This window comes from Paenibacillus cymbidii (genome assembly GCF_004764705.1).
Taxonomy (GTDB): domain Bacteria; phylum Bacillota; class Bacilli; order Paenibacillales; family NBRC-103111; genus Paenibacillus_AN; species Paenibacillus_AN cymbidii.
This window is the reverse complement of record NZ_SHLX01000016.1, coordinates 1-57,671: the sequence shown is the minus strand read 5'-3', so window position 1 is coordinate 57,671 and position 57,671 is coordinate 1. Positions and strand designations below refer to the sequence as shown.

The window sequence follows — 57,671 nt, the reverse complement described above, 5'->3', positions numbered from 1 at the left end:
CTATACAATCATGCAGCTTCCCGGCTGCCGCCATAGACACCAAGGAGGACCCGCAATGAAGAAGTGGCTGCAGCTTACGGCCGTTGCGCTGCTTTGCGCATTCGTCTTTCCCTATCCCGCTTCAGCTGTGAAAATCGTCGTCGACGCCGGTCACGGCGGCTACGATCCCGGCGCGATCGGCGTGGGCGGCCTGCAGGAAAAAACGGTCAATCTCGACATCTCGCTGAAGCTGCGCGACGAGCTGCAGCGCCGCGGCTACATGGTAGCCATGACGCGCGAAGACGACCGGTTCATCGCGCTGCCGGACCGGGTCTCGTTCACGAACGGGCAAAACGCCGATTTGTTCGTCTCCGTCCATGCCAATTCTTACCCAAACGCCAGCATGACCGGCTCGATGGTGCTTTATTACGACGACGACTACCCGCAAGCCGACTATCCCGCAAGCGAAGCGATGCGGGCGCTCAGCGCGGTCAATCGCGCGTTTGCGACGCAGATGCTGCAATCGTTTCTCGCCGGTACGGGACTCGGCAACAAAGGCATCGTGCCCAGTGCGGTGCACGTGGTGCGCATGGGTACGATTCCGAGCGTGCTCGTGGAAACGGCATTTCTCAGCAACCCGGCAGAGGCGGCGCTGCTCGCCATTCCCGAGAAACGGACAAGCATGGCGCTGGCGATCGCCGACGGCATCGAAGCTTTCCGGCCGCCGATCTTTCCCGATCTCGGCCAGCATTGGGCGCAGCAAGCCGTCATGCGATTATACGCGCTGGGTTACGTCCAGGGTGCCAATAACTTGTTTTATCCGAATCAGCCGCTGACGCGCGCGGAGCTGGTGACGATGCTGGGGCGCGTCTTCGCCGGGACTCCGGGCGCCGTCGATACGGCGATCGTACCGTGCGCGACGGCGCAAACGCCCGCCGCCGGCTCCGGCGTAACGGCCGCCGTCTACGGGACGGGCGGCAAGGAACCGATATGCAACGTGCCGGTGTTCCGCGACCTGGCGGCGACGCACTGGGCGTACGACGCGATGCGGCAGGCGGCGGCCAGCGGCTGGCTGCAAGGCTATCCGGACGGCACGATCCGGCCGAACGCGCCGGTAACCCGCGAGGAAAGCGCCGTGCTGCTCGACCGGCTGCTGCAGCTGGCCATCCCCGCTTCCGGCTCCGCCGCAACAGGGAAACTGCCGTTCACGGACGTGGCGCCGACAGCGTGGTCGGCCTCCGCAATCGCCAGACTGGCCGCTGCCGGTATCGTGCAGGGCGCGTCGAACGACAAATTCGCACCGCAAAGGCAAGTAACCCGCGCCGAAATGAGCGTCATGCTCGATCGTTACGTCAACGCGGCAAAAGACGCCGGTTAAACCGGCGTCACGAGTTGCAGCAGCTTCTTTTCGGCCACAAGATAATCCATCACGTTCGATTGCGCTTGCCAGAGCATCGCGATCGAACGATTTTTTTTGTATTCGTCGATCGACAGCTTGGCGGTGTCGAGCGCGTTGTTCATTTTTTGCAGCTGCGCTTTCGCTTCGGACGAAGCGCCTTCGGCTGCTCCCGCCACCGTTTGCGACCAGCTTTGGTGCGCCGATGCGAGCGATTGGTACGTCGCGTCCTCAAGCGGCGTCGTTTGCCCGCTTTCGAGCTTGAGCAGCGTCAGCGCGTTCATCATTTGCGCCAGCTTGTCGGATTGAGCGATATAGGTTTGCACTGCCTCCGCTTTGCCATTCCAGACGATCCTGCTGGCGGCGGGAATCGTTACGGTTTTCAAGTATACTTCGAACTTTTTCGCTTTCAGCTGATCGCTCAGCGCTTGCGCGTCCTCCTTCGTCCCGGCGACGCCGGCATAGACGTAATATTTGTCCGCCGCTTCGGTGACGCCGGCAAACCCGCTTTTGCGCAGCTCGGCTTGTGCCGTAGCCGCGCCTTGCTCACCCGCGAAGCCGCCATTTTGCAGAAAAACGTATGACTTGGCCGGAATCGACACGGCAATCGTATTCGCCGCAGCGTTTGCGCCAACCGCCGAGTCTTTGACGCCGGCGGCCGATTTGCCGTCGGTAGATGCCGATGCGGGGGCGGCCGATGCATTTTTGTCCGTCGTCGCCGACGTTTCCTTGGCCGAGCCGCCGCTTCCGCCAAGCTTCGTCAGCTCGCCGAGCGACTGGCCGGAGAACAGCGACAGCACCAGCAAACCAAGCAAGCCGCCGGTTATGACCGCTCCGACGACCGTAGCGGCGATTTTCATCCAAGGCGTCCGCGAATGGCGCACGTACCGCGGTCCCGTCACCGAAAGAGGCGGATGCGGCGGCGGATCGTCATCGCGGCGATCGTAATCGTCCAGGCGGCCTTGATACCGGTCGTCGCGTAAGCCGGCGTCGTGCATCCGGTAGTCCCACTCGTCCTCGAGCCGCATGCCGCCGGAGCCGCGCACCGGTTTGCGCTCCTGCTCCCGGCGATCGCCCTTCGCCGGCATCCGCTGCGATTGCCGCTCCACCGGAAGCCATTCGTTCGTGATCGGGTCCGGCGCCAGCTCCCAGTCCCGCTGCGGCTGCAGCTCACGTCGCGCTCCAGCCTGCCTGTATGGCGGCTGCGCCTCGCCGCCGTGTCCGGGCGACGGCTGTCCGGCGGCATGTCCCGCCGCCTTGCCGTACCGATCGCCGCCGCGCATTTCCTCTTGCCATGCCCGGCTTTGCCGGTCATGCTCTCCAGTTACCGGCTCCTGCGCTTCGAACGGCCGCTGGCGTTCTGCCCTGCCGCGTTCCCGCTCCCGCTCGTCCGCATGGCTGCCGACCGGCGGCCGCCGTTCGTCTGTGCGGTCCCGCGCCGATTGCCGCCGTTCGTTCGACTCGAGGATGAGCCGTTCGATCCGCTCCGTCTCCTCGTCGAACGGGCTGTTCCAGCCGGTCGGCACTGGCTCGGATTTGGCCGCGTAACCCGGTTCCGGGCCGCGCCCGCGCTGCTGCGCTTCGGCAACCGGCTCCTGTTTTTTGGCCGGCTGCACCTTTTCCTCGACGACGTGATACTCTTCCCCGTACAGCGGAATCACTCGCTGCGTTTCGCCTTGCGCTGCGGTTTCCTTGCCCGGTTCCCGGTTGATCCGATATGTAATGCGCGCCTTGTTCATCGCCCAATCGCTCCCTTGTCCTTTCTTGTTACCATGCTATGCGGACAAGGGACGAACTATGCCAGTATGCGGAAGCATGCGGAAAGGGATGCCCGATTGCGGGGACAAATGATATGATAGAAATCAATATTCGATATCAGGAGAGAAGATAAACGCTCATGTTCCGTTATACGCTCGGTTTCATCAAACAAAACGATCGTTTGCTCATGCTCAATCGGGACCATGCTCCGGCGAAAGGACTCTGGAACGGGGTAGGCGGCAAAATCGAACCGGGCGAAACCCCGCTGGCGTGCATATTGCGCGAGGCATGGGAAGAAACGGGAATCCGGCTGACTGCGGCCGAGGTACATTTCAAAGGCATTGTTTCCTGGCAAGTGGACGAAACCGACTCGGGCGGCATGTATACGTTCCTGGCCGAACTTCCGCCGGATGAAGCCTACCGGACTCCGCGGAAAGTGGACGAAGGCGTTCTGGATTGGAAAGCAATCGACTGGATTTTGGCGGACGGCAACCTGGGCGTCGGGGAGCTGATTCCCCGTTATTTGCCGGCCATGCTCTTTCGCGAAGAACGGTACGAACACCGCTGTACGTTGTACCGCAACAAGCTGACCGACTATTCGGCCATCCCTTTGGCAGGCGATCCGCTGTATAGCGAATCGGCTCGGTATAGTTGCGATTAGAGTCGGTGCGGAGCACGCTCGATGAAGGTGTTGCAAAATAGGTCATGATTTATGGCCTATTTTGTAAAAAGCAGGCATCCTCACTAAAATAGCCAGTGAAATCACTGGCTATTTCCGACGAGGGGGGCGAAATGGGGCAAATAAGCCATTTTTCGTGGGCTATTTTGGTTCGATCCGGCAGCACCACCTCTATGAGCTTTTTCTTGTCCTTCAAAGGTGTCGGATCTGCCCAACAGCTTATTCAGCAGCCCGCACGGTACGATTATCGCCCCGCCAACCACGATGGGCGGCATCGCGGAGATAAGCTTTTCCGCTTCCAGTTCGGCGAGCCGCTTCTGCATGCGGGCGGCCAGTTCCCCGGCGCGACGGGACGTCACCTGCGAATTGTACCTGGCGCCGATTTTGCCCGCCGTCTGCTTCCGCTTCAGGTCGACAGAGCGGAGGTCCCAGTACCGGATCTCGGCGGTCAGCCGCTCCTTGACGGCTTTTGCGGTCTTGTCGATGAGTTTGATTTTGCGCGCTTTCACTTCCCTGACGTGGGCAGGGATCATGGCGTCGATGACATAACCAATCGCAATATCCTCCACGTTCGTCCGAAGCCATTGCTGACTGTTCAGGAATGGCAGAATGACGGCTTGTTCGTCGCCGTTGGCGGCGCGATAGTCAAGATACGGCGCATATCCGGCGTTCGCCGCCGATTTGTCCGCCTTGATTTCCACAAAATGAACGCGCCTGGAGATCACGCGCCTGCTCCCGTTCGGCAGGATCATGCCGTCCTGCACACAATCCTCTACATAGCATAGCAAGCGTGTTTCCGTGCCGCAGTCGCTGTCATCGACGAATACCGCGCCGCGTTTCAGCACATCTCCATTGCGCTCGCGCACAAGATCGACGGTTGCTTCCAGAAGCGGATGCCCGGGGGCAATCCGTACGGCGGGAGCTTGTCCCTGTTCGCTGCGGCAAGTCTTGTCGAAGCAGACCCGCTCGTAGTACGAAAGCACCGGCTCGCCGAACCCGAGCTGCGCACCGCGGTTGCGAAGGGCGAACGGCACGGAAGAGATTTCGTAGCGTCCCTTTTCTCGCGGGCGGATTATGCCGCCGACGCTCCGGAAGGCTTCTATAAAAAACGCCTTAATAAATTGCGGTTGGAGTTTGTAAGCTTCCGTCCGCTCCATGTCCTCACGAATGGCCATCACCTGGCTCACGTCCATCGCGTCTTCGTTCAGGGCGTGCTCATCAGGCAGTCTGTACAATTCCGCGCGGTTCAGCGAATGATCGACGATCCGATTCAATCGTTCGCGAATTTCCCGCGGCACGAGGTTCCACAAGTGACAAACTTCCGTTTGCCCAATGCAGTGAATGCGCCCGAAACGCCGTTCCAGGCGATTCGGGTTCCACGGCAGGTCGTAGTTGATCATCAAGTGAGCAAGCTGCAAATTAATGCCTTCGCATGCCGCATCGGTGGCGATGAGAATATGCACTGCCTTGTCGCGCATGAACAGTTCCTCTACCTTGCGCCGCTCGTCGCGAAGCATACTGCCGTGAATGGTTGCGACGGCTTCCTCGCTGCCGAGCAAAGAGCGAATTTTGGCGGCAAGGTAGCGGAGCGTGTCGCGATGTTCGGTGAAAATAATCAGCTTTTCGCGCAACCCGCCGCCGCCGAACATATGGTCATTGTCACGGAGCAGATTGGCAAGTTCGTCCCACTTGCCATCTTCGCCGCTCTGACGGACGTCGCCGGCCATACGCTCCAGTTTGATCAGCGCGGCGATTTCCGCTTCCAGTTCCCCAATGGTCCGGGCGGCGGAGGCCTGGCCGACGACCTCCTCCTCCGTGTCCTCCAACTCCGCGGACGGCATATCGTCATAGTCGCAATCGTCATCGCCCAGAGCGATATAGGCAGCCGCGCACCCGCCCAGCCGTTCCTCCGCGAGGCGGCTCTCCAAACGCTCACGGCGGCGTTTCAACGATTGATAGATCGCTTCCGGCGAGGAAGCAAGACGACGCTGCAAAATCGTCAGCGCGAAGCCGACGGTAGACCAGGGTTCGCTGTTCAGGTATTCGGCGCGGTTCAACTCGTCCCGCACATAGTCGGTGACCGCGGTATACAGCATCGCTTCCAGCGGCGAAAGGCCGTAGTTGACCGTATGCACTCTGCGTTCGGGAAACAGCGGCGTGCCGTCAAATTTCAGCAAGTCCTCTTTCACAAGCCGCCGCATCACATCCGACACCTCCACAGCTTGACCGCCGCTTCGCGGTACTCCTCCAAAACGGTCCTGGTCGATCAGCGACATAAAGAGCTGAAAATCCTCATCTTTGCCATTGTGCGGTATCGCGGTCAATAACAAGAAATGCCGCGTAATGGACGAGAGCAACCGGCCAAGCTGGAAGCGTTTCGTGTACTTGACTTCGCCGCCCTTGACCGTGGCCGACATCTTGTGCGCATCGTCGCAAACAATCAAATCCCAGTCCGTGACCCGCAATTTCTCCAGAATCCCCTGGTTGCGGGACAACTTTTCCGGACGAACGATGATCAGGTTCTCCTCCGTGAACCCATTTCCCGTAACCGCCGATTCGATGCGGTCGTTCGTCAACATGACAAATCTCAGGTTGAACTTGCGGTCGAGTTCGTCCTGCCACTGCTCCGCCACATTTCCCGGCGCAACAATCATGCATCGTTTCAGGTCGCCGCGCATGAACAGTTCCTTGATGAGTAACCCGGCCGTAATCGTTTTGCCTGCGCCGGAGCCGTCTGCCAGAACGTAACGAAGCGGCAACCGCGAGAGCATTTTCCGGTAAACGGCAGCAATTTGGTGAGGCAGCGGTTCGATGGCAGACGTATGCAAGGCGAGATATGGGTCAAAGATAGGGGCATGGCCGATGCGGTATGCTTCCGACACGAGCCGCAGCAGGTTCGCGTCCGCGTCGAAACGCCGCGGCAGGCAGTTGACGCAAGCGCTCAACTTGTCCTCGTCCTCCCTGTACAGGAGCTGGTTGGCCAGTTGGCCGCAAGCATGCTTGAACGTAATCTCCAGGGCGGCGTTGCCGTACCATTTGACTGCCACAACGTTTACCTGCGCGCTCCCCGCGATACCAAACAACCTTGCCCCGACGGTTATTTCCTCCAGCCGAACCACCGGCTCATTCCTCCTTCCACCCGCTTCGTCTGATCCCGGACGTTGGCGGACATAAGCGCGCAATTATCTTCACAGAAGCAAATCAATTAAATTGTACCACTGATAGCGTATTTTATAAACATAATAATTCCCTGAAGGTATCTCATTTTACCACATAATTCAATACCCTCATTTTGAGGTGGTGGCAGGCATGTCTGACTTTCGCAGGTTGGTCGGCGAGCAGTTAAGAATGATTCGCAAAAATAGAGGGTTCACCCAAGCGCAAGTAGCTGAAAAAACCGGCAAGGAAGGCATGAGCAAATCGCATATTTCGGATATTGAGCGGGGGCGGAAAAATATTTCGCTGGACACATTGGATGTCCTGATGAATGCGCTGGAGATTGCTCCGAATGAATTGTTCAATTTCCACGAATTAAACCGTTCGGGCGAAATCGGGGAAAAGAAGCTGCTCCTTGATCTTCATAAACAGCTGCTCATGGAAAGACCGATTGAAGATGTGCGATATGTGGTGCGGACGGCGAGAGATTTTCTCGATACGGTGGATCACAAAGTTCCGAAGCGAGATGCGAAGCAGTGACGGGAAAAAGCCGCCCCCGGCCTCAACTATCGAGGCAACGGGGGCGGCTTTCGCTTTCGCCTGCGCTACGCGTCTTCGCGATCCATCAGCCGCCGCACGTCCGGCCACGCCAGCTCGTGCGGCAGCACGCCGCTCGCCGCGCTGAGCGCCGCCGCCGCGCCGGCCGCTTCGCCCGTGGCGACGGAATTGCCGGTGACGCGGTAGCTGGAATGCGCGATGTAGTCGCCGCTGATGCACCGTCCGGCCATCAGCAGGCCGTCGACATCGCGGGCGATCAGCGCGCGCAGCGGAATGTCGTACGGCTTCGACTTGATGCCGTAGTTGGACAAACCGTTCTCGTGGCGGTTTTTCTCCTTGCTGAACGAATGCACGTCGACGCCAAATTTGACGTACGCCGCAGCATCCTCGTGACGCGCTCCCGCCACGATATCGTCGCGCGTCACCTTATAGCGGCCGTGGAGGCGCCTGCCGTCGCGCACGCCGATCTGGTCGGCAGAAGCGACCAACTGGATGCCTTCCCACACCCCGCCCAGCGCGCGCAACGCGTCGACGATGGCGCTTACTTCGCGGCGGGCGCGCAGCGTCGCCGCCGTTACCTGCGCTTCGTCGAACGGCGTTACGCCGTACTCGTGGTTGACCATAATCGCAACCAACTGGTCGCGAATATGGAACAGTGTCGGCCGCATATAGGACGGCTCCAGCCCGGCGCGGTTGATTTCGCGCAGGAAGCCTTGCCACGCCAGCTCGCGCAGCTCCTTGTCGAGATCGCCTTCGTAGAAGGAGATGTACTCCTTGATTGCCGCCGCGTCCTTGACATTGACGAGCGCCATGAACGTCATCGGCTGCGTTTCCCCCGTCCCTTCGAGGCCGTAGTCGAAGCCGTTGCCGGCCAGCGCCCCGAGGTCGCCGTCGCCGGTGCAATCGACGAACGCAGCAGCCGACCATGCCTGCCGGCCCGACTTCGACTCCGTGATCACGTTGCGCAGCCGGCCGCTGCCGTCCTTCGTCGCCGCGACGACACGCGTATGCAGTTGCACGGTCACACCCGCTTCCGCGCACATTTCCTCCAGCAGCAGCTTCATCGCTTCGATTTCGTACACGTACTTGTCCGGGTTCGTCCCCCGGCGCGCCCCGCGCCGGTCCAGCTCCCGCGTCAGCTCGCGGCTGAAGCCGGCCTGGTCGAAATCGAACACCCACGCCAGCATGCCCGCCGTCCACACGCCGCCGAGGCAGCCCGCCACTTCGAACAGCGCCGTTCGCGCGCCGGAGCGCGCCGAACGAATCGCCGCCGCCACGCCCGCCGGGCCGGCCCCCGCCACAATAACGTCATATTGGCCGGCAATCGCCGTCTGAAGCTGCTCATCAATATGTTGCATGCCATTTCCCTCCTTCGAACGGCTTCGGAGGAACGCGCCGCAGCCGTTCCTCCTTCCGTCCGCTCCGCCTTATCGGTTTATTTGATCGCGCCTTTGTCCTTGAAATATTTTTGCGCGCCGTCCAGGAAGCTCTTGTACTTGAACGTCGTCTCGAGGTTCGACAGGAACTTGTCGTACTGGTCGATCGCCGTTTTGCCGTAGGCGAACTGCACGAGCTGCTCGGCGATGTAACGGCTCGCATCGGCCGCATTGTAGCCTTCCGGCAGCGGAACTTCGGTCGTGTAAGACATTTCGTGCGGCTGATTGAACGCGTTGTCGATGTACGGCTGCTGCTTGGCGAATTTCGACGGCAGGTATACCTTGTCGTCGCGGCCGAACATTTGATACAAGAAGAAGTAAGTGCCTTCCTCGGCCAGCTTCGGCGTCGGCACCACAACCCCGTTCTGGATATTGTAATGCACGCCTTCGATGCCGAACTGGCTGAGATAAGCGCCTTTCTGCGTGCCCATGTAGTCAAGCAGCGCCAGCACCCGGTTCAGCTTGGCCGGGTCCTTCTCCAGCGACTTCGGCAGCACGATGCCGCCGCCGCCCGCTCCGACTTCCCACACGTTGTTCGAACGGCCGCCCGTTCCCTGAATCGCTTCCAGCTGCGCCCATTCCGCCTTGGCGTTGACCGCCTTCCACTGCTGCACGTATTCGTCCTTCATCATACTCGCCCAATCGATGAAGGCGATGCCGGCTTTGCCCTGGAACGCCGCCGTACGCACATTGGCCGACTTGTTCGCCACCAGCTCGGGGTCGACGTAGCCGCCCTTGATCAACTGGTTGATATACGTCAATGCGTCCTTCATCTTCGGCGCGTACAGGCTGTTCTGCAGCGCGCCGTCCTTGATCGTAAATTCGCCCTGCAGCAAATCGCCGATGCCCATGTTGACGCCAAATGCGCCGAAGATCGGGTCGAACGCGGCAAGCCCGTTGCCGGTAATGCCGTACGTATCCTGCTTGCCGTTGCCGTCGGGATCGTTCAACGTAAACGCTTTCGCCACCGCCGCCAGCTCTTCGAGCGTTTTCGGCGGCTGCATGCCGACCTTGGCCAGCCAGTCCGTGCGAATCCAGTACGTAAAATAGCGCTGCGACTGCCCCGGCAAACCCGGAATGAAGTACATTTTGCCATTCTGAACGCCGTTGTTGAAAATTTCGTTGCCCAAATATTTTTGCAGGTTCGGCAGCTTGTCTTTGTACGGCGCCAGATCGAGCAGCACGCCGCGTTTGGAAAAATCGTCGACCTTCTGTTTATTCAGCACGAACGCGTCGGGAAAATCGTTTGCCGCCACGCGCACGTTCAGCTTGCTGTCGTATTCCGGCACCGGATTGAGCACGAAGTCGATGTTCAGCTCTTTTTCGAACACCGGGCGCAGCGCGTCTTTGTCCGCGGACGGCATCGCCGCGCCGGCGCCCAAATCTTTCATGATTTCGATCTTGAACTTTTTGCTCTTGTCGTCGTCGGGCGCCTTGGACGGCGAAGCGGATGCCGTTGCCGAGGCGGACGGCGCCGTGGACGGTTGCGCCGCCGGCGTTTCCGATTTGCTCGAGCAGGCGCCGAGCACCGTTCCTACGGCAAGCAGCGCGCTTGCCGAAACCAGCCATTTGCTTTGTTTGTTCATGCGATTGCCCCTCCCAAAAGTGAAAGTTGTGAACCTTTTGCCCCATTCAGTCAAAGACCCCTCGGATGCCGCCTTCAGCTTTTGACCGCGCCAAGCATCACCCCTTTGACAAAATGCTTCTGCACGAACGGATATACGGCGATGACGGGAATGCTGGCCAGCACAATCGACGCCATCTGCAAGGACATCGTCGGCACTTTGATATCCACGTTGTCGAGCGACTCGCCCGCAGTCAATATTTGCCGGATGAGCACTTGAAGCGGGTACAGCTCGCGTTTGGAAATATAGAAGATGGCCTGAAAAAATTCGTTCCAGTGTCCCACCGCGTAAAACAAGCCGATCGTCATCACCGACGGCAGCGACACCGGCAGCACGATGCTGCGCATGATTCGCGTTTCGGAAGCGCCGTCGATGCGCGCCTGCTCGAACAGATCGTCGGGAATTTCCTGAAAGAAGCTTTTCATCAGCAGCACGTTGAACGGCGATATCGCGGTCGGAATAATCATCGCCCAGATCGAGTTGAGCAGCCCCGTGCTTTTGACGATCAAATAGGTGGGGATGAGCCCCCCGCTGAACAGCAGCGTAAACACGACAACGAACAGAAACGTCTGGCGCAGCGGCGTTTGCCGGCGGCTGAGCGGGTAGGCGGTGAACACCGTCAGCAGCAAATTGACCAGCGTGCCGACGACGGTCACGATGACGGTCACGACAAAGGCGCGCGGAATTTGCGCCTGGTTCAGCAGCGTCGCATAGGCTTCGAACGACAGCGCGTGCGGGATCAGGATGAAGCCGCCGTTTTTCAGCACCTCGGAATATGGCGTCAGCGAGCTCGACACGACGAAAAACAGCGGAAACAATACGATCAGGATGACGACAATCAGCGCTGCTGCGACAAAAGCGTCGAACACGCGGTCTTTGGCCCCGCTTACCATATGCCGCCCCCCCACCGTTTCGCCAGCCGGTTGGCGACCAGCACCAGCGCAAGCCCGATGAACGACTTGAACAGGCCGACGGCCGACGACAAGCTGAAATTGAGCTGCTCCAAACCGCTGCGGTACACCCAGGTGTCGATAATGTCGGCGACCTGGTACACATTGATGTTGTACATGACGAAAATTTGGTCGAAACCGGCGTCCATAATATGCCCGAGCCGCAAAATGAACAGCAGCACGATCACGGAACGAATGCCCGGCAGCGTAATGTGCCAGATTTGCCTGAACCGCCCGGCGCCGTCGACGCGGGCCGCTTCGTAAAGCGTCGGATCGATCGCCGCAATGCCCGCCAGGTAGATGATCGCGCCCCATCCGGCGCCCTGCCAAATGTCGGAGCTGATCAGAATGGTGCGGAACCAGTCGTTCGAGCTGAGGAACGGCACCGACGAATGGCCGGAGTCGACGATCCAGCGGTTGACGAGCCCCGTGCTTTGCGACAGCAGCGCGACGAGAATGCCGTACACGATTACCCAGGACAGAAAGTGCGGCATGTACGTCACCGTCTGTGAAAACCGCTTCAGCCAGCCGACCCGGCATTCGTTGAACAGAATGGCCAGCACGATCGGCGGCAGCATGCCGAACGCCAGCCGGTACACGCTGATCAGCAGCGTGTTGCCGATCAGCTGCGAGAAATACGGCGAATCGATGAAAAACTTGATGTGCTTGTACCACGGATTCGCCCACGGGCTGTTTGTAATCCCTTTCAGAATGTCGTAATCCTTGAATGCGATGAGCGCGCCGTAGATCGGGAAATACTTGTATACGACGAACCAGGCAAGGCCCGGCAGGAGCATGAGCAGCAGCTCCTTGTATCGCCACATGCGCTGTAGCAGCCCGTTTTTGCGCGCGCCTCCCGCGGTAATGTTGGCGAGATGCCCGGCGGCGGCTGCATTTTTCATGGTGTTCACCTGCCCTTGTCGGTTGAGTAGCCTTATCGTAGCACCCGATCCGAAACGTTCGACAGATACGATTTTATCTTTTGCATCGTACGATTTTAGTGGCCTGGTGGTCAGTCGGCAGTCGCTGTGCTACGATGAAACCACGATTCTTCGGCGCCAGGAGGGACTTTCGATGCCGGCCAACCGCATCATTGCCAAGCTGCTTCCGGCCCAAATCAAATACCGGCTGATGCTGGCGTTTCTCATTTTTATTTTGCTGCCGTACACGGGCTTTCAGCTTTACAGCTTTGGTACGATCGACAACACGATCCGCGCCAATCTGGTCAGCCAGAACCGGGAACAGCTCGCCTTCCTCAAAAGCAACTTCGAGGACATGAAGGTGTCGATCCAGAATGCGGTGCTGCTGTTCGAGAACGACCCGGAGATGATCGCCATCCTCGACCGCCCGGGAACGATGCCGGAAGAAACGAAAATCGTCAAAACGAAATTTGCCGATATGGAGAACCGGATCGACTTCGGCAATGGCATTTCCGTGCAATTTCTGCTGGCCGGCGAGAACGGCGGGCTGTACATGTCCTACATTCCCGAGCTGCAAAAAAGCGACCGCACCTTCGTCAGCCAGCCCGCCATTCGCGCCCTGCTGGAAAATCCGTATCTCAGCGAGTGGTCGGACGCCTCCCCGGTCGACTTGCTTGGCCGTTATGCGCCCGGCAATACGCCTTACGTGACGCTGACGACGACGCTCAAAGGCAATCGCGAAACGCCAAACGCCCTCCTATTCGTGTTTTTCGACTATACGACATGGCTGAAGACGAGCGTGGCCAAATTCCCGGTCAAGCAAAATTATTTTCTGCTGGGCAACGACGGGGGACTGCTGACGCAAACGGAGCCGGCCATGACGATCGAATCGCACGCCATCCGCGATATGACCGCCCGAAAAAGCGATGGCGGTTTGTATACCCGGTCGGACGGCCCCTACGTCATCAGCTCGATTCCGCTGACGTCGTTTCATTGGCAGCTCGGCTGCCAGTTCGACCTCAACCTGTTTCTCGGCAATATTCAGCAGATGAAGCGGCAATTCTGGATTACGATGCTCGGCTTGACCGGCCTGTTCCTGGGCCTTACCGTGCTGATTTCGTCATTGGTCACAAGGCCGCTGCTCCAGTTGAAAAAAAATATGCTGCGCACGGCGGACAGCAATTTCAAGCAGCAAATGAAGGAAAACCCGTATGCCGGCGAAATCGCCTCGCTCACGCATGCTTACAACCAGATGATCGTCGACATGGACGCGCTCATTCGCAAGCTCAAAATCGAGGAACGGCAAAAGGAAGCGCTTCGCTTCCAGATGCTGCTCACCCAGATGAACCCGCATTTCCTGCTCAATACGCTGAACACGATCAAATGGATCGCCATAGGCCACGAGGAGGAAACGATCGCCGAAGCTTGCGTATCGCTTGGCATGCTGCTGGAGTCGAGCCTGGCCAGCGAATCGGAGCTGATCTACTTGAAGGATGAGCTGGAGCTCATTTCCGCTTACGTGAATTTGCAGCAAATTCGTTATGCGGGAAAACTCGATATTGCGATCGATTTTGACGAATCGCTGCAATTTGCGCTGGCGCCGAAGTTCGGGCTGCAGCCGCTGGTCGAAAACGCGATCCAGCACGGCATCACGCCGCTGAAGCGGCAAGGCCGCATCGCTATTCGGGCGTATTCCGCCGGCGACACGCTGCTGCTCGAAGTGGAAGACAACGGCGTTGGCCTGGAAGTGTCGCGGTCGGCGGCGCCGCGCAAGTATCGCAAGGGCATCGGGGTTATTAATTTGCGCGAACGGCTGGCGCTTATGTTCCGCGGCGAAGCGGAGCTGACGCTGACGCCGCTGGCGGAAGGAACGCTGGCGCGCATGCGGCTGCCGCTGCTGCTGTCCAATCCTTATTCGGAGGAGGAGAAACCGGATGCGGACCGTATTTCTCGTTGAAGACGAAGAAGCCGTTCGGGAGCGGGTGCGCAAGCTGATTCCGTGGGAGCAGCTCGGCTTCCGGCTGGCCGGCGAGGCGGGCGACGGCGAAGAGGCGCTGGAGCGGATTATGCAGCTCAAGCCGGATTTGATCATCAGCGACATCGTTATGCCGATCATGGACGGCATCGAGCTGCTGCAGCACGTGCGCCGCGCCGGCCTCGACTCGCAGTTCGTCATGCTCACCTGCATGAACGAATTCGAATATGCGCGGCAGGCGCTCGAATACGGCGCTTTCAGCTATGTGCTCAAGCTGTCGATGACCGTCGAGCAGATGCGGCAGCTGCTGCTCAAGGTGCGGTCGAAGCTGGACGAGCGCGACAGTCTGCAGGCGCAGCTCGCGGCGGGGCCGTTCCTGCGCCATTACGGCCAGCTGTGGGAGCGGATGTTCGGCCAGGATAAACAACCGGCGGCGCCTGAAGCCGCGCCGCAGTTTCAAGGCAAGGCGAACCGCAGGGTGACGATCGTGGCGGCGCTTGCCGGCGGCGAAGCGGAGCGTTACGCCCGCAGCATGCCGCGGGACGAGGGCGGCGACCCGCTGCCGCTGCAAGCGCACGCTTTCGCCAAAGCCGGGATCGCGACGTGGTTTCTGTGGCGCGAAGCGGGGCGCGAGCGCGAACCGCGCGATGAAGCGAGCATCGCCGCCTGGGCGGCAACGCTGCCGGACGCGGTGCGTACGGAAGCGGCGGATGCGGCCGACCTGCCGCGGCAGTGGCGTCAAGCGCTGCGCAAGCTGGACGCCGTCTGGTACGGCGAAGCGGCCGGTTCGGCCGGCACCGCGGTCGGCGCGGTCGGTGCGTCAGCCGGGGCGGCGGCTGTTGCGACTGCTTCCGCGGGGCGGCAGACGATCGCTTGGCCGCAGGAACGCGAGTTGTTCCAGGCGTTCGAGGAGATGAAAGCGGGCGAGTTTCGCCGGCAGCTCGCCGGCATCTGGGCGGACATGGCGCATGCGGCGGTGCCGAGCGTACAGGTCAAGCAGACGGCCGAACGGCTGCTGGCGACGTTCGACCGCATCGTCGGCCGCAGCGAGCCGGGCCCGTTCGACACGGACCGCTTCCGCACCCACGGCGAGCTGCTCGCCTGGCTGCAGGCCGAAGGCGAACGCCGGTTGAACGAAACGATCGAAGCGCATTCGCGGTTCACCGATCATCCGGAAATCAACAAGATCGTGCACTACATCCGGCTGCACTATCATACCGACATCACGCTGGAATCGATGGCCAAATACGCCGCCATGGACAAACATTATTTGAGCGGTCTGTTCCGGCGCAAGACCGGCGACACGCTGATCCACTTCGTGCACAAGACGCGGCTCGAACACGCCGCCCGGCTGCTGGCGAGCACGGACCTGAGCCTGGGCGAAATCGCCGAACGGGTCGGCATCGCCAGCGACAATTATTTGATCAAGCTGTTCAAGAAGGGGTACGACATTACCCCGGCGGAGTACAAGCGGCGCTGTGCGGCGGGGGAGCGTTAGAGGCGAGTCAGCGCAGCAGCAAGCCAATTTTGCTTCTGTGCCGCTCCGATCGGTGCCGTCTGCCAAATAGGCCATGTTTTGTGGCTTATTTCGCCAAAAAAGGTCCGCCTCTCCGAAATAGCCAGTAATATCACTGGTTATTTCTTTGAAATGGTCGATTTTCGGGTTCCGGGATTGAGATAGCCAGTGTTTTCACTGGTTATTTCCGACGAGACACCCCAAGTTGAGCAAATAAGCCATTTTTCACTGGCTATTATCAAAAAAACCTGCCCCCTATTGCCGGGGGCAGGTTTTGTAGCTTACGACACGTGCCGGCTGCGAATCGCTTTCGCCAGGCCGTCGGCCGCTTTCCAGATGTCGCCGGCGCCCATCGTCAGCACCAGATCGCCGCTGTGCACGCTCGCCAGCAGCCGGTCGAGCACCTCTTCCTTCGTCGGCACATACTCGACATTGGCGTTGCTGTTGATGCGAATCAGCTCGACGAGCCGGCCGGAGCTGACGCCTTCGATCTGCTTTTCGCCCGCCGGGCTGTAAATGTCGGTGATGATCACTTCATCCGCCTCGGCGAAAGCGCGGCTGAACTGATCGAACAGGAAAAAGGTGCGCGTATACCGCTGCGGCTGGAACACGGCAATGATCCGTTTGCCGGTCGCCTTGGCGGCGCTGATCGTCGCCTGGATTTCCGTCGGGTGGTGCGCGTAATCGTCGATCACGAGAATGCCGTCCTGGTCGCCCAGCACCTGGAACCGCCGCTTCGCGCCGCGGAAGTCGGTGATCGTCGCTGCGACCTGGTCAAACGTAAGGCCCGCCTCCAGGCAGGCGATCAGCGTCGCCAATGCGTTGTACACGTTGTGCCGCCCCGGAATCGACAGCGTCAGCTCGCCGAGCGGAACGCCCGCGTGGACGACGCCAAACGACACCCGACGGTCGCCGAGCCGAATGTCCGTCGCCCTGTAATCGGCTTCGCGATCGATGCCGAACGTCACCACTTCGCCGTTGATGTGCGGCATCAGCTCCCGCACGTGTTCGTCGTCGCTGCAGACGATCGCTTTGCCGCCGTCCTTCACCTGGCTGAGAAACTGCGCGTACGCAGCTTTCAATTGATTGAAATCGCCGTCATAATTTTCGAGATGATCGGCTTCGATATTGGTCACGACGGCAAGCGTCGGATGGTACTGCAGGAACGTGCCGTCGCTTTCGTCGGCTTCGGCGACGACATATTCGCCTTTGCCCGCTTTGGCATTGCTGCCGACGTTCATGATTTCTCCGCCGATGATGAAAGTCGGGTCCTGCCCGCAAGCTTCCATCACCAGCGAAATCATCGACGACGTCGTCGTTTTCCCGTGCGCGCCCGCAACGGCGATTCCTTTGCGGTCGTTCATGAGCCGGGCGAGCATCTGCGAACGGTGCAAAATCGGAATGTTCAGCTCTTCGGCGCGTTTGATTTCGACATTGTCTTTCGGCAGCGCGGTCGAATAAACGACCAGATCGGCCCCTTGCACATTGCCCGCTTCATGGCCGATATACACCTGCGCCCCTTTGGCGACGAGCTTCTCCGTCAATTCCTGCTGCGCCAGGTCGGAGCCCGACACGTGATACCCCATTTCCAGCATCACCTTGGCAATCGCGCTCATCCCGTAGCCGCCGATCCCGATAAAATGCACATGTTCCGTCACACTCACGGCCCGCTCACCAACCTTTTTCAGAATCGGATTTATGCAAAATCCACGACCGTACGTCCGAGATCAAATAAAGCGTCCCCGCCACTACCGCCAAATCGTCTTCGCCGGTTGACCGCTCAAGCTGCTCCAGCGCCAGTTTCCAATCCGGTTCGACGACGATTTCCACGGTTGCGCCGATTTCCGCCGCCTTCTTGCGCGCCAGATCGGCGAGGGCGGAGGCGTCCATCTTTTTCACCCAAACCGGCTCCGTCACGATCAGCGTATCGACCAATGGTAGTATATGATCCAGGTATCCCGAATGATTCTTGGTCGACAGCATGCCCATCAGGAAGCGCAGCTTCCGGTAGCGATAGACGACGCGCAGCGCCGCCGCCAGCGATTCCGCTCCTTCGGGATTGTGCGCCCCGTCAAGCAGGATGCGCGGCTGCTCCGATACCATCTCGAGCCGGCCGGGCCACTGCGTCGCCGCCAGCCCTTCGCGCAATTCCTCGTCGTCCACGATCAACGCGTAATACTGGCGCAGCACCTCCAGCGCCATGACGGCGACGGCGGCGTTCTTGAACTGGTGGCTGCCGTTCAGCGTGATGGGCAGCCGCTCCAGCCCGCGGAACGGTCCGCGAAAATCGAACGTTTGCCTATCCAGCTGCGACTCCACCGGCTCATAATCGAACTCGCGCCCAAGCAAATAAAGCGTCGCCTTCCGCTCCTTGCACACCGCTTCGATCGTTTCCACGACGCCGGGCTGTTCCACCGCGCTGACGACGGGGACGCCGTTTTTGACGATGCCGGCCTTCTCGAAGGCCACCTTCTCGAGCGTATCGCCGAGAATTTCCATATGATCGTGCTGCACATTCGTGATGACCGACAGGATCGGCGTCACGATGTTCGTCGAATCGAGCCGGCCGCCGAGACCGGTTTCCCAGACGACAAAGTCCGGATACGCCACCCTGGCAAAATACAGTATCGCCAAAGCCGTGCTCACTTCAAACATCGTCGGTTCGCCGAGCTCGCCGGCGGCGATTGCCTCGACATGCGGCTTCATCTCGTTCACCAGCCGCAGCAAATCGGCTTCGCCGATGTCGGCGCCGTTCACCTTGATCCGGTTCGTATACTTCTCCAGGTACGGCGACGTGAACGTGCCGACGTCGTACCCGCAGCGGGCGATCACCGCGCTCAAATAGGCGCAGGTCGAGCCTTTGCCGTTCGTGCCCGCCACATGAATGAATTTCAGCCGCCGGTGCGGATTGCCGAGCCGTTCCATCAGCGATTCCATGCGCAGGAGCCCCGGGCGGATGCCGAAGGAAACGCGCGACGTAATCCAACGGACGGCTTCCTCGTAAGTGCCGAATCCGGCGACGGCCGGACTTTCTGCAAGATCCATTTGACTCATCCCTTTAATATATGAAATCGCGAGCGGGTGTTGACAACAACACCCGCTTCGTGTGTGCTAGGGCGTGTCTGAAAACCCGCTCGAGGTCAACTTGCACCGCCTTTTCGCCCCCTGCTGCGTCACTTTTGCTTGACTTACCCCCGGTAAGCCTGCTCAAAACTTCCTTGCATGGGACGAAAATTCGGCACAATCTGTTCCCCTCGGAGTATTCAGACACGCCCTAGAGCGTTTCCTTCAATTCGGCCAGACGTGCCGATACCTTGCTCCGTTTGTCCGCGTAGTCGGCCAGCTTCGCCTTCTCTTCCTCGATGACGCGCGCCGGCGCCTTGGCCACGAAGCCTTCGTTGCCGAGCTTCTTTTCGATCCGTTCCACTTCGCCGTTCAGCGTCTGCACTTCCTTCTCCAGGCGGGCGATTTCCTGGGCGATGTCGATCAGGCCGGCAAGCGGCAGCATCAGCTCCGCCCCCGAAACGACGGCCGTCATCGCCTTGTCCGGCGCCGCCAGCTCAAGGTCGACTTCCAGCTTCGACGTGTTGCAGAAACGCTGCACATACGTTTCGTTCGCCCGCAGAATCGCCAGCGTCTCCTCGCTGCCCGGTTTGATCAGCAGCTCGATCTTTTTGCTCATCGGCACATTCACTTCGGCGCGGATGTTGCGCACGGCGCGAATCGTATCCATCAGCAGCTCCATCTCGCGCACCGCGTCCGGCGCTTCGTGCTCCGCCTGTGCCGTCGGCCACGGAGCCAGTACGATCGTGTCGCCTTCATGCGGCAGGTGCTGCCAAATTTCTTCGCTGATGAACGGCATGAACGGATGAATGAGCCGCTGCGTGCGGTCGAGCACGTAAGCGAGCACCGATTGCGTCGAACGTTTCGCTTCGGCATCCTGGCCGTACAGCGACAGCTTGCTGAATTCGATATACCAGTCGCACAGATCGTCCCAGATGAAATTGTACAGCAGCCGTCCGGTTTCGCCGAATTCGTAGCTGTCGATCAGCCGCGTGACGTCGCGAACCGTTTCATTCAGCCGGTGCAGAATCCAGCGGTCCGCCGTGCCCAACTTGCCGCTCAGATCGATGTCGGCGGCGGTCACGCCTTCGAGGTTCATCAGCGCAAACCGCGACGCATTCCAAATTTTGTTGGCGAAGTTGCGCGCCTGTTCGACCCGCTCCCAGCGGAAGCGCAAATCCTGGCCCGGCGTGCTGCTCGTCGAAATCATGAAGCGCATCGCGTCCGCGCCGTACTTCTCGATTACCTCGAGCGGGTCGACGCCGTTGCCGAGCGACTTGGACATTTTGCGCCCTTCGGCGTCGCGCACGAGGCCGTGGAGCAGCACGTCGCGGAACGGGATGCGGTCGGTAAATTCCAGGGCGGTAAAGATCATCCGCGCCACCCAGAAATAAATGATATCGTAACCCGTCACCAGCAGATCGGTCGGATAAAAGCGTTTGAAATCCTCGCTGGTTTCATCCGGCCAGCCGAGCGTCGAAAACGGCCAAAGCGCCGAGCTGAACCACGTGTCGAGCACGTCCTCGTCCTGCTTCAGCTCCGTGCTTTCACAGCGCGGGCACTGCACCGCATCCTCGCGGCTGACGTGGATCGCGCCGCAGCTTTGGCAATGCCACGCCGGGATGCGGTGTCCCCACCATAACTGGCGGGAAATGCACCAGTCGCGGACATTTTCGATCCATTGCAAATACGTTTTGTCGAAACGGTCGGGCACGAAGTTGACGCCGGCGCCGGATTTCTGCGAGGCGATCGCGCGTTCGGCCAAAGGCTTCATCGCCACGAACCACTGCGTCGACAAATACGGCTCGATCACCGCGCCGCTGCGCTCGCTGTGACCGACCTGGTGCACGTGCTCTTCGATTTTGACCAGTACGCCGAGCTCCTTCATGTCCGCGACGATTTGCTTGCGGCAGACGAAACGGTCCAACCCGTTGTACTTGCCGGCTTCGGCGTTCATCGTGCCGGATTCGTCCATCACGAGCACTTGCGGCAGATTGTGGCGCTGGCCCACTTCGAAGTCGTTCGGATCGTGCGCCGGTGTAATCTTCACCGCGCCGGAGCCGAACTCCTTGTCGACGTATTCGTCGGCGACGACCGGAATTTCGCGGCCGATGATCGGCAGCACGAGGTTTTTGCCGATCATGTGCTTGTAGCGGTCATCGTCCGGATGCACCGCAACCGCCGTGTCGCCCAGCATCGTTTCCGGGCGCGTCGTGGCGACGACGATCGAACCGGTGCCGTCGGCGAGCGGGTAGCTCAGGTGGTACAGGTTGCCCTGCACTTCCTTGTACTCCACTTCAATATCGGACAACGCCGTACGGGCCGCCGGATCCCAGTTGATGATTTTTTTGCCGCGGTAGATGAGCCCTTTCTCGTACAAACGGACGAACACTTCGCGCACGGCGCTCGACAGCCCTTCGTCGAGGGTGAACCTTTCACGCGAATAGTCGAGCGAAAAGCCCATCTTCGCCCACTGCTCGCGAATCGTGCCCGCGTAAAGCTCCTTCCACTCCCACACTTTCTCCAGAAATTTCTCGCGGCCGAGGTCGTAGCGCGTGACGCCTTGCTCGCGCAGCTTCTGCTCGACCTTCGTTTGCGTCGCGATGCCGGCATGGTCGCTGCCGGGCAGCCACAGCGCGTCGTAGCCTTGCATGCGCTTCGTGCGCACCATAATATCCTGCAGCGTAAAATCGAGCGCATGCCCGATATGCAGCATGCCCGTGACGTTCGGCGGCGGTATGACGATCGTGTACGGCTTCGCTTCGGGGCGTTCGCCCGCCTTGAAGAAGCCGCCTTGCAGCCAGTAGTCGTACCATTTGCGCTCCGCTTCCTTCGGATCGTACGTCGTCGGCATTGCGGATTGCGATTGCGCCTGGGCCGCCGTTTCGGTTTCGATTTCGGTTTCGTTTGCCTGCGTGCCGAGACTGTTGTTCTCTGCCATGACCAGTTCCTCCATTTCGCTAAAAAGCCAAAAAAGCCCTTCGCCGCAAAGGACGAAAGGCTGATCTTCCGTGGTACCACCTTCATTTCGCGCCGATTCCGTTAGACCCGGCCGGCACGACACTCGGATGCAGATAACGGCTGCGGCCGGCAGATTTGGCGGATGGGGGGCGGCCACCGGCGACGGCGCTGAAACGCGCGCTTAAGCCGTAGGCTTGTTCGGAACTCTTGTGCTCCTCCGCTTGGATGCTGCAACTCCCGGGCGACTTCGACAATTACGTCCTGCAGAGCCTTCCAGCGACCGGCTCCGCTCTCTGAAGGGTTCGTTGTCTACTACTCCCGATCTTCGTCGATTTTACTGTCTATCATACCCATATTATGCCCGATAGTCAACACGGGTATAAGCGGAGTTGGCATGGCGCTATCGACGCTGGCGCTGCCGCGAGCAAACGCGTTCAGTCCCCCGAATAGCCAATGAAAAATGGCTTATTTGCCCGTTTTCAGCTGCCGCAGCGAAAATAGCCAGTGAAAACATGGCCTATTTGGCCCCAACAGCCGTAAAATGGGGATTTTCGACGAAATAACCAGCGATTTCACTGGCTATTTCGTTGCAGCCGGCCATTTTAAGCGAAATAGCCAAGAAAATATGGCCTATTTTTCGAAATAAATATCCAACCGCCTTGCTACTCCCACTCATCTGCCACTTTAGCGCATATGCCCCGGATCCGCCCGCTCCTCCACGCTCACGCGAATAACGAGCAGCCGACGAAGCGGCCCGCCCGCTCGATTTCCGCCCACGTTTCGTCGTCGAGAAGGATGCCTTCGGCGAGCCGCTTCTCCCGCGTGCGAAACTCCAGATCGCCGGGCATGAGTACCTCCGTGAAGCCGGCGGCAGGCGGGCACGACACGACGTAGCGGTGCAGCTCATCCATCAGCGCCACGAACGCATCCGACCCGCAAAACGCTTCCGGGTTGATCGCGATCAGCGTAAACCCGTTGCCGTAGTTGTACTCCTCCGACAACTCCTCGCCGACAAGCACGCTCGACATGATTTCCGCGAGCAGCCCGAGGCCGAAGCCCTTGAAGCCGAGCTCGGAGCCGAACGGCAAAATCGTCCCGCGCGGCGGGCCGTAGAAGTCGTTCGGATCGGTCGTCGGCTCCCCGTTCGCTTTCTGGATGCTGCCGGGCGGCAGCTGCTTGCCGAGCTTCTGCATCACGCGGATTTTGCCTTCCGGCACCATCGACGTCGCGATGTCGTAGACGACGGGATGACCGCTCGTCGGGAATGCGTACGCGATCGGGTTCGTGTTCAGCCGGCCCTCGCGTCCGCCCCACGGCGTGACGATGTGCCCGCGTTTGCCGCCGTTGGCGTAAGCCAGGCCGATCATCCGGCGGTCGGCGAGTTTTTGCACCCAGGCGCCGAGCCGCCCGACATGGTTGGACCGTTTGGCGGTCACAACCGCCATCATCTGCGTCTGCGCTTTCTCCAGCGCGATGTCGACCATCTTCCGCGAGCTGACGGCGCCAAAATTGCGCCCGCTGTCGACGATCGCCGTTGTCGCCGTTTCCTTGAGCACCGTCACCGGCGCGCCGGGAATCGTCCAGCCGCTCTTCACCGAATCCACGTACTCGGTGATCCGCTGAACGCCGTGCGAGTCGAGCCCCAGCAAATTGGCCTCGATCAATTCGCCGATTACAAGCTCCGCCTCGCGCAAAGGCGCGCCGCAGGAGACGAATATTTGCGCGCCGACATGGCGCAGCTCTTCGATTGATTTGACCGGCATGCGCTCCAGACCCCCTTCTTCCGAACGAATCTTAATTCACTAGCGTACGCGGCGTCTTTCCTTCGAATACGTCGACGATCGCTTGCACCGCGAGCATACAATCATCATGGACGCATTCGTAGGTGGAAGCGCCGATATGCGGAGTCGCCACAACCCGTTCCAGCGCCAGCAACGGATTGGCCGGATCGACCGGCTCCCGGTCGTACACGTCGATAGCGGCGGCGGCGACTTTACCCGAGCCGATCGCTTCCGCCAGCGCCGCCGTATCGATCAAATTCGCCCGCGCCGTGTTGAGCAAATAAACGCCGTCTTTCATCCGCGCAAACTGCCCGGCGCCGAGCAGCGGCTGTCCGTCCGCCAGTCCCGGCATATGCAGGCTGAGGATATCGGACTGCTCCACGATTTCGTCGAAAGCGGCGAACCGAACGCCATATTGCAACGCAGCCGCAACGTTCGGCATCGTATCGCAAGCGTATACATCGGCGTCGAACGCTTGCAGCTTGCGGGCAAACGCCTGCGCCACAAGACCGAAGCCGAGCAGACCGACGCGTTTGCCCCGGATCTCGCGGCCCATGTTCGCCATCGCGCCGGCCCACTCGCCGCGTTTGGTCGCCGAATTCAGCTCGGCGATCCGGCGCAGCAAGCCGATCAAATGGCCGATCGCCAGCTCCGCGACAGCACTCGCGTTGGCGCCGCGCGTGTTGACGACCGCCACCCCATGCTGACGGGCAAGCCCCAGCGGGATATGATCCGTGCCCGAGCCGAGCGAGGCGATAACGCGCAGCTTCTTCGCTTCGGCGAACAACGATTCGTCGAGTTTGCCGCCGCCAAGCACAAGCGCGTCAAGCTCGGGGAGCAGCTCGCGGAACGGCGTTATGCCGCAGTAGCTGTTTCCGGTAGGATTGAATATCACGTCAAACCCGCGCTCCCGCAACAAACCGAGCGCATCCGGCACACTTTCAAAAACGCCGGCCATCAAAATCAACACCTTGCGCAACCCCGTTCCCCCATTTCCACAACAGTCGCTCATCGCGCCTCTACGCCTTCACGCCGCCGGCCGTCAAGCCCGTCGTCACGTAGCGGGACGCCAGGACGAACAGCAGCAGCACGGGAATCGTCGAAAACACGGCGCCCGCCGACAAAGCCGCCCACGGGTAAATATCGGTGACGATCAGATCGGCCAAGCCGACCGTCATCGTCTTGTGGTCGCGGGACGTAATGATGACCAGCGAATACAGAAATTCGCTCCAGCACATCGTGAATGAAAAGATGAACGTCGACACGATGCCGGGCGAAGCTAGCGGAAACACGATCCGGTACATCGCCCCGATCCGGGTGCAGCCGTCGACGATGGCGGACTGTTCGATGTCTTTGGAAATCGACTGCAAATACGCGGTCAAAATCCAGGTAGCATACGGAATCACGAACGTCGGGTAAACGACGATCAGCCCGAGCAGCGAATCGGACAGCCCCAGCTTCGTCACCACCATGTACATCGGGATGAACATGATGCTGCTCGGCAGCAAATAGCAGTACAGGATGAACCGCGAGCCGAACCGGCGTCCGGCAAAATTCATCCTCGCGATCGCGTAGGCTGCATGAAAGCTGATCAGCACCGACACGACGGACACCGTCATCGACACGTAGAAGCTGTTGCGCAGCTGCTTGGGAAAGTCGGAATGCAGCAGCTTCTCGTAGCCGGCGGCGAAGTCGAACTTCTCCGGCCACAGCGTCGGGTTGATGCGGTATATTTCCGCATTTTGCTTGAACGACGTATTGATCATCCAATAGATCGGTATCAGGGCGGCCGCAAGGAACACGGCCAGGATCAAGTAATGGAGCGTCTTGTGCAGCACAAGGGCACGTTTCATGTGCATCATCTCGCTTCGCCTTGATCTAGCGTCATTCGGGCGACCCCGTTGACCAGCACGATCATGACCGGCAGGAAAATGACCGCCGCCGTAATCGCCTTGGCCAAGTCGGATTGGCCGAACAACAAGTTGTAGCTGTACAGCGAGACGACGGTCGTAGCGTCGACCGGCCCGCCGTTCGTCAGCAAGTACACGACGTCGAACGCGTTAAACGTCCAAATCGTGCTCAAGAGCGCTGTCAGCAGGATGACGTTTTTCAGCAGCGGCATCGTAATGTACAGAAACTGGCGGAACCGGCCCGCGCCGTCGATTTCCGCCGCCTCGTACAGCTCCCGCGATATCGTCTGCAACCCGGCGAGGAGCGAGATGCCGATGAACGGCATCCCTTTCCAGACGTTGACCATCACGATCGAGCCCATCGCCCACGTGCGGTCGTTCAGAAACAGCACAGGCTGCGCGATCAGCCCCAAGCCTTTCAGCACGTAATTGATCAAGCCTCCGATATCCGAAAACAGCCACTTCCAGGTCAAAATCGCCACGATTGACGGCAGCGCCCACGGCAGCAGCAGCAGCGCGCGGGAGAAGTTGCGGCCGACGAACGCCTGGTTGAGCACGAGCGCCATGACCAGCCCGATCGCCAGCTTCAGCAGCACGGACAGAACAGTAAATTCCAGCGTGTTGAAAACCGATCGGTAAAATGCCTTGTCCTTCAGCAGCACCGCGTAATTGTGAAGCCCGATCCAGTGCGCTCCCCCGCCCAGCGTCTTATCCGTAAAGGAGAGCGACACCGCCCAGACGAGCGGCACGATCATGATAGCCAGCAAATACAGGAACGCCGGGAAAGCGAGCAAATAAGCCGTTCTCGCCTCACTTTTGAGCATAAACCTGTTCGTAAGCGGCCTGCAGCTGCTTGACCGCCTGGGCCGGATCCATTTTGTCGATCAAAATTTTGCCCCACATTTCCGTAATGAGGAACTTGGCGAACACGTTCGACGCAGCGGCGGTAGAAGGTCCCGGGTAGCCTTGGTACGCATAGCTGTTGATCGTGTCGAGCGCCGCCTTGTTGACTTCGATTTTCCAAATGTCGCTTTGCGCGTCGCTCTGGAAGACGGGTGCATATACCGGCGCTACTTTTTCATGGAACACTTTGTAAAATTCTTTGTCCGCAAACATGTCGTATAAAAACTTTTTCGCCAAATCCGGCTCTTTCGTCGAGCTGAACGCGCCATAGTAGTACGTGCCGCCCATGCTCTTCACCGTGCCGCTCGGACCGGCCGGCATGGCGGCGACACCGGTGTTGTCCTTGACGACCGGATCGGCGGTCGACAGCGACGTCCACACTGTCGGCGGATTCGTAATCATCGCCACCTGGCCGGACAAATACGCCTTGTTGTTGCCGGAGTCGTCCCACGAGGTGGATGCCGGCGGAATCGATTTGTCGACGAGGTACATGTCGGTCACCATTTGCACCGCTTTCAGCGTGTTCGGGTTGTCGATCGTCGGCGTTTTGCCGTCCGGCGTCGTGAACAGGCTGTCGAACGACCAGAACATGTTGCGCGCTTCCTGTTCGCCGTCGTTCGTTTTGCCGAGCACGATGCCGGAGCCGTAAATGCCTTTGGCCGGATCGTTCAGCTTCTTGGCATCGGCGCGGTATTCCTCCCACGTTTTCGGCGGCCCCGCGATGCCGGCCTTGGCGAACAGATCTTTGCGGTAGAACAACACGTAGGAGCTGTTGGCGTAAGGGAAGCCGTAAATTTTATTGTCCTTTTTGACGTAATCGATGCCTGCCTTGAAGAAAGGACCGTTCGCCTGCTCCGCCTTGGCGATCGTATCGCTGATGTCGAGGAGCTGGCTTTTGTCGATGAAATTGCCGATATTCGTGTAATCGATGTAGCCGACGTCGGGCATCGTTTTCGCTTCCAGCGCCGCCGCATATTTGGCGTTGAACTGCGCGCCGGCCATAATTTGCAGGTTCAGGTCGACGTTGTTGTATTTCGCCCATTCGCGCATTCGCGTATGCAGAATGGCGTCCGCTTCCGGGCTGAACGACGTGCCCGCCCAGACGGTGAGCTTCTTCTTCTCGCCCGGCTTGGCCGCCGGCGCGGCCGACGCGGCGGCTGACGCTTGCAAGGACGGCGACGACGAAACGGCTGGCGAAGGCGATGCTGACGAAGCGGATTTGCCGCCGTCCGAACTGCAGGCGGACAGTACGGACACAAGCGCAAGCGGTGCGGCGACGAGCATGGCTAGCTTCTTTTTCATGCGACTTAGACCCTCCCATAATGTGGTTTTGCGTCGATTCGCCCTAATCATAGCGCGCGGTCCGGGCACCGGCAATGCACTCGCTTAAGGTTTGGTGGACTGGATTAAGATGTTCCGGCCAAACGGTTGAAAGCGGCAAGCTTCCTTGCTACAGTGAAGAAAAGGAAAGGGGTGCGAGCATGTTTCGGTTTCGCCGGCTGCAGACGCGTATGCTCCTTTATTTCCTGTGCCTCGTGCTGATCCCGCTGATCGGGCTCGGTACGTACGCCTACGACATGACGACCCGCTCGCTGGAGAAACAAACCGAACGTCACCAGGCGCAAACGATCCGGTTGATCGCCGACAATTTGAAGTCGATCCTGGGCGACGCCGACGGCATCACCTCTTACATTGTCAGCAACGAAAGCGTGCAGGATCTGCTCTCCCAGAAAGTGCCGGACGTATATTTCTACGGGCCGATCTTCGATTACGTCAACAAGCTGAAAGAGACGAAAACCTACATATCGTTCGTGCTTATCTACGGCGAGAACGGACTGATCTACCGCGATTTTGCCGAAAACTATAGGGAAATCAAGCTGTATCCGGATATCAAAACGACAGCGCTGTATAGCCAGATTGCGGCACGCAGCGGCGATGCGGTGCTCAGCATGACGAGCGCGCCCGTCTTCCGCGCCGAACAGCAGGACAGCGAGCCGATGGTCGCGCGCAGCATCATGGGCACGTTCAACAGCCAGCTCAATCTCGGCTCGATCTTCATGGGCATCCGCAAAGAAACGCTGCAAAGCTTGATCAACGACATCTACATCGCCGAAAAAACGAACCTCGTGCTGCTCGGCGAAGGCGGCAGCCTGATGGCGAGCCGCGCCGACGATCCGGCGTTCAGCCGCACGCTCGAGCGCGACGTCGAGCTGCGCGGGCAGCTGGCCGCAAGCGGAGCGACAAGCATGCGCACGATCGACGGGCGGCGCTACCTCGTCGCCGGTTCGCGGATCGAGCCGTACGGCTGGACGGCCGTCAGCCTGACGCCGCTGACGAGCATTCGCCAGCAATACGGCGAGCTGCTGCAGACGACGATCGTCCTGTCGACGCTGCTTCTGCTCGTAGTCGGCCTCATTTCCTTCTTCCTGTCGCGCAGCGTCACCCAGCCGATCCAGAAGCTGCTGCGCTCGATGAACAATTTCAAGCGCGGCGACTTCAACCAGAAGGTGGAAATCGCTTCCTACGACGAAATCGGCTTGCTCGGCCAAAAGTACAACCACATGGTAGCCGAGTTGAACCAATTGATTCAGAAAGTGTACATCGCCCAAACGAACCAGAAAATTATCGAGCTGCGCACCCTGCAGGCGCAGATCGAGCCGCATTTTTTGTACAATACGCTCGACTTCATCTTCCTCAATTCCAAGATGAACGGCGATCATACGACGGCGCAGGTCGTTCAGTCGCTCAGCCGGCTCTTTCGCATTTCGCTCAACCGGGGCAAAGACTATTACACCGTGCGCGAAGAGCTGGAGCAGATCAAAGCTTATATATTGATTCAACATGCCCGTTTCCCGAACCGCTTCACGCCCGAATATTCGATCGATCCGGAAACCGCCCCTTTTTTGACGATGAAGCTGATCCTGCAGCCGATCGTCGAGAACAGCATTATTCACGCCTTCGAGGCGCTGGCGGAGCAGCCGTACGTGCTGGAGCTGGAAGTGCGCAAAGAGGGCGACGATATCGCGTTCGCCGTGCACGACAACGGGTCCGGCATGACGGAGGAGCAGACGCGGCAGCTGCTGCATCCCGCCCCTCACGATGACAAGCGCGGCTACGGCATCCACAATGTGAGTGAACGGCTGCAAATGCTGTTCGGTCCCCGCTACGCCTTGCGCATCGACAGCAAGCCGGGCGGCGGCACAACCGTGCGCTTCCGCATTCCGCAAATTACGGGCGAAAAGGAGTGGGCACAGCTCTATGAAAGTGATGGTTATCGATGACGAACCGATCGTCGCCAAAGGGCTTCGTTCGCTGATCGGCTGGGAACGCCTCGGCTGCTCGTGGCTGGAGCCGGCGGATAATGCGATTACGGCGCTGGAACGGATCGAGCGGGAGCGCCCCGATCTGTTGATCGTCGATTGCAAAATGCCGGGCATGGGCGGCATCGAGCTGCTGCAGCGGGTGCGGGCGCGCCATCAGCAGGTAAAGTCGATCTTCCTCAGCGGCTTCGACGAATTCGGCCTGGCGCAGCAGGCGATCCGGCTCGGCGCCTCGGAATATATGCTAAAGCCGCCTGACATCGACGAGCTGGAAGAGACGATAAGCCGGCTGCGCGGCGAATGGGAAGAAGAGCGCAGCATCAAACGGCAGATGGAGGACCATCTGCCGCTTGATCGCGAGCGATTCTTGCGAAGCTTGTTGGACGGGGCGACGCTGGAGGAGGCCGCGTTCGCGGAGAAGGTCGGCGAGCTCGGCTTGCCGCTGGCGGCGGGAGACTTCCTGGCGATTGTCGTCGGCATCGAGCCGAACCAAGACGAACCAGCAGCGTCGTCGTACGAGAATCGGCTGGCCATGAATGCCGCGCTGCAAGCGGTTGCCGCCGAAGCGCTTGGCAGCTATCCCCTGCATGCGATGACTTGGGACGACCGGCAGCGGCTCGCCGTCGTCGTGACGGGAGCCGGCGCGCTCTCGCCCGAGCTGCGCGCCGATTTGCGCCGGCTGTGCGACATGGCGGGCCGCACGGGGAAAGGGCTGGTCAACGTCGGCGTCTCGCAGCTGCACCGCGGTCTTCACGCGAGCGGCAAAGCCGCCTACAAGCAGGCTTCGGCCGCCCTCGAATACAAGTACTATACGGGACCGGGCGAAGTCGTTTTTCTCGGCGATATCGACTGGGAACGAACGTCCGCCGGCAAGCCGGAGAAAGACGCCCCGCTGCGGTTTGACGAGCTGCGGAACGCGCTGAAGGTCGGCATCCCGGGCGAGCTCGACCGTTGGCTCGATACGTTCGGCCGATATGTCAAGTCGCCGGAATTTCCGATCATGCATACGAAGGCCATCGGCTTGCAGACGATCATGTTCGCCTGCCAGGTGCTCGGCGACATGCATCCGAAATTCCGGCTCGGCGACTGGCTGACGCCGGCCCGCATTAACGCCATCGTATCCAGCGAATCGCTGCTGGCGATGGTCGATTGCGTCCGCAATATGCTGACGGCGATCATGCGCCACTCCATCGAGCTGCGCAAATCGGGCAAACACTCCAGCGTCGAAAAGGCGAAGCTGTATATCGACTGCCATTATGCCGCCAACATTACGCTCGAGAAGCTGGCCAAAGAAACGTGCCTGTCGCCGGAATACCTCAGCTTCCTGTTCAAGCAGGTCGAGTCGGTCACCATCTCCGATTACGTCACGCACGCGCGAATAGAGCAGGCGAAGCGGCTGCTCAAGTCGACGCCGCTCACCATCTACGAAATTGCGGAAAAAGTCGGCTACGCGGACGAAAAGTACTTCAGCCGCATTTTCAAAAAGAAGTCGGGCTTTACGCCTTCGGAATACAAGCATTTGGTAGAATAAACAGGACAATCTCGTGGCATAAAGTCCCATGGCGGCGTCATACCATGTACAAGTACGTGTTCAAAAGATCGCCTTTGAAAGGCGATTTTTTGAACACCCTCTGCAAACGAGGTGATGGCATGTACCGCTGGTGGTGCAAATACCGCTATACGATCAAAGGCGTGCTGTTCCCGCTGATCTGCTTCCAGTTCGTGCGCACGCTGCTGCTGCCCAATCCGTTCGACGTGATGCTGCTGTTTTTGTTTTTTCTGGCGTATCTCGGCTTTTTGCTCGAATTTTACTGAATGGTTTTCCGGCTCCGCCGGAGCCGGTCTGCAGCGGGAAAAAGGACCTCATCCTCCACCGTATCGTGGAATCTGAGGTCCTTTTCTTTGGCAAACGGGGCATTTCCCGTTCTGCGCTCCTATTGTCAACCGGGTATGTACAAAATCTGGCCTTCGGCCACATCGCTTTGCGACAGCCGGTTGTGCAGCAATATTTCGCGCGCGTTAAGCCGGTAACGGGCCGCGATCGAATCGATTGTCTCTTCGCGCTGAACGATGCAGATGCGCATTTTGCGGAACGGGCGTTCTTCCGCGGCGGAGCCAAGGAATAGCTTCTTCCATTCGACTTGTTCGGGGCGCGACGCATCAGCAGGCTGCGCCTCTGCGGCGGACGGCTGCTCGGGAAGGCGCCTCGAGTCGGCGAAGCCGCCGGGAAGCAGCGAAGACAAAGACTTGATCGAGTCGGCGGCATCGCCCGGTTTGCTGCCGAAGGCGATTCGCATCTCCTTCTTTGCATCGGCGGCGACCGTTTCGTTCGCCTGCGCTTCGATCGCCGGATCCGCGGCAAACGGAACGTACGGCGTTTGCACCGTTGCTTCCTCGCGGAAATCGTCGGCCGGCAAATCGAACGACGGCTCCGGTTCCGGCTCCGGCTCGAACGAAGGCGCGGCTTGCGCCGCGGGAATCGCCGGCTCCTCCTGCACGTCATGCGGCGGCCAAGCCGACTGCGCCGGCGGCCAGTTTGCCTGCTGCGGCGGCCATGCCTGCGGCGGCTGCCCGAGCTGCCGCCCCAACGGTTGCGACGGCGCATAAAAAGCCGCATCGGGCGCCCGATACGGCGCTCCCGGCGAAGGAGTCAAGTCGTTGCTTGCGCCGGGCAGCGGAGCGATGTACACCGGCGGCGTTTCCACGGCAGTCGGCTCTTGCGCGCGATGCTCGAACACGACTTCTTCGTCCTCCAGCCAGGCATCCCGGTCGCCGGACAACATTTCGATGCCGCGCAGCGAAAGCACGCCGGTCACATTCATGCTCCGGTTGTCAAGCAGGTCGATATCGAAATTGTCGATTTCGACCGCGATGCTTTCGACTTGGCGAACGCGCCGCTTCGGCAGCGTTATTTCCACGGGGATATAGTGCTCCAGCGTGCAGCCGGGCGAATCGTCCTCGCCGACGTATTTGCCCGTCAGCCACAGATGGCCGCGCAGCAGCGTCTGTTCGCCGTCGTCGTGCACCTGAATGTGCGGCAGCAATTCAACTTCATCCAGCTCGCGAATGCCCGCGAAGCCTTCCGGCAAATGCACGCGTTCGTAAATATCGAACCTGAGTCCGGCTTGTTGTTCCGTCACACGAACTCCTCCCATCCCTCCATAATCGATTGTTCCCCTTCAAGTATATGGGCGGGAGAAGGCGTCCATGCCTATTTCTTTTGCCGCAGCGCGCCGAGAAAGGCGGCCAGATCGGCCGGCAGCGGCGATTCGACACGAATCGTTTCGCTCGTCCATGGATGAATGAAGCCGAGCGATTCGCCATGCAGCGCTTGCCGGTCCATCGTCGGTCCAAGCCGGCGGTCCGGCGCCGCGCCGTAAAGCGGATCGCCGAGCAGCGGATGGCCGATGTGGCTCATATGGACGCGAATTTGGTGCGTGCGCCCGGTCTCCAGCCGCACGCGCAGCAGCGCCGCTTCGCGGAATTGCTCGACGACTTCGTAATGCGTCACGGCCGGGTCGCCCGACGCGCTGACGCGCCGTTTGCCGGCATGATGCCGATCGCGCCCGATCGCGGCGTCGACCGTTCCGCGCACGACGGCGAACTTCCCCGTCGCTACGGCCGCATACGTCCGCACGATCGTTTTGGCCCGCATCGCTTCGTCCAGCACGAGCTGGGCCAGCTCGTTTTTGGCGTACAGCACCGGGCCTGACGTCTGATCGTCGAGCCGGTGGATATGGCGAACCCGGCACGCCTGCCCCGTCGCCTCGTAGTGTGCGGCTACCGCGTTCGCCAGCGTATGCGTTTGCCCCGGCACCGACGGATGGACAGGCATTCCTGCCGGCTTGTTCGCCACGAGACAGAAATCGTCTTCGTGAAGCACGTCGACATCCGCCCAAACAGCGGAAAACCCGGCCTCCTCCTCGGGGAACAGGCGCAGCCGAACGAGCCGGTCCTCTTCCAGACAACCTCCCGTTTGCCGCAGCTTGCGCAGCAGCTTGTCCGGCACTCCAAGCGAAGCCGCATCGCGCGCCTGCCCGTCAGCCGGAGCGGCTGCGAACCGCACCTCCAGCCATTCCCCTTTGCGCACGGAACGGCCGCTCATCGCCTTCTGCCCCCGAAGACAGCGATGGCCAGCAGCAGCAAGCCGAAAACAGCGACTACGATCAGCAGATCGAGCGGCAGCCCGAACAATTGGTACTTGCTCACAACAGTTCCTCCCCATTTGTCGATCCCGACCAAACTTCCAAAGCACTTCATCTATCGTAAACAACCACAAGCCGCGATGCAAGGAATGCACCGCCATGGTAAGTTCGACCGGGGGTCCCGCTTCGCTAGGAGAACAATGTCGAATATGATAAAATGAAAGAATCTATGAAACAATCATTGAAAATACTGAAAATTTTCATATGATCGCGATCGCCAATCATTGGCGGATCGGAAACCGGAAACATTTCGGCCCTGTCCACCGTCTATACAAACAGCATCACACCATCCTTACCGAGGATGATTTCACAAATAATGGTTGTCCGCAACGAGCGAAGCAACGCATTTTTGCGTACATTGGCAACCGAAACGGGAGAGAACTTACGTGTCGATATCAACAACTACGAATCCGCAAACGGGCGGTCATTTGTTCAACGGATGGAGCTGGCTCAAAAAAACGCTTGCCGGCGTTGCCGTCCTGACATTCGCGACGTCCAGCTTTATGTTTCTGACGCCGGCGGGAACGACGATCCGCGAGAAACTGGCGCAAACCGTCATTACGACCCAGCACCGCGATTGGGCTTGGATTTTTGTCGGCGCGGGCAAACGCGACAAAATGGTAAGCGACTGGATCAACCAAACCGAACAAATGGGCGAAGACAAACAAAACATGAGCCTGATCCAGTTCCGCAAGGACCGTAAACAAGGCGAGCTCATCAAGGTCGAGGACATTTCCGGCAAGTTCTGGAAAGGCAAAAAGATGTATGTCTACGACCCGCGCTCCGTGCGCGTTGTCGTGCCGAATAAACAAGGCGAAGGGGAACGGATTACGTCAATGGTCAAAAGAACCGGCGCGGTCGCCGGCGTCAACGGCGGCGCCTTCGTCGACCCGGACGGACTCGGCAACGGCTTCGCGCCGATCGGCTTCATTTTATCTGGTGGGGATTTGCTGTACACGGACAAGGACGGGAATATCCCGGAGCACGTCATCGGGTTCACGGACGAAGGCACGCTCGTCGTCGGCAAATACAGCTTGCCCGAACTGGAGAAGCTTCATGTGACCGAAGGCGTGTTCTGGAAGCCGCGGGTCATCCAGGACGGCAAGCCGCTGATCACCGAAGGCGACGGCGGCTGGGGCCGCGGTCCGCGCACGGCGGTCGGCCAGAGGGCCGACGGTACGCTCATCTTCGTCGTCATCGACGGCCGCTCGACCGCCAGCGTCGGCGCCACGCTGCGCGAGGTGCAGGACTTGCTGCTCGCCGACGGCGCGGTCAACGCCGGTTTCCTCGACGGTGGCGCTTCGTCGGAAATGGTCGTCGGCGGCGAGTTGATCACGGACCCGTCCAGCCGCTACGGCGAACGCCGGCTGCCTTCGGCGCTGCTCATTTTTGACCATCCGGAAGATTACAAGGCGGACCGGATTTGGGACGGCCTGACGACAATCGACCCGGGGGGCGCTTACGATCACCCGGATTATTTGAAGGAGCAGGAAGCGCTGAAGCAGCAGGGGAAACTGAATACCAAGGCGCCGACGCCAAAGCCGACTTCGACGAAAACGCCGACACCAACGCCATCGTCAACGCCAACAGCAACGCCTTCGTCAAGCGGTTCGAGCACGCCCGCAAAGTCGCCGACACCTGAGCGCACCAATTCGCCGACACCAAGCGGCGGCTCGTCCGGTTCGCCGGGTTCGTCCGGCTCGCCGAACGGCGGCGGCACACCGTCCACCGGCGCCACGCCGCCGGGAGCTTCCGGATCGCCGCCATCGTCGGCGAAACCGGGCGGGTCGCAAACGCCGGCCGGAGGCTCGGCGACGCCGTCCAATACCGGCGCATCGGCACTGCCGAACTCGGCGACACCGGGCAATTCGCCGAAGTAAAGCCGCCGCGGCGACGCGGGGTTGCCAAAAAAGCTGAACCGCCGCCGGCCCCCGGGACCGTAGGTTGGTTCAGCTTTTTTTACACCGGAGCCGGCTTACAACGACCGCAGCGCCTCGCGATGCGCTTCGATCGTCGCTTCAATATCCTCGTCCGTATGCGCGGCCGAAACGAACATGCCTTCGTACTGCGACGGCGCGACGCACACGCCCAGATCGAGCATCCGGGCGAAATAAGCGGCAAACTTGGCCGTGTTCGACGTTTTTGCCGTTTCGTAGTTCGTTACCGTTTGGTCCGTGAAGAACGGACAAACCATCGAGCCGACACGATTGATCGTGCTCGCCACGCCCGCCGCCGCGGCATTCGCGGCAAAACCCGCCTCCATGCGCGCCGCCTTCCGCTCCAGCGCCTCGTACACCTCCGGCGTCAGCAGCGACAACGTCGCAAAGCCCGCCGCCATCGCCAGCGGATTGCCGGACAACGTGCCGGCCTGGTAAATCGGGCCTACCGGCGCCATCTGCTCCATGATCTCGCGTTTGCCGCCGTAAGCGCCGACAGGCAACCCGCCGCCGATCACTTTGCCAAGGCACGTCAAGTCCGGCGTAATGCCATACAACCCTTGCGCGCAGTGGTAATGGACGCGGAAACCGGTCATCACCTCGTCGAAAATGAGCACCGTGCCGTTCGCGGCAGTGATGTCGCGCAGCCCTTGCAGGAAACCCGGCAGCGGCGGCACAACGCCCATATTGCCGGCGACCGGCTCGACGATGACGGCGGCAATGTCGTCGCCGTACGCTTCGAACGCAGCCTGCACGGATGACAGATCATTGTACGGCACCGTGATCGTGTTCGCCGCAACGCCTTGCGGCACGCCGGGGCTATCGGGCAAGCCGAGCGTGGCGACGCCGGAGCCCGCCTTGATCAGCAGCGAATCGGCATGGCCGTGGTAGCAGCCTTCGAACTTGACGATTTTGCTCCGCCCGGTGTACCCGCGGGCGAGCCGCAGCGCGCTCATCGTCGCCTCCGTGCCGCTGTTCACCATCCGCACCGATTCCACCGACGGCACACGCTCGCAAACGAGCTTCGCCATCTGCGTCTCCAGCTCGGTTGGCGCGCCGAAGCTGGTGCCTTTTTCGGCCGTCCGCCGCAGCGCTTCGACCACTTGCGGATGGGCATGGCCCATGATCAGCGGGCCCCACGAGCCGATATAATCGATGAACTCGTTGCCGTCGATATCGACAATGCGCGAGCCGTAGCCCCGTTCCACGAATACGGGCGTCAAACCGACCGATTTGAACGCGCGCACCGGACTGTTGACGCCGCCGGGAATTACTTCCTTTGCTTCGGCAAACGCCTGTTTGGACAATGTGTCGATCCGTTCCCGATTTCGCATATTTTCGACAACACCTACCCTCTTGTTTGTGGAATATGGTAAAATCAAATCAGATCATGTCCAGAGATGAAACATTTCCCATGGGAGAGGAACCGCTGCATGCTGAACGAGTTTTTTCGCAAAGTAACGCTGTTCTCGCAAATGACCGACGACCAGCTCGATCTTGTCGCCAATATCACGCAGCGCAAGCAGTATACGCCGAGCACCGTCTTGTTCCGCGAGAACGAACCCGGCAACGCCTTTTATATCGTCTACTCCGGTTCGGTGAAGATTTTCACCACCCACAACGGCGAAGAGAAAATATTGTCCGTGCTCAAGGCCGGCGAAAGCTTCGGCGAGCTGTCCCTGATCGACGGGAAGAATCGTTCCGCTTCCGCGGCGACGCTCGAAACGAGCATATTGATTTCGCTGTCGGCGGCCAATTTCCTCGACCTGCTGCGCAATCATTTCGATATCAACCTGTCCATTCTTCGCGAACTGTGCCAACGTCTGCGGGATACGAACCAGCATGTGAACGACTTGACTTTCCTCGACGCCCGCACGCGCATCCTCAAAAACCTGATCCAGATGGCCAACAAATACGGCACCCGCGAAGGCACGACCATTCTTATCCGCATGGTGCTCAACTACGATGAGCTGTGCCAAATGTCGAACGTTCAGAAGCCGGTGCTGATGCAGGTGCTGCGCGATTTCCAGGAGAAAAAGATTTTGACGATGGGCATGGGCGATATGCGGCTCGATCTGTCCAAATTACGACAATAATAGCCGATTGAACCCGATTGTGCAATGGATCGGCCGGCGCTCGCGAATGGCGGGGCCGGTTTTTTGGCGTTTACTCGCCCCCTACAACCGCTCCAGCAGCTGCTGCGCCGCCTCGCGGCCTTGGCGCACGCAGTCCGGAATGCCAACGCCGTGGAAGCCGGCGCCGGTCACGTACACGCCGGGCATCGCCGCGTTCATTTCGGCGCGGGCGCGCCGCACATTGTCGAGATGGCCGACCGGATATTGCGGCATCGAACGGCGCAGCCGCGTAATTTCCGTGAAGAGCGGCGCGGCGTCGACGCCCATGAGCTCGCGGATGTCGCGGCGCACGCGGGCGATCATTTCGTCGTCCGCCAGCTCGACGTTGTCCTCTTCGCCGGAACGGCCGACATAGCAGCGCAGCAGCGCCTTTCCCTGAGGCGCGGTATGCTGCCACTTGGACGACGTCCACGTGCACGCCGTAATCAGCCGCCGCTCCGAACGCGGCACGAGGAAACCCGAGCCGTCCAGCGGATGGCCGACTGTGCTGCGGTCGTAAGCGAGGATGACGTTAGCCACCGACACATAACGCATGCTCCCCAGCGCCCGCATTTCGCCGAGCCCCGGAAACAAACCGGCCGTTTCGTGCAGCGGCAGCGTCACGATCACTTCGTCGGCCGCGAGCTGTTCGCCATCCGAAAGCCCAATGCGATAGCCGCCTCCGCCCGCCTTGACGATCGTTTCCGCGCCGACTCCCGCCAGCAGCCGCGCTCCCTGGAGCGCCTTCAGCAGCGCTTCGACCAGTGTCGACAGCCCGCCCCGATACGACAAAAAGACGCTCTTCTGCAGCGCCGGCGGCCATAAATTCGGGTCGATCGCCGTCTGGGCGGAGGCAGCCGCTTTGCCGCTCGCCATCATGCCGCGAATCAGGCTGCGATGGTTGCGCTCCGCCGCCTGAAACTGCGGGAACGTCGCCTGCAGGCTCAGCTCGCGCGTATCGCCGGCGTAAATGCCGGCAAGCAGCGGCTCCGCGATCCGCTGCAGCACTTCGTCGCCGAGCCGGCGTGACAGGAAGCCGCCCAGCGACTCGTCGCCGCTCTCGTGCCGCTTCGGCAGCACGAAGTCGAGCGCCGCCCGCGCTTTGCCGCCGAAGGACAGCAGCCCCGAGCCCAGGAACGGCGTCAGCTGCGTCGGAATGCCGAGCACCAGTCCGGGCGGCATCGGATGCAGCTTGCCATCGCGGACGATATACGTTTTTTTGCCGGCCGGGTTCGTGGCGACAAGCTGATCCGTGATGCCAAGGTCGCGCGAAATCGTCAGAATCGGCGTCTTCCGCGCCAGGAACGAGTCCGGCCCTTTTTCAATCACAAAACCGTCCTTGCGCAGCGTGTTGATTTTGCCGCCGAACCGGTCGCTGCGTTCGACCACGGTCAAATCGATGTCACGGTCCGCTTCCCGTGCCAGCTTCTGCGCGTTAAAAGCGGCGCTCAAGCCGGTGACGCCGCCGCCGAGCACCACGACGCGCCGCCGATTGCTGCCGTCCCCGCCGCCGCCGCTCATGATTGCCGCGCCCCTTCGTCCGCTTCGCGGATCGCGTCGCTCAGCGTTTCCATATAAAGCGGGTCGGTATTAAGCGATGCCGTCCGGGCAAATGAAAGCCCGAGCTCCTCCGCCAGCCGCTTCGCTTCGATATCGAGATCGTACAACACTTCCAGATGATCGGATACAAAACCAAGCGGGCAAACAAGCACATACTCCGCCTGCCGCTCCTCCTTGATCGTGCGCAATACGTCGAGAATGTCCGGTCCGAGCCACGGCATGGCCGTACGTCCCGCGCTTTGCCAGCCGAACTGCCAATTGACGATCCCGCATGCATCCGCAACGGCGCGGGAAGTAGCGAGCAGTTGGTCCGGATACGGGTCGCGCATCTCCAGTATTTTTTCCGGCAGGCTATGGGCCGTAAACACGACACGCACCCGATCGCGCGGCGCGCCCGCTTCCGCAAACTTGCGCAGCTCGGCTTCCACCCGCAACGTCAGCGCTTCGACCAGCTTCGGATGCAGGTGGTAGCTGCGCACGAAGCTCATCTTGACGCCTTCGGCTTCAGCCTGCTCCTGCGCGCGTTTGATGTAGCCGCCGACGCTCATCACCGAATAATGCGGCGCCAGCACAATGCCGACCGCTTCCTTCAAACCGTCGGCGGCCATCGACCGCACGCCGTCTTCTATGAACGGCGAAGCGTGCTTCAGCCCCTGGTAGCAGCGGTAGTCGACGTCGGGAGAGCTCTGGCGAAGCGTCTCCTGCAGCGCGGCGACCTGTTTGTTCGTATTTTCGCGCAATGGAAAAAATCCGCCGACAACCGCGTCGTACCGGTCCGTCAGCTCCTTCAGCTGCTCGGGCGACGGCGGACTGCCGCGGCGGATGTGGGTGTAATAAGCTTCGACCTGGTCCAGGCTTTCCGGCGTCCCGTAGGACATGACGAGCACGCCGACGTTGCGTTTGCTCATCTGGCCTCGCTCCTTTCCACACCGGCGGCGAACCGGGACGAAGAATAGTCGTGCACAAACGCGGTCAGCCCTTTCAGCTTGTCGAGCGACGCTTCGGGGAACAAGCCATGCCCCAGATTGAAAATGTACCCCGGCCGCTTCATCCCTTCGTCAAGCAGCGCGGCGGCGTGCCGTTCGATTACCTGCATCGGCGCCGTAAGGACGACCGGATCGAGATTGCCCTGCACGGCGAACCGCTCGCCGACTCTGCGGCGCCCTTCGGCGATCGATACGCGCCAATCGAGCCCGATCACATCGGCTTCCAGCCGCGCCAGCGACGGCAGCAGTTCGCCCGAGCTGACGCCGGGGAAATAAATTTTCGGCTGCGTCACGTTCGCGAGCTCGTGAAAGATACGCGTGATGACCGGCAGCACGTAAACGTCAAAATCGTGCGGAGCCAGCGCCCCGACCCAGCTGTCGAACAGCTGCACCGCTTTGGCCCCCGCGGCTGCTTGCGCCTTGAGGTAGGCGATCACCATATCGCCCAGCTTGTCCATCAGCGCGAACCAGACGTCGGGCTCGCCGTACATCATCGCCTTCGTGCGCAAATATTGTTTGGACGGCTTGCCTTCGATCAAATAGCTGGCGATCGTAAACGGCGCGCCGGCGAAAGTAATGAGCGGCACCGTCAGCTCCCGGTCCAGGATGCGGATCGTCTCCATAATGTGCGGCAAATCGCCGTCCACGTCGATCGGCCGCAATCGGGCCACGTCGGCCGCGGTGCGGATCGGGTTGTGGATAACCGGCCCGATGTTGGCGACGATATCAAAATCGATGCCCATCGAAGCGACCGGGTTCATAATGTCGGAATATAAAATCGCCGCGTCGACGCCCAGCTTGCGCACCGGCATCAGCGTCACTTCGGCGGCCAGCTCCGGCTGCTTGCAGATGTCGAGCAGGCTGAATTTCTCTTTGATTTTGCGATAATCCGGATCGTAGCGTCCCGCCTGCCTCATGTACCACACCGGCACCGTCGGAACCGGTTCGCGCCGGCAAGCCTTGAGGAACGAATCGTTCGTCACCATGGATGCACCTTCTTTCCATCAATCTCCGTACCTACCATTATGCCCGATTTGAAAACGCTCAACAACACGAATGCCGCCGGCAGAATCGAATAAAGTATGACAAAATCGCATCCCTGGCGGCAAAATGAAATCGAGCAAGCGGCAACATCCGGCTACCAAACGGCGAACATCCGGCGAAACCGCTCCCGCTGCGCGCAGGGGTTGGTACTCCGATCGCTTCTTGTTTTCCGGATTCTTCGAACGATAACTTCCAAGGAGGAATCCGGAAAACAAAGGCGAACGCTGAGCGTATGCTTCCGAAGCCGCTTTCTTGCAGAAAGCGCTCAGCTTCTCCATACCAACCCCCGCTCTCCGCTCCCGCTCCCGCCGCCAACTAACCCATTTGCTTCCGTACCGCTCTCCGAGGCAGCATCTTGAGCATCTTGCCAAAAATAGGCCATGTTTTATTGCCTATTTCACTAAAAACGGGCCGCCTCGCGGAAATAACCAGTGAAATCACTGGTTATTTCTTTGAAAAGGTCGATTTGAGGGCTCCAGAGCTGAGATAGCCAGTGTTTTCACTGGCTATTTCCGACGAGCCGGTCGAAATCGGGCAAATAAGCCATTTTTCATTGGCTATTCCCGGTTACCCGGCCCGGCAATGGTGCCGTGGCTGCAAAAAGCGGCCATTCAACACAAAAACGGCAACCCCGCCGACGCGGATTGCCGTGTGTTGATGCTCGCCATAATTGGCTACAGCTCGCAGACGACGACCTGCACGCCCAGCCGGGAAATTTCGGTCAATATCGCAGGGTCGGCCAGCGAACTGGTGATGAGGATGTCGATGTCCTGGAACGTGCTGTACGAAATGAGCGCCTGGCGCATGAACTTGCTGTGGTCGGCGACAACGACGACCTTCTGCCCAGCGGCGACCATCGCCCGTTTGATTTCCGCCTCGTAGATGTCCGAGCTGGTGAAGCCTTTGCGCAGCGAAATGCCGGACGTGCCCATAAAAACAAAGTCAGCGTTGTACTTCTGCAGTTCGGCTTCCGCCACCGGGCCGACCAGACTCATCGACTTTTTCACCACCTTGCCCCCGAGCAGAAAAACGTGCGAATCGTCGTTTTCAACAAACTCTTCGGCGATGTTGATCCCGTTCGTCACCACGGTCAGCCCTTCGCGGTGCTTCAAATGGCGGGCGACGCACCACGTGGTCGATCCGGAATCGACGATGATGATTTGACCGCCCCCGACAAGCTCCGCCGCTCTCCGTCCGATCGCGTCCTTTTCGTTATGATGCTCGAACTTCCGCTGCTGCACGGGAGGAATCGCCGCCGACGGCATTTGCAGCTCTTCGATCAGTATGGCGCCGCCGTAATTTTTCTGAATCAGCCCTTCCCGCTCCAGCTGGTTCAAATCGCGGCGGATCGTCTCCTCGGAAACGTCGAATTCCCGCACCAGGTCGGCGACCTTGACGCTTTTTTCGAGCAGCAGCATTTCTTTGATTTTATTGCGTCGTTGGGCGACGATCATTGTTTGCTCCCCCTTTCCGCCGGTCCGGCGCGCTGCCGCCCGGTTATGGTTCCCTTCGCGGCGCCGGCCGCGTCAGACAAGACGAACGTGCTCCGCTGCCGCCGCCAGGAAATCCTCGCGGCCGAAGCTGCCCGACTTGAGCACAAGCAGCAGCGGATTCGGGCCAAGCGATACACAGGACGGCAGCCCCGGCGCGATTTCGCGGTATACGCGCATGCCGCGAATGCCGAGCCGGGCGCACACCGCCGCCGACGTATCGCCGCCGGCGACGACGAGCCGGTTCTGCCCGGTCGCCGCAAGCACGCGCCCGATCGTTTCGGCGACGGCGCCGGACACAAGCCGCGAGACAGCGACGCCGTCCAGGCCGCGGCGCGCGCCTTCCGCCTTCGTGCGGGCGACGACTTCCGGCGCGTTCGGCGCCTGCGCCAGCGCGTCGCGCCCGGCGAGCACGGCCGCGGCCATCGCATCGGCGACGCGCGCGATCTCCGCTTCGCGTTCGCCATCCGCGAACAGGCGCAGCGCGTCCAGCTCGAGCATTGCCGTCCGCCCCGCGCGCCGCAGCGCATCCAGCTGCGCCGCCGTCTGCGGCATCAGGCTGCCGGCGGCCATGACGATGCCGAGCCCGGGCCGCGGCGGCACGCCAGAGCCGCCGCACAAGCCGTCCGGCTTCGCTCCCCAGGCAAGCGCCAGCTCCTCCGACAGCGCCGAAGCGCCGGCCGTTACGCGTTCGTCCCGCACCGCTTCGGCAATCGTGCGCAGCGACGCCTGGTCACGCACGTCGACGAACAAATAACCGGTCGACGGCTTCAGCGCCGCGATCTCCCGCCGCAGCGCCTCCGCGCCGCGGTCCACCGTGTCGATGCCGATGGAAACCGCTTTGCGCCGGGTTTGCGGCTGCAGGATGCCGACCAGGTCCGACCGGGTCATCGGATGGACCGGATCGCGGCGAAATTCGGACTCCTCCAGCTTCTTGCCGTGCACGTAATGCACGCCGCCAAGCGTCTGCCGGCCGTTCGCCGGGAAGCCGAATACCACGACGGCGTTCGTTTCGCCGAGCGAGTCCAGCATCGCGTCGAATTCGGCGCCGATATTGCCGCGGCCGACCGAACAAGACTTGTTGACGTAATGCGTGCAGCCGGCCCGTTTCAATTGCTCCGTCGCCCCGTACACTTTGCGGTACGCCTGCTCCGGCGAATCGAAGCGCGAATCGGTGTCGAGCACGATCACGTCGGGCCGCTCCCCGCCGTAATCGGGCGGCTCGTCCGCACGGTAGCCGAATACAAGCGCCGTATATCCCGCTTTGGCATACATGATGCCGATATCGCCCGCTCCCGTTACATCGTCGGCTACGACGCCGATCAGCCGCTTGCCGCTCATGACGGCCACTCCCGCCGCGGCTTGTAACCCGCGCGCTCCAGAAAATCGCCGGCGGTACCGGCGGACAGCCGCGCCAGCCCGATCCCCGCGCTGCGGGCTGTCGCCGCCATCCGGCACGCCATTTCCAGTGTCTGCAGCGCCATGCGCGCTTCGCGCACGGTCGTGTCGTAAACGAGCACCCCGTGATGGTCCAGCAGCAGCACGTTGGCCCGGCCCGCCTTCTCCCGCACCGCTTCGCCCAGCGCCTCGGAGCCGGGGTGGCGGTACGGCACGCGCTCCACCCGTTCCAGATAGTACATCGTTTCGACGAACAAGTCGGATGGAACCGGCTCGTCCGCGCACGCGAACAGCGTGCTGTAGAAAGGCGATGCGTGCAGCACCGCCCCGACGTCCGGGCGCGTCTCGTAAACCGCCCGGTGCATCGGCTTTTCCTTCGACGCCTTGCGCCCTTCGGGCGACATCGCGCCGGCAAACGTACATTCGACGAAATCGTCGTCCCCCAGCTCGCCGAGAAACGTGCCGCTGGCGGTAATCAAATAACGGTCGCCGCCGGTGCGGACGCTGATGTTGCCCGCGTTGCCCCAGGCGAGCCCGTGTTCCATCATGTACCGTCCCGCCGCTTGCAGCTCGCTGCGGGCTTCATTGCTTGCATCCTGCACCTTTTTCGCCTCCCGGCCCCGATTTTCCTGCCTGCGCGGCAAATTATTGCCATTCGATCAGGTTGACCTCGGCGACCGCCGCTTCCGGATCCTTCGGCACGCGGAACGTTTTGATTTCGCACGGACCGAATTTCGCCTTGATCGTCCGGCCCCACTTCGGCAGCACAATCGTCGCTTCCGTTGCGGTTTTGGCCGTTTCGTACAGACGCACGATCAGGTCGTCGCCGTCCTCGCTATTTTTCATCGCGCCAACAATGACGTTGTCCTTGTCGACCGACAGGAACGAATCGGTTTGCGGCAGCTTGCCCTTGTGATACGTTTCGATCACCGATACCGGACGCTGGATCAGCTCCTGCGTGCGTTTGACGGTGCCCGCTTCCTCCCAGTTGCCGTCATGCGGCATGATCCGGTAGTGGAACGTCTGGATGCCTTGATCGATAAAGGAGTAGTGGCCATTCACCTCCGGAACCGTCGGATCGTGATGCGCGTAGATGGCGCTGCGCAGCACCGTAATCGCCAGCTCCTTGTTCGCGATGCTATAGCTGTATTTGGCGTCATTGGCGATGCTGCAGCCGTAAGTCACGCCTTTATCGCGGGCGATGCCGCCGTAATCGATCCATGCCTGGCCCGGCTCTTCCTCGCCGTTGTGCTCGCGCTCCTTGAAGCCGTACGGAATTTCGTACGTCTGGCGGGTGAAGACGAAGTTCATCGGGAACACGAGCTTCAGCATTTTGAACTGCTCGCGCCAGTCGACGGTCACTTTGACATCGATATAATCCAGCTCGCGGTACATCGTAAAATCCTGCACCAGCTTCGAGCTGCCGTAAGCCGACGTCACGCGCACGACCGATTTGACCGGACCGTGCTCGACCCGTTTGACGCTCGTCGCGCGGAAGTCGCCGATCGCCTTGTTGAAATGGAACACGTTGTGGCTCCACGTATCGCTCTTGTCCTCGATCACGACCGGACGCGCCGCGCCGCCGTTCTCCGGACGGAACACCTCGAACGCCAGCTTCTTGTCGTGCAGGCTGCTGATGAAGCCGGTTTGCGGATCGAACTCGAGCCGGAACCGTTCGTTCTCCAGCGCATAATCGTTCGCCTTCACCGGTGCGGTCTGGATGCGCGCTTCGCTGGCCATCGTGCGCAGCTTGTACACCCGATAGCCCATCGCCGGCAGCTCGGCAACGAAGCTGAGCCGGTAGCGGCCGCCTGCCGTCGCGAGCGACTGTACGGTTTGAAAAGCGATCTGCCTGCCGGCCTCGTCGACAAGAATGGTGCCGTCCTTGACGCTGCCGCCCATCTCCAGCTCGATGTTCGCCTTGTACGCCCACGAATGCGGGTTGAACACGACGATCGGCTTCATGCCTTCTTCCTCTTCGATGCCGATATTCCACGACAGCGACTGGATCGCATAGTTCAAGTTGCGGTCGGCGATCGCCAGCGCTTCGCCGTACAGGTTGCGCGCGTCTTCGTAAGCCGGTTCGATCGAGGTGCCGGCGAGAATGTCGTGAAACTGATTGAACAGCACGCCTTTCCAGGCGGTGATGAAGTCCTGCGGATACGGCTGGTTCGTCGCCCGTTCGGCGATGGCCGAAAACTTCTCCGCCGCGATCAGCAGGTTTTCCGCTTTGCGGTTGTACTTCTTCACTTCCGAATGCACCGCGTAACAGCCGCTGGCGTGATGCTGCAAATCGTCGTGCACGACCGGGTACGACACGCCGTTGTCCGCCACTTCGGCGAAGAAGCGGTTCGGCGTGCTGAACACGAGCTCGGGCAAGTTCGGGTCCTCGTTCATCCGGCGGATGCTGGCGATGTTTTCCTTCGTCGGGCCGCCGCCGTGGTTGCCGACGCCGTAGAAGCACATCAGCTCGCTCACCGGCTCGCGAAGCTCGCCTGCGCAGCGGGCGACATGCTTGTCCAGCTCCTTGCCCCAGGTGCAATATTCGAACAGAATCCGGAACGCCAGCACCTGCGAGCCGTCGTCGGACTCCCAGTGGAACAGCCGGCCCGGCAGCCCTTTTTCGTTCGGCATCGGGCGCATCATGACGTAATAGTCCATGCCGGATTTTTTCAAAATTTGCGGCATCATGCCGAAGTGGCCGAAGCTGTCGACATTGTAGCCGACCTTGGCCGTGACGCCGAACTTCTCCTTGAAATAGCGCTGCGCGTACAACCCTTGGCGAACGAACGACTCGCCGCTCGGGATGTTGCAGTCCGGCTGGATCCACCAGCCGCCGACGATTTCCCAGCGCCCTTCGCGGATGCGGCGGCGAATTTCCTCGAACATCGCCGGGTCGTTGTTTTCCACCCACTCGTAATAAACCGCCGAACTGGAAGTAAACAGGAAATCGTCGGATTCGTTCATCCGGTCGAGCGCGGAGCGGAACGTCGCCTTCACTTCCTGGAAGCCTTCCTGCCATTGCCACAGCCACACCGGATCGAGATGCGCGTTGCCGATCATATGAAGCTTTTTGTTTGCCATCGTATGGTTTCCTCCCGAAAATAGTGCTTCTCTACTGCCGGACGACTTATCCCGTCAGCGTAACGAGCGCTTCCGCCTGCTGGCCGAAGCGCCGGCCGCCGACCGTTACGTCGACGGCGATTCGCGCCCGGATGGCAACGGTTCCGGCCGGAGCCGTCAGCCGGAAACGGAACGGCGCCGCCTCCCGGGCCGGGATACGGAGCGCGGCCGTTGCCGGCTCGCACGTCCAGCCTGGCGGGGCAACGACTTGGATCGACGCCTCCTCCTCCGCGCCGAACGGGTTGCGGATTTCCGCGGCGAACGCCATCGTTTCGCCGCCCGCCGCCGTCGTCTGGTACGGCTCGATGCGGGCGGCAAAACCTTCGGCGCCGAAGTCGAGCTCCTCAAGCGGCAGCAGCTCGCGGTGCAGCCGGTCGAGCGCATCCCCGTTTTCCTCGAGCGCGTCGAAATAACCCGGCTTCACCCAATGCGGCTCCCAGTGGCCGGTCAGAATCAAATCCGGCCGCAGCCGCCGGTACAGCGCGGCGCTTGCCCGGTAATCGCCGATCCGAAACCGGTTGGCATATACATAGTTCCACTGGAGACCGTCATCGCCCTGATACTGGTCGCCGGCGGCAACCACCTTCCTGCCGTCCGCCTCGAACGCGATCGCCACGGCATACAACGTATGGCCCGGCAGCGCGTGCAGCGTAAACTCGTACTCCTCCCAGCGGAACGGCGTTTCCAGCGGCAGCTCGCGGTCGACCGGAATCGGATCGTACCAGAGGCAAGGCAAGTCGTAGCGCTCCGGATGCCGCAGGATGTCCGCGAAGCTTGCCGCCGCCCACACCTCGGTTCCTTCCGCCTCGCGCAGCAGGTTGAAGCCGGCGACATGGTCGTCGTGGTAATGGGTCGGCAGCGCCACATCGATGCTTGTCACGCCGAACTGCTCCTTCAGCGCCGGCAGCGAATACAGCCACGGCCGCCGCGACGCCCGGTCCGCTCCCGCCGGGATGCCCGTCAGAAAGTCGTAGCCAAAATCGAGAAGCAGCGCCTTGCCGCTGTCCGACAGCAGCACGTAGTAGTTGCACATCGTTTGCCGCGCCTTCAGCAGATGCGGCGTAATCGGCACGTACGGCCTGTCGCGATGCTCGAACAGCCGCGGGTTGTGGCCGCGGCCGCGCATCAGCGCCGTCAGCCGCGCCACCGTCAGGTCGACGGCTTCGCCCACGGCATCGATCGGCGCGCCGTGCGAAGGCAGCAGCCGTTGCGGCTTGCGCCGCTCCTTCAGATCGAGCAGCGAAACGATCGTCGCCGGAATGCCTTCGCCGCCGTTGTACGTCCACTGCGTAGCGGCGAGCGACCACAGCTTGCCAGGCGCGGCGATCAGGTCGCCGATGAAAGCGGTGGCGACGCCGTCCACGTCCGCCAGCAGCGTCACCGAGCCGAACGTATGGCCGGGCGTCGGCACGACGGTGAACGTGACGCCGCCGATCGCAAGCGTGGCGTAATCTTTCAGCGTCCCGGCAATGCGTACCGGCTCCAGCAAGGAAAAACGGTCCTGCCGCACGTTGTAGTTGTTCATGACCGATCGCCCTTGCCAGAAAACGTCGACGCCGGCGAACAAGTCCTGCTCCTGGTGCGGCACGCGAATGGCGATCCCGGTCGCCTCGGCACGCGCCAGCCCTTGCCCCTGGTCGCGGTGGTGGTGCGTCATCAGGATGTCGGTGACGCGTTCCACCCCGATGGCGGCCAGTTCGTCCAGCACGGCGCCGCTGCCGAAGTCGATCAGCACCGCGCCTTCGTCGTGCTTGACGACGTAGACGCGGCACGTATCCTCATAAACGTACAGCCGTTCGGAAATCGCCGTTATCACTCGCGTTCGCCTCCTTCATTCAAATGGCGAAGTCAGCCGCATGACTGCCGCTGCCGAGGAAATTCGTCACCTTGTCGGCGACCGTCGCTTCGACGGCGGTCAAACCCGCTTCGAGCTGCTCGCGCGGCAGCGCCTTCAGCCCGGCGTTCGTCAGCCGCTCCTCGCGGCCGAGCGCCGCCAGCAGCGCCAGCTCGAGATCGGTGGCGATGTTCACTTTGCTGATCCCGCCTCCGGGCAGCTGCACCGCCTTCCCGATCATCCAGGCCGGCACGCCGGAGCCGCCGTGCAGCACGAGATGAACCGGCGTCAGCGCGCGAATCGCCTCCAGCCGGACAAAATCGATTTTCGGCTCCTTGACCATATACACTCCATGCGCCGTGCCGACCGATACCGCCAGCGAATCGACGCCCGTTTCGTCGACGAACCGTTTCGCCTCCTGCGGGTCGGTGTACAGCTCCTCGTCATTGTCGGTTTCGATGAAATCGGTCGTGCCGATCATGCCGAGCTCCGCCTCGACGGAAACGCCTTTGGCGTGAGCGTAAGCAGCGACTTCTTTGGAAATGCGGATATTTTCCTCCAGCGGCTTCTCCGACGCGTCGATCATCACGGACGTAAAACCCGCCTGAATCGCTTCCTCAATAACCGAAAACACTTTCGTATGGTCCAGATGAAGCACCGCCGGCACGGTGATGCGTTCCGCTTCGATCATTTCGTAGAAGGCCGCGCCGAATTCCGCCGGCGTAATGCCGTACCGCTCGAGCTCCTTCTGCGAAATTTGGCAAATGAACGGCGACTGCGTCCGCTGCGCGGCTCTGAGCACGGACCGGATCACCGGCGTATAACGGGGAGAAAACGAACCGATCGCGTATTTGCCCCGCTCCGCCATGACGGATGCCGTTTTCAAGGTGATAACATTGTGCGGTTTGCTGAGCAAGCTCATCGCGATCCACTCCTAGGATTAAAAATAAGGTATCTATCTACATGAGTCCGTAAAAAATGATTGTAACGCGGCCACGGCCGCCGCAAGGCGCCGCTTACGTCCGGTCAAGCACCGCTTTGACGCTTAACATGCCGAGCCGCGGGCTGGACAGGAACCGGCCGCGCTGCGCCGCGGGCAGCGTATCGACCACGCGGGCCATTGACGCCTGCGCCAGCACGACAACGTCGACGTCCGCCGCCAGCCGTTCCAGCGCTTCGGCCAGCGTACGATCGTGACCGGCGGCATCGCCGGCGATCAGCAGCCGGTACGCTTCCTCCGCCAGCAGCGGCACAAGCTCCGCTGCTTTCCCGGCCTGCGCCGCGGTTTCGCGCAGCAGCTTCAGCGTTGGCGCCAGCGTCGTCGGCAGCGTGGCGGCGACGCCGATGCGGGCGCCGATCCGCACCGCCTCCCGCGCCATCGCTTCGTCGATGCGCACGACCGGCACGGCAACGGCCGCCTGCTCCTTCGCCGCCAACTCGCCGACCGACGAGCAGGCGTTCAGAATGACGTCCGCGCCCGCCTCGGCGGCAAACTTGGCATATTGCACCAGCCGCGGTTCGACCGCGCCGATGTCGCCGCCGTTTGCGGCCAACTGCGGCAGAATCGAGTCATCCACAAAGTTGATGACGTCGCAGCCGGGAAGCAGTTCGGCGGCAAGCCGCTTCAGCGGGTCGACCGTCACCGGCGTCGTATGCAGGATGGCCAGCTTTTTCCTTGCGCTCATGCCCACCACGCTCCGTTCGCCGCGTCTTTGCCGGCGGCCGGCGCCTGCCTTGCGCCGCTGCACGCAGCGGCCGTCACATCGCCGATACCGGCTTTCGCCGCTTCGGCGATACTGCCTATGCCGCCGCCGGCGCGCGCCTGCTCCCACGTCCGGCGGATCAGCTCGTAATCCGCTTCCTCCAGCGGCTCCTTCGTCGTATCGATATGGCTGACGTAGTATAAAGAAGGAACGCCCAGTGCCGGCTGCAGCCGCATATAATCCCGCCAGTCGGCGCGGTTCGTGATCGGCCAGTTGTCCGTGTCGATGATGGCGTCCGGGCAGGCGATTGCGGCTACCTTGGCGCGGTGCGTCATCGCCGCGATCACGTTTTTGCCGGTGTTGATATCGTTCAGCCGGATCATGTCGAGCCCGTCCGCCAAATACGGGTGCGGCGTATGCGACATCACCAGCGCATCCGGCTTCGTCCGTTTGGCCTCGTCATACAGCACGCGCAAATACTTGCGCATCAGCTCGAGCCCCCATTCGCCGCCGCTGGCGACAAGGCCCGGGCCGCTTGGGATGCGGGCGGAAAAATCGATTTTGAACCCGTCCGCGTCATAGCCTTCCGGCGACAGCATCCGGCGGACCGACGCCCGCAGCCGCCGTTCGAACGCCGGATTGGTCGGATCGAACGCAATCGGCAGTCCCGCCGCGTTGCGAATGCACTCCTCGGCCGGCAGTCCTTCCGGGTCCCACGCCTTCAGCCACAGCAGCACCTTCTGTCCCGTTTCGTGGCGGGTGCGGACGAAGCCGGGAAGATCGGGCCACTTTTCCGTGTCGACGACATTTTCGCCGTAGCTCGCCTGCCATTTGTCGTCCAGCACCACGATGCCCGGCTTGACGCCGTGCGTTTCCAGCGTCGCCATGAACGATTCGTACAGCTCTTGCCGCGCGTATTTCGGCGCACGGTCCTGCGCAAGCGACGCAACGTAGCATTGCGAACCCCAGCCGCAAAAAATCGGTTCGGTCCACCAGGCGGGTTTTGCCTGTGGCACTGACGTAGGCACCAGCCCTTGCCCGCGCAGCGAAGCGACGTGTGCCGCCAGCACGCCGTAAGGCGAATCGGCAAAATCGAAGCCGATCGCCGGCAGCTCGTATTCGCCGTCGACCGACGTGTGGCCTTCATACGACAGCGTCAGATGAAAACCGAACTGCGCCTGGTAAGCATATTCCGTGAACCGGTTATGATTCGGCTTCGCTTCGACGCCCATCCCGACCCAGCCGGCTTCGCTTTCGAAGGCGAAACAGAACGGCGGCGGGGTAAAAAACCAGTCGCCTTTGCCCGGGAGCGGCACCCCGGTCATGTCGATGACGGAGCCGCCGGTCGGGGCGAATTCGTTGATTTCCTGGCCGTTCGGCTCGGGATTGAAGCCGCGCTTGAAACGCTGGCCCGACCAGAAAAAGCCGGAGCCCCAGCGCACATGGCCGGAATAATAGCCGCCGAAATAATGGACTTCGGCCAAGTTGCCTTTGCCCGCAACGGCCATTTCATACGTGAATTTGTGCGGCGTGCAGCGGAACCGGTACGTTTTGCGCGACCAAATCGAGCTTTTCGCTTCAATTTCGGCCAAACAGCTGCCGTCGTCGCCTTTCGTGAACGTCCACTCGCCGAGTATTTCCACCGTATCGTCCCGGTCCGCCAGCGTGTGGATGCCGGAAGGCACGAACAACTCCAGCATCGTCGCTCCGCCCGCGTCCGCCACGATGACGAACGGCCGGTCCGAAGGAAACGTCAGGCGGTACTTTTCGGCTTGAATCGCCGGCACGCCATTGTGATCGTCGATCCGCATCGTTTCTCTCTCCTCCCCGTATTTGGCGTCACCCTTTGGTGCCGGCGGAAATGTTCATGCCTTCAATAAAATAGCGCTGGAAGAAGAAGAACATCGCGATTACCGGCGCCAGCGCGATCAGCGAAGCCGCCATCAGGTAGTTCCACTGCGTCAGCTCGGCGCTGCGGAAGGCGGTCAAGCCGATCTGGATGTTGAACATCGACTCCTTGTTGACGTACAGCAGCGGACCGAGAAAATCGTTCCACGCGCCCTGGAACGTCGCAATCGCAATGACGATGACCGCCGGCTTGGACAGCGGCACCATGATGCGCGCCCAAATGTAGAAGTGATTGGCTCCGTCGATTTTGGCCGCTTCAATCAAATCCTTCGGAATGCCCATATAAAATTGCCGCAGCATAAAAATCTGGAACGCGCTGCCGAAAAATCCCGGAATCGTCAGCGGCAAATACGTGCCGACCCAGCCGATTTTCGCGAACATGATATACTGCGGAATCAGCGTACAGAACCCGGGAATCATCATTGTCGCCAGCATGAGCGAAAACAGGAAGCTGCGCCCGGGAAATTTGATTTTGGCAAACCCGTATGCAATGAACGTATTCGACAGCACGTGGGAGCAAACGCCGACCGCGGCGAGAAACAGCGTATTGAGCGCATAGCGGCTGAATTTGCCGTTCACCCAGGCGTGCTTGTAATTTTCAAAGTGCAGCGTATGCGGGTATTTGGTCGGCGGGAACGTCATGATTTCCTGCAGCGACTTGAGCGACGTCGAAAGCATCCACCAGAACGGAGCGAGAATAATGAGGCCGAAACCGATCAGCACGAGCATCACGATCAGGTTCGATATCCGCTTCCGCGCCCGCCGGCTCTGGAAATAGCCCGAAGATGCGGCGCTTGCGCTCATTTGTTGTCTCCCCCTTCATAGTGCACCCATAGCTTGGAGAGCGCCATATTGATCAGCGTCAGAATGATAACCACCACGAACAGGAACCAGGCCATCGCCGTCGCATACCCCATCTGGAACGATTTGAACGCCTTCAGGAACATGTGCAGGTTGTAGAACAACAGCGAATTCATCGGCGAACCCGGCGTGTTCTGGTCCTGCACCATAACGTAGCCTTCCTGGAAAATCTGGAACGCGGCGATCAGGTTGGTCACCAGCTCAAAGAAGATGACCGGCGTAATCATCGGCACCGTAACGTGCCAGAACCGCCGCAGCGGGCTGGCGCCGTCGATTTCGGCCGCTTCGTACAGATGGTCCGGCACGCCTTGCAGCGCGGCCAGGTACAGCAGCATGCCGCCGCCGGCTCCCCACAGCTTCATCAGAATGACCGCGGGCTTCGTCCAGTTCGGGTCGACCATCCAGGCCGGCCCTTCGATGCCTACCCAGCCGAGCGCCATGTTGACCAGGCCCGTGCCGGGATTCAGCAGCATCATCCACAAGTAAAAAATCGCCACGCCCGCCAAAATGGAAGGCAAATAAAAAACGGTTCGGAATATCCGCATCCCCGGCATTTTCTGGTTCATCGCAACGGCGAGCAGCAGCGCCGCGGCAGTGTTGAGAGGCACATGAAACAGGACGTAATACAGCGTGTTGTTCAGCGATTTCCAAAAAAGCGAATCGTGGAAAAACATGTTCCGGTAGTTGCGGACGCCTACCCAATCCATCTGCGATGTGATGTCGTAATTGGTAAAGCTGGTATACAGCGAAAACAGCAGCGGACCAAACGTAAACGCCAGAAAGCCGACGACCCACGGCAATACGAACACGAATCCCCAGACGGCTTCCTTGCGTTCCAGGGACAACTTGCGTTTTTTGACGGGATTGGCGGGACTGACGGGACTGGCGGAATTTGCGGAATCTGCGTTCAAGGACAACCGGTTCACCTTCCTTCCAAATGCAGCATGGCCATCGGGTTGCTTTTCCGATGCGGACAAACAAGGCGGAGTGGCTGGCAAGCAGCCACTCCACGAGTGAACCTTTGTTCGATTAACCGCCGTTTTGCGCGATCAGATCGGAAACTTCTTTCTGCGCCTGGTCGAGCGCGTCCTTCGGCGACTTCTTCTTCGCCAGAATCGTGTCGCTCGCCGGGTCGATCACCTTGAACATATCCGCCGCAGCGGCCGGACGAGTGTAAACGCGCGTGTCTTTCAAATTGTCGACCGAAGCTTTGTACACCGGATCCTTGATCAACTCGGCGTCGCCCGACGCTTTGACGTTCGCCACGTTGTCGTAGTTCATTTTCGCCCAGTACGTTTGCGCCTGCACGTCGGTCAAATATTTAATAAATTCGTACGACTCGTCCGGATGCTTCGCGCCCGCCGGAATTTCGGCAACGAAACCGCCGCCCGTGCTCCAGTGGCCTGCACCCGCTTTCGTTTCCGGAATTGGCGCCACGCCGACGTCCAAGCCTTTGCCGTAGTCGCGAATTTGCGTCTGGAACGTTACCGCGTCCGGCCAGATCGCCACTTTGCCGGCGATGAACGGGTTCGCTTCCTTGCTGCCGAACGTAGCTTTGAATTCGTCCAAGTTTTTCTGGCCGATCCGGTCGACGTAGCGCAGCACGTATTCGAAGCCGGCGATTTTGCCTGCGGTGTTGACGGCCGACTTGAAGGCGTCGTCGAGGAAACCTTTGCCGCCGTCGAAGTTGACGGCAATGCTTTTCGCGTCGAATCCGGCAAATTGCGGCGCGTACCCGATCCGCGAATATTTGCCGTTGGCGTCTTTGACGTCCAGCTTCTTCGCCACTTCTTCCAGCTCGTCCCAGGTGGTCGGGAATTTGTTCGGGTCAAGCCCCGCTTCCTTGAACGCCGTCTTGTTGTAGAACATCATGCGCGTATCGGTCGTGAACGGAAGCGCGTACGGTTCGTTTTTGTAAAGCACGGTATTGTACAAGTCCGGACGGAAACGATCTTTGACGGTCGGGTCCTTGGCGAGGTATTTCGCCAGGTTCGTGTTCTGTTTCTTCGCGGCGCGCAGGCCGGTTTCTTCGATGCTGTTGATGATGACGTCCGGCGGGTTGCCGGCAGCCGTTTGCGCCAGCGACTTCGTCCAGATGTCGCCGAACGGGTAGTACGTGTGTTTGACTTCGATCTGGCCTTGGTGAGCCGCGTTAAAGTCGGCGATAATTTTTTCGACGAGCGGACGGCGCGTTTCCGAGCCCCAGAACGTCCAGAAGTCGAGCACAACCTTCTCTTTCGGCGCGACGCTTGCACTTGCGGATGCTCCGGCGGATGCCGAAGGAGTAGGCGATGCGGCACCGTTCTTGTCTTTGTCTCCGCAGGCGGCCAGCACCATGCCGGCGCCAAGTGTCAACGCAAGGGCGACTGCGGCCGGTTTCTTCACTTGCTTCATTCCGATAACCTCCCAATTGGTCTAATCGCAAATAATCCCACATCGATATGACGGATCCCTCAATTATTAATCGCTTTCAATGTGGTATGATGACGTTTACAACCTATTTATACCCCCATTCCGTCAAAATGTCAATACCGGTTCTGTGGTTTTTCCTGTTGGTTTTTGACGGATGGTAGTTTGCCCCTTCTGCGCCGAATGATTCCAGCGGGAGGGCAAAACCTTCGCTTGTTCCGCGTGAGAGCCCCTGGGGCTGGCGTGAAAGAGCTTGCTGTTGCGCAGCACCGTTTGCGCGCCTCGCCCGGTTTCACGACCGTAGCTGTCCCAGCGCTCCGCGCCTCCTGCTGCGCAGCTCCGCCTGTTCGTCGTTTGGTCTCCCGACCGTAGCTGGCCCGCGTTCCGCTCCTCCTGTGCTGTGCCGCCCCGCCTGTCCGCCAATGGCCGCCTAACCGTCGCTGGCCTGGCGTTCCGCTCCTCCTGCTGTGTCACCTCACCTGTTCGCCGCTGGCCGCCCACCGTCGCTGGCCTGACGTTCCGCTCTTCCTGCTGTGTCACCTCACCTGTTCGCCGCTGGCCGCCCACCGTCGCTGGCCTGACGTTCCGCTCTTCCTGCTGCGCTGCCCCGCCTGTTCGCCACTGCCCGCCCCATCCGAGTCGTCCCTCCCCAATCGAACCGTTTGCACAAATTGCTTCTGACAGCGCGGCCCGAGCTCGCAGCAATGGTTGCCCAGACGAAATAAGCCATGTTAAATGACCTATTTCGACTATAAAGGTCAGTCAAAGAAAAATAACCAGTGATTTCACTGGCTATTTCTTTGAAAAGGTCGATTTTGAGCCAATCGGCTCCCAATAGCCAGTGTTTTCGCTGGCTATTTCTACTGAAGCATGCAAAAAGCGGCGAATAAGCCATTTTTCATGGGCTATTTCGCCTGCCGGGTTCTGCCTGGGACCTTGCCATGCACAAACCGCCCCGGCACGGAAAAACTGGCACCTCGGCAGGAGGCAGAGAGTAGCTTAAGCGCAAAAATACTCTCAACTGCAGCCTGAAACACTCGTTCGATATTTTTAAGTGTAAAAATGCCTTAAAATCTGCTGAATCCACCCAATTACTGGAATAATCCAAGAAATTAATGCACTTCTGCAGGTAAGCTGCCCCAATCAGCTGTTTGGGACGAGTATAAGTGCATTAATGCAGTTAGAGTTGTTGGTTGGGGTCGGGGTTGGGGTT

Annotated in this window: 42 protein-coding genes and 1 other annotated feature; of the genes, 10 read left to right on the top strand and 32 right to left on the bottom strand. The window is 60.4% G+C overall.

Translation table 11 applies throughout. The annotated features are described in order from the left end of the window. The first annotated feature begins 55 nt into the window (after positions 1 to 55). Positions 56 to 1,357, top strand: coding sequence for an N-acetylmuramoyl-L-alanine amidase (locus tag EXY20_RS21370; RefSeq protein WP_135554147.1), 1,302 nt, complete (start codon positions 56 to 58; stop codon positions 1,355 to 1,357). Here the strand turns inward: EXY20_RS21370 and EXY20_RS21365 are convergent. After that, entirely contained in the window at positions 1,354 to 3,114 is a 1,761-nt protein-coding gene (locus tag EXY20_RS21365) for an SPOR domain-containing protein (RefSeq protein ID WP_135554146.1), read from the bottom strand. The genes EXY20_RS21370 and EXY20_RS21365 overlap by 4 nt on opposite strands. Before the next feature lie 158 nt (positions 3,115 to 3,272). Between EXY20_RS21365 and EXY20_RS21360 the strand changes: the two genes are divergently transcribed. Continuing rightward, positions 3,273 to 3,794, top strand: a complete 522-nt coding sequence (locus tag EXY20_RS21360) for an NUDIX hydrolase (protein ID WP_135554145.1) — start codon at positions 3,273 to 3,275, stop codon at positions 3,792 to 3,794. 101 nt (positions 3,795 to 3,895) lie between these two features. Here EXY20_RS21360 and EXY20_RS21355 read toward each other — a convergent pair whose 3' ends face one another. Further along, positions 3,896 to 6,931 carry a DEAD/DEAH box helicase gene (locus tag EXY20_RS21355; protein WP_135554144.1) on the bottom strand — a complete coding sequence of 1,012 codons (3,036 nt, stop codon included), beginning with the start codon at positions 6,929 to 6,931 and terminating at the stop codon, positions 3,896 to 3,898. Between the two features lie 190 nt (positions 6,932 to 7,121). Between EXY20_RS21355 and EXY20_RS21350 the strand changes: the two genes are divergently transcribed. Next, a complete protein-coding gene (locus EXY20_RS21350) occupies positions 7,122 to 7,508 on the top strand; it encodes a helix-turn-helix domain-containing protein (RefSeq protein WP_135554143.1) in 387 nt (128 codons plus the stop codon). Positions 7,509 to 7,573: 65 nt separating this feature from the next. Here the strand turns inward: EXY20_RS21350 and EXY20_RS21345 are convergent, their stop codons facing one another. The 4 genes from EXY20_RS21345 to EXY20_RS21330 all read right to left on the bottom strand — a co-directional run bounded on the left by EXY20_RS21345 (position 7,574) and on the right by EXY20_RS21330 (position 12,439). Then, entirely contained in the window at positions 7,574 to 8,884 is a 1,311-nt protein-coding gene (locus EXY20_RS21345) for an FAD-dependent oxidoreductase (protein ID WP_135554142.1), read from the bottom strand. A gap of 77 nt (positions 8,885 to 8,961) precedes the next feature. Then, a complete protein-coding gene (locus tag EXY20_RS21340) occupies positions 8,962 to 10,548 on the bottom strand; it encodes a type 2 periplasmic-binding domain-containing protein (protein WP_135554141.1) in 1,587 nt (528 codons plus the stop codon). 74 nt (positions 10,549 to 10,622) lie between these two features. Next, on the bottom strand, positions 10,623 to 11,480 hold the full coding sequence (locus EXY20_RS21335) for a carbohydrate ABC transporter permease (RefSeq protein ID WP_135554140.1): 858 nt from the start codon (positions 11,478 to 11,480) through the stop codon (positions 10,623 to 10,625). Continuing rightward, positions 11,474 to 12,439, bottom strand: a complete 966-nt coding sequence (locus EXY20_RS21330; protein ID WP_135554139.1) for an ABC transporter permease — start codon at positions 12,437 to 12,439, stop codon at positions 11,474 to 11,476. The genes EXY20_RS21335 and EXY20_RS21330 overlap by 7 nt, the downstream gene beginning before the upstream one ends. Before the next feature lie 172 nt (positions 12,440 to 12,611). On the opposite strand from EXY20_RS21330, the gene EXY20_RS21325 reads away from it, so the two are divergent. Beyond that, on the top strand, positions 12,612 to 14,414 hold the full coding sequence (locus EXY20_RS21325; RefSeq protein WP_167859409.1) for a sensor histidine kinase: 1,803 nt from the start codon (positions 12,612 to 12,614) through the stop codon (positions 14,412 to 14,414). Then, positions 14,392 to 15,930 carry a response regulator transcription factor gene (locus EXY20_RS21320; RefSeq protein ID WP_135554137.1) on the top strand — a complete coding sequence of 513 codons (1,539 nt, stop codon included), beginning with the start codon at positions 14,392 to 14,394 and terminating at the stop codon, positions 15,928 to 15,930. The genes EXY20_RS21325 and EXY20_RS21320 overlap by 23 nt, the downstream gene beginning before the upstream one ends. 299 nt (positions 15,931 to 16,229) lie before the next feature. On the opposite strand, the gene murC is transcribed toward EXY20_RS21320, so the two are convergent. From murC to EXY20_RS21280, 8 genes are all read right to left on the bottom strand, one after another. Further along, positions 16,230 to 17,612, bottom strand: a complete 1,383-nt coding sequence (gene murC, locus EXY20_RS21315) for a UDP-N-acetylmuramate--L-alanine ligase (RefSeq protein ID WP_135554136.1) — start codon at positions 17,610 to 17,612, stop codon at positions 16,230 to 16,232. A 7-nt stretch (positions 17,613 to 17,619) separates the two neighbouring features. Next, complete coding sequence (locus EXY20_RS21310; protein WP_135554135.1) at positions 17,620 to 19,002, bottom strand: bifunctional folylpolyglutamate synthase/dihydrofolate synthase; 1,383 nt, start codon at positions 19,000 to 19,002, stop codon at positions 17,620 to 17,622. A 220-nt stretch (positions 19,003 to 19,222) separates the two neighbouring features. After that, positions 19,223 to 21,865: a valine--tRNA ligase gene (locus tag EXY20_RS21305; protein WP_167859426.1), complete on the bottom strand. Its 2,643-nt coding sequence runs from the start codon at positions 21,863 to 21,865 to the stop codon at positions 19,223 to 19,225. A 132-nt stretch (positions 21,866 to 21,997) separates the two neighbouring features. After that, positions 21,998 to 22,307 (bottom strand) — a binding site (T-box leader). A 387-nt stretch (positions 22,308 to 22,694) separates the two neighbouring features. Further along, a complete protein-coding gene (locus tag EXY20_RS21300) occupies positions 22,695 to 23,735 on the bottom strand; it encodes an Ldh family oxidoreductase (protein WP_135554133.1) in 1,041 nt (346 codons plus the stop codon). A 31-nt stretch (positions 23,736 to 23,766) separates the two neighbouring features. Beyond that, positions 23,767 to 24,723, bottom strand: coding sequence for an NAD(P)-dependent oxidoreductase (locus EXY20_RS21295; RefSeq protein WP_235886137.1), 957 nt, complete (start codon positions 24,721 to 24,723; stop codon positions 23,767 to 23,769). Between the two features lie 49 nt (positions 24,724 to 24,772). Beyond that, positions 24,773 to 25,606, bottom strand: a complete 834-nt coding sequence (locus EXY20_RS21290; protein ID WP_135554131.1) for a carbohydrate ABC transporter permease — start codon at positions 25,604 to 25,606, stop codon at positions 24,773 to 24,775. 5 nt (positions 25,607 to 25,611) lie between these two features. Beyond that, positions 25,612 to 26,487: a carbohydrate ABC transporter permease gene (locus EXY20_RS21285; RefSeq protein ID WP_135554130.1), complete on the bottom strand. Its 876-nt coding sequence runs from the start codon at positions 26,485 to 26,487 to the stop codon at positions 25,612 to 25,614. Next, complete coding sequence (locus EXY20_RS21280; RefSeq protein WP_167859407.1) at positions 26,474 to 27,868, bottom strand: ABC transporter substrate-binding protein; 1,395 nt, start codon at positions 27,866 to 27,868, stop codon at positions 26,474 to 26,476. Before EXY20_RS21280 ends, EXY20_RS21285 begins: the two co-directional genes overlap by 14 nt. Positions 27,869 to 28,047: 179 nt before the next feature. Between EXY20_RS21280 and EXY20_RS21275 the strand changes: the two genes are divergently transcribed. The 3 genes from EXY20_RS21275 to EXY20_RS39090 all read left to right on the top strand — a co-directional run bounded on the left by EXY20_RS21275 (position 28,048) and on the right by EXY20_RS39090 (position 31,701). Beyond that, a complete protein-coding gene (locus tag EXY20_RS21275; RefSeq protein ID WP_167859406.1) occupies positions 28,048 to 29,847 on the top strand; it encodes a cache domain-containing sensor histidine kinase in 1,800 nt (599 codons plus the stop codon). Next, a complete protein-coding gene (locus EXY20_RS21270; RefSeq protein WP_135554127.1) occupies positions 29,825 to 31,417 on the top strand; it encodes a response regulator in 1,593 nt (530 codons plus the stop codon). The genes EXY20_RS21275 and EXY20_RS21270 overlap by 23 nt, the downstream gene beginning before the upstream one ends. 119 nt (positions 31,418 to 31,536) lie before the next feature. Next, complete coding sequence (locus tag EXY20_RS39090) at positions 31,537 to 31,701, top strand: hypothetical protein (protein WP_167859405.1); 165 nt, start codon at positions 31,537 to 31,539, stop codon at positions 31,699 to 31,701. Positions 31,702 to 31,826: 125 nt separating this feature from the next. Here EXY20_RS39090 and EXY20_RS21265 read toward each other — a convergent pair whose 3' ends face one another. Continuing rightward, positions 31,827 to 33,026, bottom strand: a complete 1,200-nt coding sequence (locus tag EXY20_RS21265) for a LysM peptidoglycan-binding domain-containing protein (RefSeq protein ID WP_135554126.1) — start codon at positions 33,024 to 33,026, stop codon at positions 31,827 to 31,829. A 71-nt stretch (positions 33,027 to 33,097) separates the two neighbouring features. Further along, positions 33,098 to 33,991 carry an RluA family pseudouridine synthase gene (locus EXY20_RS21260; protein ID WP_135554125.1) on the bottom strand — a complete coding sequence of 298 codons (894 nt, stop codon included), beginning with the start codon at positions 33,989 to 33,991 and terminating at the stop codon, positions 33,098 to 33,100. Between the two features lie 486 nt (positions 33,992 to 34,477). Here EXY20_RS21260 and EXY20_RS21255 point away from each other — a divergent pair, with 486 nt between their 5' ends. Continuing rightward, on the top strand, positions 34,478 to 35,971 hold the full coding sequence (locus EXY20_RS21255; protein WP_235886129.1) for a phosphodiester glycosidase family protein: 1,494 nt from the start codon (positions 34,478 to 34,480) through the stop codon (positions 35,969 to 35,971). Positions 35,972 to 36,066: 95 nt separating this feature from the next. On the opposite strand, the gene hemL is transcribed toward EXY20_RS21255, so the two are convergent. Continuing rightward, entirely contained in the window at positions 36,067 to 37,362 is a 1,296-nt protein-coding gene (gene hemL / locus EXY20_RS21250; protein WP_135554124.1) for a glutamate-1-semialdehyde 2,1-aminomutase, read from the bottom strand. A 99-nt stretch (positions 37,363 to 37,461) separates the two neighbouring features. On the opposite strand from hemL, the gene EXY20_RS21245 reads away from it, so the two are divergent. Next, complete coding sequence (locus EXY20_RS21245; protein WP_167859404.1) at positions 37,462 to 38,124, top strand: Crp/Fnr family transcriptional regulator; 663 nt, start codon at positions 37,462 to 37,464, stop codon at positions 38,122 to 38,124. 81 nt (positions 38,125 to 38,205) lie between these two features. On the opposite strand, the gene hemG is transcribed toward EXY20_RS21245, so the two are convergent. The 15 genes from hemG to EXY20_RS21170 all read right to left on the bottom strand — a co-directional run bounded on the left by hemG (position 38,206) and on the right by EXY20_RS21170 (position 56,443). Further along, positions 38,206 to 39,663, bottom strand: coding sequence for a protoporphyrinogen oxidase (gene hemG / locus EXY20_RS21240; RefSeq protein ID WP_135554122.1), 1,458 nt, complete (start codon positions 39,661 to 39,663; stop codon positions 38,206 to 38,208). Continuing rightward, positions 39,660 to 40,610: a ferrochelatase gene (hemH, locus tag EXY20_RS21235; protein WP_135554121.1), complete on the bottom strand. Its 951-nt coding sequence runs from the start codon at positions 40,608 to 40,610 to the stop codon at positions 39,660 to 39,662. Before hemH ends, hemG begins: the two co-directional genes overlap by 4 nt. Further along, positions 40,607 to 41,674 carry a uroporphyrinogen decarboxylase gene (hemE, locus tag EXY20_RS21230; protein WP_135554120.1) on the bottom strand — a complete coding sequence of 356 codons (1,068 nt, stop codon included), beginning with the start codon at positions 41,672 to 41,674 and terminating at the stop codon, positions 40,607 to 40,609. Before hemE ends, hemH begins: the two co-directional genes overlap by 4 nt. 18 nt (positions 41,675 to 41,692) lie before the next feature. Further along, positions 41,693 to 42,010, bottom strand: coding sequence for a hypothetical protein (locus tag EXY20_RS21225; RefSeq protein WP_135554119.1), 318 nt, complete (start codon positions 42,008 to 42,010; stop codon positions 41,693 to 41,695). A gap of 396 nt (positions 42,011 to 42,406) precedes the next feature. Further along, complete coding sequence (locus tag EXY20_RS21220; protein WP_135554118.1) at positions 42,407 to 43,186, bottom strand: DeoR/GlpR family DNA-binding transcription regulator; 780 nt, start codon at positions 43,184 to 43,186, stop codon at positions 42,407 to 42,409. Positions 43,187 to 43,258: 72 nt separating this feature from the next. After that, on the bottom strand, positions 43,259 to 44,563 hold the full coding sequence (locus EXY20_RS21215; RefSeq protein ID WP_135554117.1) for a four-carbon acid sugar kinase family protein: 1,305 nt from the start codon (positions 44,561 to 44,563) through the stop codon (positions 43,259 to 43,261). Then, positions 44,560 to 45,222 (bottom strand): class II aldolase/adducin family protein, encoded by a 663-nt coding sequence (locus EXY20_RS21210; RefSeq protein ID WP_235886128.1) that lies wholly within the window; start codon positions 45,220 to 45,222, stop codon positions 44,560 to 44,562. The genes EXY20_RS21215 and EXY20_RS21210 overlap by 4 nt, the downstream gene beginning before the upstream one ends. Positions 45,223 to 45,265: 43 nt before the next feature. Next, positions 45,266 to 47,704 (bottom strand): alpha-mannosidase, encoded by a 2,439-nt coding sequence (locus EXY20_RS21205; RefSeq protein ID WP_135554116.1) that lies wholly within the window; start codon positions 47,702 to 47,704, stop codon positions 45,266 to 45,268. 46 nt (positions 47,705 to 47,750) lie between these two features. Then, positions 47,751 to 49,559, bottom strand: a complete 1,809-nt coding sequence (locus EXY20_RS21200) for an MBL fold metallo-hydrolase (protein WP_167859403.1) — start codon at positions 49,557 to 49,559, stop codon at positions 47,751 to 47,753. Between the two features lie 19 nt (positions 49,560 to 49,578). Then, positions 49,579 to 50,499, bottom strand: coding sequence for a class II fructose-bisphosphate aldolase (locus EXY20_RS21195; RefSeq protein ID WP_135554115.1), 921 nt, complete (start codon positions 50,497 to 50,499; stop codon positions 49,579 to 49,581). A gap of 94 nt (positions 50,500 to 50,593) precedes the next feature. Then, positions 50,594 to 51,262: an aspartate/glutamate racemase family protein gene (locus tag EXY20_RS21190; protein ID WP_135554114.1), complete on the bottom strand. Its 669-nt coding sequence runs from the start codon at positions 51,260 to 51,262 to the stop codon at positions 50,594 to 50,596. Then, positions 51,259 to 53,091 (bottom strand): alpha-amylase family protein, encoded by a 1,833-nt coding sequence (locus EXY20_RS21185; RefSeq protein WP_135554113.1) that lies wholly within the window; start codon positions 53,089 to 53,091, stop codon positions 51,259 to 51,261. The genes EXY20_RS21190 and EXY20_RS21185 overlap by 4 nt, the downstream gene beginning before the upstream one ends. A gap of 28 nt (positions 53,092 to 53,119) precedes the next feature. Continuing rightward, complete coding sequence (locus EXY20_RS21180; RefSeq protein WP_135554112.1) at positions 53,120 to 53,992, bottom strand: carbohydrate ABC transporter permease; 873 nt, start codon at positions 53,990 to 53,992, stop codon at positions 53,120 to 53,122. Continuing rightward, a complete protein-coding gene (locus EXY20_RS21175; protein WP_135554111.1) occupies positions 53,989 to 54,966 on the bottom strand; it encodes a carbohydrate ABC transporter permease in 978 nt (325 codons plus the stop codon). Before EXY20_RS21175 ends, EXY20_RS21180 begins: the two co-directional genes overlap by 4 nt. A 112-nt stretch (positions 54,967 to 55,078) precedes the next feature. Further along, positions 55,079 to 56,443, bottom strand: coding sequence for an ABC transporter substrate-binding protein (locus EXY20_RS21170; RefSeq protein ID WP_135554110.1), 1,365 nt, complete (start codon positions 56,441 to 56,443; stop codon positions 55,079 to 55,081). Positions 56,444 to 57,671 lie beyond the last annotated feature (1,228 nt).

Excerpts from the sequence above, each read along its gene's own strand:
- EXY20_RS21370 (WP_135554147.1), top strand. The coding sequence starts at position 56 with ATGAAGAAGTGGCTGCAGCTTACGGCCGTTGCGCTGCTTTGCGCATTC.
- EXY20_RS21365 (WP_135554146.1), bottom strand. The coding sequence starts at position 3,114 with ATGAACAAGGCGCGCATTACATATCGGATCAACCGGGAACCGGGCAAG.
- EXY20_RS21360 (WP_135554145.1), top strand. The coding sequence starts at position 3,273 with ATGTTCCGTTATACGCTCGGTTTCATCAAACAAAACGATCGTTTGCTC.
- EXY20_RS21350 (WP_135554143.1), top strand. The coding sequence starts at position 7,122 with ATGTCTGACTTTCGCAGGTTGGTCGGCGAGCAGTTAAGAATGATTCGC.
- EXY20_RS21345 (WP_135554142.1), bottom strand. The coding sequence starts at position 8,884 with ATGCAACATATTGATGAGCAGCTTCAGACGGCGATTGCCGGCCAATAT.
- EXY20_RS21340 (WP_135554141.1), bottom strand. The coding sequence starts at position 10,548 with ATGAACAAACAAAGCAAATGGCTGGTTTCGGCAAGCGCGCTGCTTGCC.
- EXY20_RS21335 (WP_135554140.1), bottom strand. The coding sequence starts at position 11,480 with ATGGTAAGCGGGGCCAAAGACCGCGTGTTCGACGCTTTTGTCGCAGCA.
- EXY20_RS21330 (WP_135554139.1), bottom strand. The coding sequence starts at position 12,439 with ATGAAAAATGCAGCCGCCGCCGGGCATCTCGCCAACATTACCGCGGGA.
- EXY20_RS21325 (WP_167859409.1), top strand. The coding sequence starts at position 12,612 with ATGCCGGCCAACCGCATCATTGCCAAGCTGCTTCCGGCCCAAATCAAA.
- EXY20_RS21320 (WP_135554137.1), top strand. The coding sequence starts at position 14,392 with ATGCGGACCGTATTTCTCGTTGAAGACGAAGAAGCCGTTCGGGAGCGG.
- EXY20_RS21310 (WP_135554135.1), bottom strand. The coding sequence starts at position 19,002 with ATGAGTCAAATGGATCTTGCAGAAAGTCCGGCCGTCGCCGGATTCGGC.
- EXY20_RS21305 (WP_167859426.1), bottom strand. The coding sequence starts at position 21,865 with ATGCCGACGACGTACGATCCGAAGGAAGCGGAGCGCAAATGGTACGAC.
- EXY20_RS21300 (WP_135554133.1), bottom strand. The coding sequence starts at position 23,735 with ATGCCGGTCAAATCAATCGAAGAGCTGCGCCATGTCGGCGCGCAAATA.
- EXY20_RS21290 (WP_135554131.1), bottom strand. The coding sequence starts at position 25,606 with ATGAAACGTGCCCTTGTGCTGCACAAGACGCTCCATTACTTGATCCTG.
- EXY20_RS21285 (WP_135554130.1), bottom strand. The coding sequence starts at position 26,487 with ATGCTCAAAAGTGAGGCGAGAACGGCTTATTTGCTCGCTTTCCCGGCG.
- EXY20_RS21280 (WP_167859407.1), bottom strand. The coding sequence starts at position 27,868 with ATGAAAAAGAAGCTAGCCATGCTCGTCGCCGCACCGCTTGCGCTTGTG.
- EXY20_RS21275 (WP_167859406.1), top strand. The coding sequence starts at position 28,048 with ATGTTTCGGTTTCGCCGGCTGCAGACGCGTATGCTCCTTTATTTCCTG.
- EXY20_RS21270 (WP_135554127.1), top strand. The coding sequence starts at position 29,825 with ATGAAAGTGATGGTTATCGATGACGAACCGATCGTCGCCAAAGGGCTT.
- EXY20_RS39090 (WP_167859405.1), top strand. The coding sequence starts at position 31,537 with ATGTACCGCTGGTGGTGCAAATACCGCTATACGATCAAAGGCGTGCTG.
- EXY20_RS21260 (WP_135554125.1), bottom strand. The coding sequence starts at position 33,991 with ATGAGCGGCCGTTCCGTGCGCAAAGGGGAATGGCTGGAGGTGCGGTTC.
- hemL (WP_135554124.1), bottom strand. The coding sequence starts at position 37,362 with ATGCGAAATCGGGAACGGATCGACACATTGTCCAAACAGGCGTTTGCC.
- EXY20_RS21245 (WP_167859404.1), top strand. The coding sequence starts at position 37,462 with ATGCTGAACGAGTTTTTTCGCAAAGTAACGCTGTTCTCGCAAATGACC.
- hemG (WP_135554122.1), bottom strand. The coding sequence starts at position 39,663 with ATGAGCGGCGGCGGCGGGGACGGCAGCAATCGGCGGCGCGTCGTGGTG.
- hemH (WP_135554121.1), bottom strand. The coding sequence starts at position 40,610 with ATGAGCAAACGCAACGTCGGCGTGCTCGTCATGTCCTACGGGACGCCG.
- hemE (WP_135554120.1), bottom strand. The coding sequence starts at position 41,674 with ATGGTGACGAACGATTCGTTCCTCAAGGCTTGCCGGCGCGAACCGGTT.
- EXY20_RS21225 (WP_135554119.1), bottom strand. The coding sequence starts at position 42,010 with ATGGAGAAGCTGAGCGCTTTCTGCAAGAAAGCGGCTTCGGAAGCATAC.
- EXY20_RS21220 (WP_135554118.1), bottom strand. The coding sequence starts at position 43,186 with ATGATCGTCGCCCAACGACGCAATAAAATCAAAGAAATGCTGCTGCTC.
- EXY20_RS21215 (WP_135554117.1), bottom strand. The coding sequence starts at position 44,563 with ATGAGCGGCAAGCGGCTGATCGGCGTCGTAGCCGACGATGTAACGGGA.
- EXY20_RS21205 (WP_135554116.1), bottom strand. The coding sequence starts at position 47,704 with ATGGCAAACAAAAAGCTTCATATGATCGGCAACGCGCATCTCGATCCG.
- EXY20_RS21195 (WP_135554115.1), bottom strand. The coding sequence starts at position 50,499 with ATGAGCTTGCTCAGCAAACCGCACAATGTTATCACCTTGAAAACGGCA.
- EXY20_RS21190 (WP_135554114.1), bottom strand. The coding sequence starts at position 51,262 with ATGAGCGCAAGGAAAAAGCTGGCCATCCTGCATACGACGCCGGTGACG.
- EXY20_RS21185 (WP_135554113.1), bottom strand. The coding sequence starts at position 53,091 with ATGCGGATCGACGATCACAATGGCGTGCCGGCGATTCAAGCCGAAAAG.
- EXY20_RS21180 (WP_135554112.1), bottom strand. The coding sequence starts at position 53,992 with ATGAGCGCAAGCGCCGCATCTTCGGGCTATTTCCAGAGCCGGCGGGCG.
- EXY20_RS21170 (WP_135554110.1), bottom strand. The coding sequence starts at position 56,443 with ATGAAGCAAGTGAAGAAACCGGCCGCAGTCGCCCTTGCGTTGACACTT.